We start from the raw sequence: 47,862 nt of genomic DNA on the forward strand, positions 1-47,862 counted from the left end.
ACTAGAATTACAGCGCTATTTCCGGAGTGCGGCGCGCCCGTGGCGAGGGACACAGTGCGGCCGGGTCGGGCGCGCACACCCGCGCGAGGCGGCGGCGGGCGAACACGCCGCGGCGGTCACCGCGCCATCGCGTGTCGGACGCGTCCGCAGTCGTGCGGCGCGCGGGGGCGTGCTCGAGCAGCGGCCGCATTCCCCGCGCCCGCTCGCCGCGGCGCCGCCGATGGCCGCGCGATCGCGCCCGAGCCGGCCACCTCGGGGTGCGGTCACCGGGCGAGATGCGCGGAGTCGCGGGTCGGGCGGCCAACGACGGGGCGCTTGGCGGTGCGTCCCGATTACGGGCACGCGTAGGCCACGATCGTGGCCACGCCGAAGCCCGTGCCGCCCTCGCTAATCGCGCCGTCGGTCTTGCTCGCCGACGCGGGGCCCGCGATGTCGACGTGGACCCACGGCACGTCGCCGACGAATTGCTTGAGAAACAAGCCGGCGGTCAGCGCGCCGCCGGCGCGACCGCCCGTGTTGCGCAGATCCGCGATCGGGCTCTTGAGCTGCTCCATCAGCCGCTCGTTGAGCGGTAGGTGCCACATGTCCTCGCCGACGCGCGCGGCGGTGGACAGCCACGCCTTGGCGAGCGCGTCGCGGTTCGACATCACGCCAGCCGTATAGGGACCGAGTGCGACCAGACACGCGCCGGTGAGGGTGGCGAAGTCGAAGATCTCGTCGGGCTCGGCCGCATCGCGGACGTAGTACAGCGCGTCGCCGAGCGCCAGGCGCCCCTCCGCGTCGGTGTTGTTGATCTCCACCGTCTTGCCGCTCATGGACCGCAGCACGTCGCCGAGCTTGTACGCCTTGCCGGACACCAGGTTCTCCGCGCAGGCCGCCACGGCGTGCACCTCGTACGGCGAACCGATGCGCGCGATCGCGTCCATCGCCGCGATCACCGCGGCCGCGCCCGACATGTCGATCTTCATGTCGAGCATCGACGACGTGGGCTTGAGCGAATAGCCCCCGCTGTCGAACGTGATGCCCTTTCCGACCAACGCGATGCGCTTTTTCGCCTTGCGCTTGGGCTTGTAGGTCAAGTGGACGACCCGGACCTCCTGATCCGACCCCTGGCCGACGGCGAGCAGCATCCCCATGCCGAGCTTCTTGCACTCGGCCGGGCCGAGAATCTTGGCGGTCAGGGACGAGTGCCGCTTCGCGATCGCGCGAGCCTCCGCCGCGAGCTGAGCCGGCGTCATGGTTGCCGCGGGTTCGTTGATGAGGTCCCGCGCGAGACAGACCGCGTCGGCCACCGCCTCGCCGCGCGCGATGGCCCGCCCGATCGGGGCGCGGTTCGGCGCCTTCCCGACGAGCGTCACCGCCTCGATCGGCGCCGGCGTGTTGGCGTCCTCCGACCGGTACTTGTCGAACCGGTACGCCCCCAGGCGCGCGCCCTCGACCGCGAACTGCACCACGGGGGCCGGATCCCGGCCGACGGCGGGCAAGACGAACGCCAGCGACCGGGCGCGGAGGGCGGTCGCGCGGCGCACGGCCGCGGCTGCCGCGTCCCGCGCGCCCGCGGGCGAACGGACCGCGCGGTCGCCGCCGCCGACCACGACGACGGCGCGCGCATCGCCGAGCGCGCCGGCCGCGGGCCGCACCACGAGCGTCTGCCCGCGCTCCGGCCGGAAGGCGACTTCCTCCATGCGCGCGGTGAGCAGGCCGTCGAGCGCCTTGTCCACCGCGCGGAAGCCGGGGTCGGCCGCCCCGCCCGTGTACGCACACACCGCGACGACGTCCGCCGACGCCGGAATCGGGGCTCCGCTAACATACGTGAATTTCATGCCGCCGGATTTATAAGGGAAGCGGGCTCACATTGTAAAGGCGCGCGCACAGAGATCGGGAAGAAGCGGGCGCTCGCTCGCGGAGTCGGGCAGGGAAGGCGTGTGTGGCGCGATTGACACGGTCGCGCACCAGTCGCTACCATCCGGATTCGCGTGAGCCCGCATTGGGGGCCGGACTGGACGAGGACGATCTATGGGAGCCGCCAACCAGACGAAACGAGCATCCGCCGCCGCGACCCGTGCTGCCGGTGCGGCGGTCAAGCGGACCAAGCGCGCGGGGACTCGCCGTGCCGCGCGGCGCGCCGACGACGTACCGATCGCGAAGGCGCGGCGGTTCAAAGCCGCCAAGCCGACGGAAGACACGCCGCTGCCGACCCCGATCGCCACGTTCGAGTTCTGACGACCCGGGGCGAGCCCGCGAGCCCGCAACCTATTGAAACGAGAGCGAGATGGCTCCCGGACGGCCGGAGCGCTCGCGTCTCAGTCAGTCGCCGGCGTCGTCGAGCCGCGCGCGCAAGGCGCGGGCGGTGCGCCACCGGTCGGGGTGGGCGAACACGACCCATGCCGATGGCGCGTCCGCCAGCGCGTCGGCGATGACCTCGAGATCGTCGTCGCGGACCGTACGCCGGCCAAGCCCTTCGACTCGCAGGTAGCGGGGGCCAGGGGACGGCGGCGGCGCCGGCGGTTCGCCCGGCTCGCGCGCGAGCGGATCTTCCGCGGCGATGACGCCCGCCTCGGCAGCGAACGCCCGGGCATCGACAGGCGTCCACAGCCCGCCGGGAATCCACACCAACGCCGCGTCGACGTCGGCCGCCGCCGCGGCAAAGAACGCGCGCATCGCATCCCGGTTGGCGGCCGAGGGCGAGACGCCCGGCCCCGAGCGGAACACGATCGCGTCCGCCGCGAGCGCCTCGGCCGCCCGCCGGGTCGCGTCCCAGCCCCGGTCGCGCACCGGCCCCGGGCGAAAGCACCCGTCGTGGGTCACGGCCGCCGCCGCGACGACGGCGAATCGCGCGTGATCCGGGGCTTCGCGGCGCCACCGGCGCAGCGATGCCGGACGTGGCTGCCCGCGGAACACGACGTCTGTCTCGAGCAGGGACAGCCCGCCGAAGTAGTGGGCGCGCGACATGCGCGGCGGGAGCTTGGCGCACCCGACGAGCACGCGCGGGCGGTCTGGGAGGCTCGCTGGCATGCGATTCGCGGTGGCCCGGACGGGCCGATCGATGGTAAAGGTCCGCGCACGTATACCGCAACCCGCCGCGCGAAGGGAGCACACGCATGAAGTTCTTCATCGACACCGCCGATGTGGCGGAGATTCGCGACGCGGCCGCGATGGGCCTCGTCGACGGCGTCACGACGAACCCCAGCTTGGTGGCCAAGACGGGCCGGAAGTTCCGGGATGTCTTGCTCGAGATCTGCGACATCGTCAAAGGGCCGGTGTCGGCGGAGGTCGTATCGACCGACTGCGACGGCATGCTCGCGGAGGCGCGCGAGCTGGCCGCACTGCGCGACAACATCGTCGTCAAGGTGCCGCTCATCCCCGAGGGGCTCAAGGCCGTCAAGGTGCTGTCCGAGGAAGGCATCGCGACGAACGTGACCCTGTGCTTTTCGCCGACGCAGGCGCTGCTGGCGGCCAAGGCCGGTGCCACCTACATCTCGCCGTTCGTCGGCCGCATCGACGATCGGTCGGGCGACGGCATGGAGGTCGTCGCTCAGATCGTGCAGATCTACGAAAACTATGGCTTCGACACGCAGGTGCTCGTCGCGTCGGTGCGCCACCCGATGCACGTGCTGCAGGCGGCGCTTCTGGGCGCGCATGTCGCGACGTGTCCGCACAAGGTGCTGCTGCAACTCGCCCAGCATCCGCTCACGGACCTCGGGCTCGCCGCGTTCCTCGAAGACTGGAAGAAGGTCCCGCAGTAGGACGCCGTTGCGCACGGGTACACCAGCGAGGTCGCCGGATGCGACGCGAGATCCGGCGCCCGCCCGCCGCGAACGAGCGCGCGCGCCAAGACGCGGTGCCGACGGGCGCGCGGGCGTAGCCCGACAGGCCCCGCGGGTCGCGACCGCGGCCAGCGGCGATGCGCGACGGCCTCGTCCAGGCGCCGCCGCGCGCCGCGCGCGGTTGAGCCGGCCGCCGGCGCGGGTACAGTGATGCAAATGGCCGAGCGCCGCGCATTTTCCGTCGCGATCTACGCCCGCCGGGGCGGCCCGGGCGGGCGCGTGCTCGTGATCCACCACCGGCGACTCGCCACCTGGCTGCCCGTCGGCGGCGAACTCGAGCCCGGCGAGACGCCCCTGGAGGCCGCGCGCCGCGAGTTGCGCGAGGAGACGGGGCTGGCCGGCGCGTTCCCGGCCCTGCGCGGCGCGTGTGACGGGGTGCCCCCCGGGCTGCTGGGCTACGAGGAACACGGAGCGGGCAGCAAGGGCCTGCACATGAACTTCGTGTTCGTCGCGGACGTGGGCGACGAGCCGGTGCGGCCCAACGACGAGTTTTCCGACTACCGGTGGGTGGACCGCGCCGAACTCGCCGCGCTGGAATCGCCGCGCAACGTCCGGGAGTTCGGCTTCCTGGCGCTGGACGCACGATGAGGGTCCGCGTCCGCAACCACGTCAACCCGCTGAGCCCCGCCTTCTCGGTGCTGCGCGGCCGGCGGCCGGACATCCCGCGCGGGATGCCGGTCGAGGTCGAGGTCGGGTGCGCGGACGCCCAGTTCTTGTTCGAGCGGGCCGCGCGGTGTCCCGACCGGTTCTACGTCGGCCTCGAGATCCGCGAAGAGCTCGTCGACGCCGTCAACCGGCGGGCGACCGACGAGGGCGTCCCGGTGTGCGCCGTGTTTTGCAACGCGAACGAACACCTGCGGGAGCTGTTCGATCCCGAGTCGATCAGTCGCATCTACATCAACTTTCCCGACCCGTGGTTCAAGCGCCGCCACCGCAAGCGGCGCATGGTGGACGCCGGCCTCGCGCGCGACTGCGCGCGCGCGCTGGCCGGGGGCGGCGAGCTGTTCGTGCAGACGGACGTGTGGGATGTGGCGCTCGATGCGCTCGCGGCGTTCGACGGCGTGCTCGACAATCGCGCGGGGGAGTGGAGCTTCTGGAAGCAGGGCAACCCGTTCGGCGCCACGTCGTGGCGCGAGCGCCAGTGCGCCGCGCGCGGCCGGCCCGTGTGGCGGCTCCTGTTCGACAAGCCCGCGTAGCCGCGCGCCGCGGTCACACCGCGACGCCGAGTTCGACGAGCGCCCGCTCGAGGGCGTTCGCGCGGTCGCGCAACTCGGCCGCTCGCTCGAAATCGAGTTCGGCCGCGGCCGCGCGCATGTCGGCGCGCAGCCGTTCGATGTCGGCGCGCAGCGCCGCGGGGTCGCTCGCCGGCAACTCGGACGCGCGGTCGATCGGCGTGCGCGGCCGCGCCTCGCCGTCGCCGGCCGAGTCGCCCGCGGTGTCGCCGCCCGCGATCGCGCGCTGCACGGTGCGCGGCGTGATGCCGTGTTCCTCGTTGTACGCCGCCTGCAGCGCGCGCCGCCGGTTCGTCTCGTCGATGGCCGCGCGCATCGACGCCGTGATCGTGTCCGCGTACATGATCACGCGCCCGTCGACGTTGCGCGCGGCGCGGCCGCACGTCTGGATGAGCGATCGCTCCGCGCGCAAGAACCCCTCTTTGTCCGCGTCGAGGATGGCGACGAGACCGACCTCCGGCAGATCGAGCCCCTCGCGCAGCAGGTTGATGCCCACGAGCACGTCGAACTCGCCGCGGCGCAGGTCGCGGATGATGTCGATGCGCTCGAGCGTGTCGATATCCGAGTGCAGGTAGCGGACCTTGACGCCGAGGTCCGCGTAGTACTCGGTGAGGTCTTCCGCCATCCGCTTGGTGAGCGTCGTGACCAGCACGCGCTGGCCGGCCGCCACGGCCGCGCGAATCTCGGCGAGCAGATCGTCGACCTGATCGGTCACCGGACGAACCTCGATCTTCGGGTCGAGCAGGCCGGTCGGCCGAATGATCTGCTCGACCACGACGCCGCCGGCCCGTTCGAGTTCCCAGTCGCCCGGCGTCGCCGACACGTAGATGACTTGCCGCGCGCGCTGTTCCCACTCCTCGAACGTCAGCGGGCGGTTGTCGAGCGCGCTCGGCAGGCGGAACCCGTAGTCGACGAGCGTCTGTTTGCGCGAGCGGTCGCCGCGGTACATCGCCTGAAGCTGCGGGATGGTCTGGTGCGACTCGTCGATCACCAGCAGGTAGTCGTCGGGGAAGTAGTCCATCAGCGTCGGCGGCGGCTCGCCCGGCTCGCGGCCGGTGAGATGGCGCGAGTAGTTCTCGATGCCCTTGCAAAACCCGGTCTGTTCGAGCATTTCGAGGTCGAACAGCGTGCGGTGCTCGAGGCGCTGGCGTTCGAGCAGCTTCATCTCGGCGCCGAGTTCGGCGAGCCGCTCGCGCAGCTCGACGCGGATGCTGTCGATCGCCCGCTTGAGATGGTCGCTGGGCGTCGCGTAGTGGGAGGCCGGGAAGATCGTCGCGCGCTCCATCGTGCGCTTGACCTTGCCGCGCAGCGGGTCGACTTCGGAGATGGCTTCGACCTCGTCGCCCCACCACTCGATCCGGATCGCGGTGTCCACCTCGTAGGCGGGGAACACCTCGACCGTGTCGCCGCGCACGCGGAACGTCCCGCGATGAAAGTCGATGTCGTTTCGGTCGTACTGCAGCTCGACCAGGCGGCGCAACACGGCGTCCCGGTCGACCGTCTCGCCGACGGCGACCGGGCAGGTCATCGCCGCGTAGGTCTCCTGAGCGCCGATGCCGAAGATGCACGATACGGACGCGACGATGATCACGTCCCGGCGCGACAGCAGCGCGTAGGTCGCCGCGTGCCGCATGCGATCGATCTCCTCGTTGATGAGGGAGTCCTTTTCGATGTAGGTGTCCGTGCTCGGCACGTACGCCTCGGGTTGGTAGTAGTCGTAGTAGCTCACGAAGTAGTGCACGGCGTTGTGCGGGAACAGCTCCTTGAACTCGCCGTACAGCTGCGCCGCGAGCGTCTTGTTGTGGGCGATGACCAGCGTCGGCCGCTGCACCTCGGCGATCACGTTGGCGATGGTGAACGTCTTGCCCGAGCCCGTGATGCCGAGCAGCACCTGATGGCGCTCGCCGGCGCGCAGGCCGTCGACGAGCTGGCGGATGGCCTTGGGCTGATCGCCGGTGGGCTCGAACCGGGATACGAGCTGGAACATCGAGGGCAATCATGGCCCACATCGCCGCCGGCCGCCGCGGTCGTCGACCGGTGGCGGCGCGCGCCGATCTGCGGTACGGGTTGCGGATGACTCCGGCCGATCGGCGCCGGGCCGCGGCGGCGCGGATCCGCGGCTTCTACGCGGTCATCGACCGGCCGGGGCGACCCGTGCCGGCGGGCGCCGCGGCGGTGCAGGTGCGCCTGAAGGACGAGCCGGCGGCCGTCGTCGCGGCCGAGGTCGCCCGGGCGCGGGCGGAGGCGCCGGAGGCGCTCGTGGTCGTCAACGACCGGCTCGACGTGGCGCTGGCGGCGCGCGCCGGCGCGGTGCACCTGGGCCAGACGGACCTGCCGCTGGCCGACGCGCGCCGGGTGGCCGATGCGGCGGGCCGTCCGGACCTGCTGATCGGCATCTCGACGCACGACTGCGGCCAGGTGCGGGCCGCGGTCGCCGGCGGCGCCGACTACCTCGGCTTCGGCCCCGTGTTCGCGACGGCGACCAAGGCCAACCCCGACCCGGTGCAGGGCGTCGCCGGCCTGGCCGCGGCGGTGCGCGCGGCCGGCGCCGTGCCGGTGGTCGCGATCGGCGGCATCACGCCGGCGCGGGCGCGCGAGGTGGCGGCGGCGGGCGCGGCGGCGGCGTGCGCGATCGCCGGCGTGTACGGCGCCTCGGATCCCGCGGCCGCGGCCGCGGCGATTGCGGCCGCGTTTGCCGCCGCTGACCGGTGACGCGCGCGGAGGCGCCGCGCCGGAGCCGGTCGTCCGCGGGTCAGCGCGCCAGGGCCGGCGGCCACACGCGCACGCGCGCGGCGAACGCGCCGCGGTTGTTGCCGGTGTCGCGGTCGTTGACCCCGAGGCGCAGCCGCCCGCTCGACGGCGCGACGAACGACCGCTCGCGGCCGATGTAGAACCGCGTGTCGCCGACCGCGGCGATCAGCGCGCCGTGGCCGACGTCGGCGAACCCGGCGACGTTGTAGTCGCTCGGCGCGCGCTGCCCTTCGGGGCCGGCGCAGTGCGCGACGTCGTCGCCTTTGGTGCAGACCTCGTCCGAGGCGTCGACCGTCACCCGTTGGCCGGCGACGAGGTCGACTCCGGTGTCGGTCCAGGTCGCGCTGGCCGCCACCGCGATGCGCTGGACGACCTCCGGCTCGTCGCCGGTGGGCAGCGGTGCGGTCGCGACCTCGAGCGTGAGCCGCTTGACCGATCCGAACGGGCCGAGGGTGACGACCGGGGCGCGCAGCAGGTCGGCCAGCGGCACCACCGTCGCGCCGATCGGGTCGAACCGCGTCGGGCCGTCGTAGTCGGCCACGACGATGCGCACCGTGTGGCGCTCCGCGTCCTGCGGGCGGACGGCGAACTCGAACGCAAAATTCCACACCGGATTGAACGCCCGCGGGCGCATCGGCGAGCGGAACACCTGGCCGTCGATCTGCACGAGCACCATCGGATCGGCCGCCTCGCTGCGCGCCGCCTCGTCGGCGGCGCGGGGAGCGTCGATCGGTACGCCCACGACGTCGAGCGACCGGGCCAGCTCGGGATGGCCGTCGAGGTAGGCGGCGAGCACGCGGTCGATCGCCCGGTCGTCCTTGGCGTCGCCGGCGTCCCACTGCTCGCCGTTGGGCATCAAGCCCGCGACGTCCGCGGACACGACCGTGACGGTCACGCGCTGCGGCGGCTGCGGCGGCGCGTCGGGGGGCGCTGCGTCCGCCGGGGCAGGCGGGGCGGTTTCGGCTGTGGGCGACGGCGGCGTCGCGGCGCCTGCGGCGGGAGGGGCAGCCGGGGCGCCGCACCCGGCGAGCGCGGCGGCGGCGATCCAGGCGAATCGGTGCGTGTGCATCAGCGGACGTAGATTACCCCGCGCACGGTGCGGCGGCTGCGCTGTTCGGCCACCGATGCGTGTGCGGCGTGGCACAGAAAGTAGTGATACGCGGCCGGCGTGGCCATCCGCAGCTTCCGCAGCTCGCGGAACGTGCGGGCGTGCGGGCCGAACCGGTGAAACGCGCGTTGCGCCACGGCCAGCCGCCGGGCCACGACCGGGTCGTGCCACGCGTCGTAGCGCGTCCCGCCGCCGGCGGCTCGCCCGGTGAGGTACGGCCGCAGGGCCGCGACGTCGTCGCCGACGGCGTACCGGTCGTCGAGGATGGCGTCGAGCCGAGAGCGGTCGATCTGCGCCGCCAGCGGCGAGCGCGCGTACAGCTCGGCCCACGCGCGCACCAGCTCGTTTTCCACCAGCAGCGCGCCGATCGCCTGCACCGCGCGCGTGTCGGCGAGGTCGTCGAGCCCGGCCCACACCAGCAGCTTGTCGAGGGTGCCGATGTCGGCGATGCCGATGTCGTCGCGGCGGATGCGGTAGCCGGTGTAGCCGGTCGCGGTCGCCGGCAGCGGCGGCACGTCGGCGCACAGCCGGTCCGCCGCCAGGCGCAGCCGCCAGCTCGCGACCGCCGCGCGCCCGGCGCGGTCCACCCGCACCTCGATCCGGCGCGCCTCCTGCGGGAAGTCGGTCGTCGACCCGACGAGCAGCTCGGGGATCGAGCGGCCGTCGGGCAGCGCGAGCGCGCGCTCGCGCGACAGGTGTTCGTGCGCCGCGACGTACGCGACGATGCGCGGATGCGTTTCGAGGAACCGAAGCACGCGGTCGCGGCTGGCCGGGTCGAGCGCCGACACCGGGTAGTGCGCGAACACCACGAACGCCGACACGTCGCCCGCGACGCGCGCCTCGAACAGGGCGCGGTCGAGGAACCGGAGCTGCTCGCGCGACACGGCGCCGACGGTCCCGGCGCCCTGGGACGCGGTCACGTCGAACGCGCGGTAATCGACCGTGTCCAGGAACACGCCCCACGCCGGCGCGACGCCCGGGTCGGCGCCGCCGAGCGGCCGGACGTAGTACAGGTGGGCGTCCGCGTAGTCGGTCGGGCCGCCGTCGCCGGTGCGCGCGTCGGTGGCCCACGCCGGCGCGCGCGGAAGCCGCGCCGCCAGCGCGGCGACGGCGCGACCCTTGGTGAGCCGGTGGTCGTCGAACGACTCGGGCTCGGAGCAGGCGCGCGTCCAGTCGTTCGGCATGTCCGTGATCTGCAGCGCGCCGTCGACGTCGTCTTTGGACGTGTAGTTGCCGACGAAGAAGCCGTCGTGGTTGGACGTGACCGCGAGCAGGGTGCGGAGCCCGGCGGTCGCGAGCACGTCGAAGAACGCGGCCAGCTCCTGGTCGCACGACAGGTCGGCCGCGTCCCCGAGGAACACGGGGGTGTGGTCGCGCCAGCGGCGGCGCCAGTCGGTCAAAAACGCGCGCAGCAGCAGGTCGGACCCGTCGTCGAGCGCCGCGGGCCGGACGGCGACCTCGACGAGGATGTCGGCAAACGGCGACTGCGCGAACGTGCGCTTGCCGAACAGGTAGTGCAACTGCGAGTCGCCGAACGCGAACACGCGCGCCGCGACCCGATCGTAGGTGGTCGGGTCGGCCCCCGCGCCGCCGGGCGGTTCGCGCTCGTCGAGGAACGCGACCGGCGGCCGGGCGGGGGCCGCGGGCGGGGCGCGCTTCGCCTCGACCGCACCGGCGTCGCTCCCCGGGCGCGGCGACTCGCGGCCGGGCGCGCCGGTGCCCGCCGGCGTCGCGCCGGCCGCGCAGGCGGCGGCGGCCCACGCGATCAGCGCGGCGCCGCCGATCCGGCCCGCGATCGTCGCCGTGCGCGCCACGCCCCGGTCATAGCACACACTCCCGCGCCGGCCCGGCGCCTCCGGTGAGCCCCGCCCGCCGAGCGCGACGACCCCGAACGCGAGGCGGGCGGGATTCCGCCGGGACGCCGCGCGCTGCGCGGGCGGACCGCGCGCGACGCCGTCCAGCGACACGGGCTCGCGCCGGCCGCGGGCGCGCGTCAGGCGTCGTCGGCGGGCGCGCGGGCCGCCAACAGCTTGCGGGCCGTCGCCACCAGCATCGCCAGCCACACCGCCGCGATCGATCCGCCCATGGCAACCCACGACGCGCGCCCCTCGGCCAGGCCGCGGCGGATCAGGGAGAAGCACACGCCGGGCGGCAACACGAGCAGCCCGACGACGACGGCGAGCAGGACGAGGCCGAGCAGTCCGACGATGACGAACGCGGTCGCCTCGGGGCGGTCGGCAGGGTGGGCCGGTTCGGTCATGGCCTCAACTCTGACACACCTTGCGGTTTTTGCGATTGCGCTTGAGGAAGCGCAGGCGGTCCGCCGCCTTCCTCTTCAGAGACGACTTCGGGTAGTTGCGCGCGAGGACGGCATAGTAGGCGAGCGCATCGGTGCACCAGCGGAGCTTCTCGGCGCTCGTTCCCGCCCGAAATAGCGCGTCGTCGGCCCACTCGCTCTGCTTGTACTCGTCGAACACCTTCTGGTAGATGGCGATCGCCTTTTCGAAGTTGCCGGCGCGGAAGTGGGCCTCGCCCCAGTAGTACATCGCGTCGTCGGCCAGCTCGTGTCCGGGCCACTTGCGCACGAACGTGCTGAACCCGACGCTGGCCTTCTGGAAGTCGCCCGCGGCCAGCGCGCGCTTGGCGTCGCTGTAGGTGTCCGCCGCGCTCTTGGGCGGCGGTTGGTTGGCCTTTTCCTCGAGGGCGGTGAGCCGCGAGTCGAACGCGGCGAGCCGCGCCTCGTAGCTGGCCTGCAGTTGCTGGATCTGCGTGCGCAGCTCGCTGGCGATGCGCTGCGCTTCCTGCACGGTCCCGTTCATCGCCGCGAGCTGTTCGCGCATCGCCTGGACGTCCGCGCCCAGGTCCGCGCTGTTTCGCTGCAACAGCTCCGTCGCCTGCGACAGCACGCGCTCGAGCTGCGCGATCTTGTTTTGCAGCTCGGACTCTTTGGTTTCGAGGCGCTGTTCGATGGCGTCGACGTCGCGGCGAAGCTGGTCGCCCGCCCGCTTCGACGTGAACGCGAAACAGCCGGATAGGGCCGCCGCGACGAGCGCCCAGATCGCAACCTGGCGCATCATTGCCACTCGAAGTCCACGCGCCGGTCGCGCTTCCAGCTCTCCTCGTCCGTGCCGGTCGCGTCGGCTTCGCCCTTCGGGACGATGCGGAAGCGCGCCGGGTCGATGCCGAGGCGCGCGAGGTAGTCGGCGACGGCGCGGGCACGGCCGTCGGACAGCGCGATGTTGTACTCGTCCGTTCCGCGCGGATCGGTGTGGCCGATCACGTACACGCTGCGCTCGCTTTCCTGTTTGAGGCAGTCGGCGTCCTTCGCGAGCACGTCGCGGGCTTCGGCGCTGAGGGCGGCGGAGTCGAATTCGAAGTAGACCGATTCGAGGGTGCACGTCGTGTCCGGCTGCGGTCCGCCGAGACCGACGCGCTGGCAGCGTCCGTCCACGCAGTCCTCGTCGTCGGCGCAGTCCTCGTCTTTGACGCACTGGCCCGGGCGCAGGCACGCGCCGTCGGTGCACTTTCCGCCGGGGCAGTCGGCGTCGGACGTGCACGCGACGCACTGGTGGTCCTTGCACACCTGGAAGTTCGGGCAGTCCGCGTCCGACTCGCACCAGCCCTCCGCGGCGACGCACGCGTTGGCCTCGCAGCGCTGGCCCTTTTCGCAGTCGTCGTCGTCGCGGCACTGGACGCACTTTTTGTCGACGCAGTGCTCGCCCGGCTTGCAGTCCTTGTCGCCGGCGCAGTTGGGATACTTCGGCTTCTTGTCGGGGCAGCCGGCGAGCAGCGCGAGGGCCGCCGCCAGCGCGAGGGCCGCCTGCCCGGCCGCGAGTCGGAATCGGGAACTCCGCATCGCCGTCACCCTATGCCCGGTTGCGTCCGCCGTCAACTTGCCGCCGGGCGGCGCATCACAGCCCGTACTTGGCGATCTTCTGGCTCAGCCCCTGGCGGGTGATGCCGAGCTCCTTGGCGGCGCGCGTGCGGTTGCCGCCGTGGCGCTCGAGCGCCTGCGCGATGATCCGCCGCTCGAACTCGGCGACGAGCTCGCGCAAGCTCGCCTCCGGCCGCTCGGGGATGATCGCGGCCAGGCGCTCGCGCGGCCCGCGGCTGCGGATGTCCGGCAGGTCGGCGACGCCGCCCGACGGCGTGAGAGCCACCGCACGCTCGACCACGTTCATCAGCTCGCGGACGTTGCCGGGCCAGTCGTAGTCGAGCATCCGCTGCATCATGCGGTCGGAGATGCGGATCCCCTCCTTGCCGAGGCGCCGCTGGAACCGCGCCAGCGCGTGGTCGACGAGCAGCGGGATGTCGCCGGTGCGCTCGCGCAGCGGAGGCAGCGAGATCGGCACGACGTTGAGCCGATAGAACAGATCTTCGCGGAACTCGCCGCGCGCGATCGCCTCTTCCAGGTCGAGGTTGGTCGCCGTCACGAGGCGGATGTCGACGTGCAGCGTCTGGTTGCCGCCGACGCGTTCGAACGCGCGCTCCTGCAGCACGCGCAGCAGCTTGACCTGCACCGCCGCCGGCATGTGGCCGACCTCGTCGATGAACAGGGTGCCGCCGTCGGCGCGCTCGAACCGGCCGAGCTTGCGCGTCTGGGCGCCCGTGAACGCCCCGCGCTCGTGGCCGAACAGCTCGCTTTCGACGAGGGACTCGGGCAGCGCCGCGCAGTTGACCGCGATGAACGGCCGCTCGCGGCGGGCCGACAGCGAGTGAACCAGGCGCGCGACCATCTCCTTGCCGGTGCCGGTCTCGCCGCGGACGAGCACCGTCGCGTCGCTTTTGGCCACGCGCTCGATCTGCTCGAACACCGCCTGCATCGCCGGGCTGCGGCCGACCATCTCGAACATGCCGTAGTCGGTGTGCGCGCGGCGGACGCGCTCGACCTCGTGCAGCGCGCGGCGGACCTCGTCGATCACGCCGCCGGTCACGTTGGCGTGCCACACCAGCACGTCGCCGTCTCCGGGATCCGCTCCCGGCGTGCGCGCGTCCGACACGGTGATGCCGGCGGCGCGCAGCGCGGCGGTCACGGCGGCGGCGGCGGCCGGCGGAGCGAGCACGAGCGCCCGGCGGCCCGCCGGCGCCGCCGCGGCGACCGCGCGTTCGACCCGGCGCCGCAGCTCTCGCAGGTCCACCGGCTTGGGCAGAAAGTGCGAGATGTGGCCGCGGTTGATCGCCTCGGTGAGCACGTCGGCGTCGCCGAACGCCGACACGAGGATGCGCTCGGTGCGCGGCGCGATGCGCGCCGCGCGCTCGAGCAGCTCGACCCCGGTGAGGCCCGGCATGAGATGATCGGTCACGAGGGCGGCGTAGTCGGCGCGGCGCAGGCGCTCGAGCGCGTCCGCACCGTCGGTGGCCGTTTCGATGCGGCCGACCCCGCGCAGCGCGCGCGCGAGCATGTCGAGGTTGTCGGGCTCGTCGTCGACGATGAGGACCGCCGGACGCTCGTCCGCGCGCTGGCCGGCGACCGCGGTCACGGCCGACTCCAGCCGGGCGGCGGCGCGCCCCGGGGAGCGCCGCGCGCGGGGCGGCCGCCCGCGGGCCTCCCGTCTGCGCGGCCATCGGCGTCCCGCGGTGCAGGCGGCCAACCACGTGGTGCCATGTCCCGAGTGTCAATGATTCTTGCGCACGTGTAAAGATAAATTGCGGTCGGCTGTAAACGTTTCTTGCGCACGACGAACCGCCTGAAATCCAACACGTTGGATTTCATACCCGAACGATGGTGGCATGAAGCGTGCTAGTTCACTGAAGCGAATTTCGGTAATCGGCGACACACAACCTGTACGCTCCGGCACCTTTTCATGAAGATCCTCGTAGTCGACGATGAGCACAGCTTCGGCCGGCTGTTGGGCCACACCCTCAAGCGGCTGGGCCACAAGCCCGTGCTCGCGACGCATCCGCGGGACGCGCTCGACCAACTGGCGCCGGACATCGACGCGGTCATCACCGACATCGACATGCCGGAGATGAGCGGCGTCGACCTGGCGCGCGCGATCCTCGCGCGAGACGAGGCGATGCCGATCGCATTTTGCACCGGCAGCGCACCCGAAGGCCGCGCGCGATCCGAAGCGGCGGCGCTCGGTCGCGTGTTGCCGAAGGTGTGGACCGTCGCGGACGTCAAGGACGTGGTCGAGGATCTCCGCCGCCGCCGGGAGGCCGCGCGCAGCACCCCCGCGCCGGTCGAGGCCCGCCCCGCCGCCGCGTCGCCGGTGCTCGAGGCGGCGGCTGCCGGCGCCGACCCGGACACGATCGAGCCGGCGCCGCGCGCGCGGTCGCGGCGGCGCGCCCGCCGGTTGCGCGTCGACATCCCGTCGTGGGACCACGTCCTCCGCATGTGCCGTGCGGCCGGTTCGCGACCGGTGCGCATCGCGGTGCCCGCACCGTCCGGCCTCGCCGCGGGCACTCCGGTCGACGTGAGTCTCGTGTTGCCCGAGGAGATCAGCGTCAAGATCGACGGCGTGGTCCGGTCGGTCGAGGACGGCGGCGACGGGCGCGCGCGCGCCCGCGTGGAGCTGGTCGGCCTCACCGCCGACGTCGCGGGGCGCTTGCAGCGGCTCGCCGAGGCCGAGCAGCCGACCACGCCCCGCCCGCGGTTGAGCGCCTACCTGCACGTTCGCGGCACGGCGCGGCGCGGCGCCGCCGCGGCCGGCCGGCTCGCGCGCGGCACCGATCGCGACATGCGCGTGAGCGACCTGATGCGCGCCAACGACCGCCTGCGCGCCCAGATCGACGGGCTGGCGGCGGCGCTCGCGGCGTCGGAGGCCGGCGACGACTGAAGGGTTCGACATCGAGAGGGATCGAGGCGCGGGGCGTCCTCTTCCCCCCATCCACCCATCCCCCCACGACGACCGCGCCTCTCCCTCTCGAACTTTGCGCCCGGCGCCCGGCGCCGACCTGACAACCGAATCACCGAGCCCGAGAGGGCCCCGCACGGGATCGAGGCGCGGGGCGCCCTCCCCCCACATTCGACCCTTCTCCGCCGCCCTCGCCCGCCCTCTCGGCCCATTTCCCTCCCCGCGGCCCGCACGGCCGCGCCGTCTCCCTCGAGAGGGATCGAGGCGCGGGGCGTTCACTTCCCTCCGACCCCCCTGCGACGACCGCGCCTCTCCCTCTCCCCCTTTTGCCCCGCGGCCGGTTTCTGGCCCGCGGCCGGCCGCCGCACCGGGTTACGCGGCGGACAGCAGAATTCGCTCGCACAGGGTGGCGTAGTCGAGCCCCGCGGCGGCGGCGATCTTCGGCAGCAGGCTGGTCTCGGTCATGCCCGGCAGCGTGTTGACCTCGAGGACGAGCGGCTCGCCGTCCGGCGTCACGCGCAGGTCGACGCGCCCGTGGGCGCGGCCGCCGATCGCCGTCCACGCGGCGCGGGCGGCCGCGTGCACCCGCTCGCGCACCCGCGCCGCCAGCGGCGCCGGCACGCGGTAGGTCGTGTCGCCGCGCGCGTACTTGGCCGCGTAGTCGTAGAACCCGTCTGCGGGGACGACCTCGACGTCGCCGAGCACCTCTCCGTCGAGAATCCCCACGCACACCTCGGCTCCGTCGACGAACGCCTCCACGAACGGGACCCCGTGGCACGCGGCCGCCCGAGCGACCGCGTCGGGTAGCCCCACCGGGTCGCGCACGATCGTGACGCCGACGGACGAGCCTTCGCACGACGGCTTGACCACGCACGGGAACGTCTCGACGCGCTCGGTCGCGTCCGCCGCGAGGTGCCAGCGCGGCGTCGGCACGCCCGCCTGGTCGAAGATGCGCTTGGCGGCGACCTTGTCCATCGCGAGCGCGCTCGCGAGCACGCCGGAGCCGGTGCCCGGGATGCCCATGCACGCCAGCAGGCCCTGGACATGGCCGTCCTCGCCGAGCGTGCCGTGCAGCGCGTTCCACACGACGTCGACGCCGGCCGCGTCGAGCAGGTACGGCAGCGACGACCCGCGGTTCCAGTCGATGGCGACCGCGTCGTAGCCGCGGCCTCGCAGCGCCGCGAGCACCCCGCGGCCGCTGCGGAGCGACACGTCGCGCTCGGACGACAGGCCGCCCATGAGCACTCCGATGCGTTTAGTCTTCACCGAGCACCTTCACTTCCAGCGCGAGGTCGACGCCGTGGACCTCGCGCACGCGGTCGCGCACGCGGTCGATGAGCGCGAGCATGTCGGCGGCGGTGGCGCGTCCCGCGTTGACCAGCCAGTTGGCGTGAACCGGCGAGCAGACGGCGTCGCCGACCCGCTCGCCCTTGAGCCCGGCCGCCTCGATCAGCCGGCCCGCGAAGTCGCCGGGCGGGTTCTTGAAGATCGAGCCGGCGTTGGCGACCCGCTTCGGCTCGCGGGCGCGCCGCCGCCGCCGGAGCGCCGCCACGTCCGCTTCGATCGCCGCGAGGTCGCGCGCGCGCAACGCCAGGCGGGCGCTGGCCACGATCTCGTCGGGCGGCAGCGCGGAGCCGCGGTAGACGAATCCGCATGCGGCGTTGTCCCGCACGGCGAGTTGTCCGTCGGCGAGCCGGACCGACCGCACCTCGACGGTCACGTCCTTGAACTCGCCCAGGTAGGTGCCGGCGTTCATGACCAGACCGCCGCCGACCGACCCGGGGACGCCGGCGAGGAACTCGACGCCACCGAGCCCCCAGCGCATCGCCGCCGCGAGCAGCTTGCCCGTGGCGACCCCGGCGTCGACCTCGACGTCGCCGGCGCCGACTCGCGCGATCCGGCGCAGCCGCCGCGTCGCGATCACGACGCCGCGAATGCCGCCGTCGCGGACCAGCAGGTTCGTGCCCGCGCCGACCGCGACGATCGGCAGGCCCCGCTCCCGGCAGCCGGCGACCAGCGCCTGCAGCAGGCCGATCGAGTCGGGCTCGGCCCAGGCGTCGGCCGGACCGCCGATGCGCAGCGTGGTGCGCCGCGCCATCGGCACGTCGAACGTCACCCGATCGCCGAGCAGGTCGGTCAACCACGCGCGGTCGCCGGCGGCAAGCCCGCGCGAGCGGCTCATCGGTCGCTCGATGGGGCCCGCCGCGCGCGAATCCGATCGCTGCACCCGCTCGAACTGCGCACCGGCCACGGGGCTCGCCTACGCATGCGGCCGCTGCTCGTCCCGCAACAGCGCCAACAGCTCGCCGCAGGTGAGCTGGATGTTGCCGGCGCCCAGCGTGATCACGAGGTCGCCCGGCCGAACGATCGAGGCCAGGTGCGGCGCGACGTCGGCGCGGTCGGGGATGTACGTGACGTCTTTGTGGCCGTGTTCCCGGATCGCTTGCGCGAGCAGGTCGGCGGTCGCCCCTTCGATGGCGGGCTCGCCGGCGGCGAACACGTCGCACAACACGACGACGTCCGCGTCGTGGAACGACCGGGCGAAGTTGTGGAACTGGTCGCGCGTGCGCGTGAACCGATGTGGCTGGAACGCCGCGACGATCCGCCGGCCGGGGAAGCCGGCGCGCGCCCCCGCGAGCGTCGCGCGCACCTCCGTCGGGTGATGGCCGAAGTCGTCCACGACCATCACGCCGCGCGCCTCGCCGCGGACCGTGAACCGGCGCTGCACGCCGTCGAACGAGCGCAGCGCGCCGGCGACGGTGGCGAACGGTACGTCGAGAAAGTCGGCCACCGCCAGCACCGCCAGCGAGTTGAGGATGTTGTGGTCGCCCGGCATGTGCAGCTCGATCTCGCCGAGTTCCTCGGCGCCGCGCCAGGCGATGTAGCGGCTCGCGAGGCCCTCGTGGCGGACGTTGCGCGCCCGGTAGTGCGCCTGCGGCGACATGCCGTAGGTGACGTAGCGCTTCTGCACGTCGGGCAGGATCGACTGGACGGTGGGATCGTCGAGGCACAGCGCCGCGATCCCGTAAAACGGCACGCGGTTGATGAAGTCGACGAACGCCCGCTTGACGTTGTCGATCGTGCCGTAGTGGTCCAGGTGCTCGGCGTCGATGTTCGTCACCACCGCCACCTTCGGCGACAGCCGCAAGAACGAGCCGTCGGACTCGTCCGCCTCGGCGACGACGTAGTCCGACGTGCCGAGCCGCGCGTTCGCCATGCCCAGGCCGTTGACCCGGCCGCCGATCACCGCGGTCGGGTCGAGGCCGCCGGCCATCAGCGTGTGGGCGATCATGGTGGTGGTCGTCGTCTTGCCGTGCGAGCCGGCGACGTTGATGCCGAACTTCATCCGCATCAGCTCGCCGAGCATCTCCGCGCGCGGGATGACCGGGATCTTGCGGGCGCGCGCGGCTTCGACCTCCGGGTTGTAGCCCTTGATCGCGCTCGACGTGACCACGACGTCGGCGTCGCGGACGTTGTCGGCCCGGTGCTCGTAGGTGATCTTGCCGCCGATCGCCTCGAGGTGCTCGGTGATCTCCGTGCGGTTGACGTCCGAGCCGGACACGGGATAGCCGAGGTTGATGAGCACCTCGGCGATCCCGCACATGCCCATGCCGCCGATGCCGACGAAGTGAATGCGGGTGTCAGCCTTGTGAAACATGTTCGATCCAGTCGACGATGCGGTCGGCCGCGTCGGGCCGCCCGAGCGCCTTCATACCACTTCTCATACGCTCGAGGGCGGCCGGATCATCCATCAGGGCGGCGATCGCGTCGGCGAGGCGGCGGCCGTCGAGTGTGGTCTGGCGCAGCATCAACGCCGCGCCGCGCGCGGCCAGCTCGCGCGCGTTGATCTCCTGGTGGTTGTCGGCGGCCGTCGGCAGTGGGATCAGAATGGCCGGCACGCCGGCGACCGCCAGCTCGGCGACCGTCGCCGCGCCGGCCCGCGCGACGACCAGGTCGGCCCACGCGTACTGGGCCGCCATGTCGTCGATGAACGCGCGACAGTCGGCGTGCACGCCGGCATCGGCGTACCGCCGCCGGGTGCGCTCGAGGTCGCGCTCGCCCGTCTGGTGGACGACCGCCACCTCGCGGCCGCGCCGGCGCAACTCGGCGACCGCGTCCACCACGAGTTCGTTGATCGCGATCGCGCCCTGCGACCCGCCGAACGCGAACAGCCGCAGCGGTCGGTCCGGGTCGCGCTCGGCCGCGCCGTCCCGCCCGCCGTCGGTGAGGCGGGCGCGCAGCGCGGCGCGGATCGGCGTGCCAGTCATGACGACCCGCTTGGGCGCGAAGAACCGGCGCGTCTCGTCGAACGCGATGAACACGGCGCGGGCGATCTTGCCCAGGATCTTGTTGGTGAGCCCGGGGATCGAGTTTTGCTCGAGCACCGCCACCGGCACCCGCGACAGCCATCCGGCGAGCACCGCGGGGCCCGAGGCGTAGCCGCCGACGCCGAGGATGGCGTCCGGGCGAAACGACCGGATGATGCGGCGCGACTGCCACAGCGCGCGCGGGATGCGCAGCGCGCCGCGGACGGCGCCCCACGGGCCGACGGTCTTGATGCCGCTGATGTCGATGGTCGCGAGCGGCCAGCCGAGCTTGTCGAGCACCCGCGCCTCGATGCCGCGTTCGGTGCCGACGAACAGCACGTCGGCGTCCGGGTGGCGCGCGCGGAGCGCCTCGGCGACCGCGACGCCCGGAAACAGGTGGCCGCCGGTTCCGCCGCCCGCGATCAACAGCCGCATCACGCCCTCGCGATCGCGACGCGCGCGCGGCGGCGGCGCGCGCCGACGCGGTTGATCACGACGCGCCGGCGGGCCGGCGGCGGCGGCGCGCGGCGCGACACGTTGAGGACCAGGCCGATCAGGAACATCGACGTGACCAGCGACGAGCCGCCGTAGCTCACCAGCGGCAACGTGAGCCCCTTGGCCGGCAACACGCCGAGCACGACGCCCGCGTTGACGAGCGCCTGGAACGCGAACGTCACGGTGATGCCGAACGCGAGGTATGCGCCATAGACGTCGCGCGCGCCAAGGGCCGCCCGCACGCCCCGCCACAGCACCACCGCGAACAGCACGAGGACCGCGCAGATGCCGGCGAAGCCGAGTTCCTCGCCGATGCCGGACAGGATGAAGTCGCTGTGCATCTCGGGCATGTAGCCGAGGTGCTGCCGGCCGCGACCGAGGCCGACGCCGGTCGCGCCGCCCGAGCCGACGGCGATGAGCGACTGGACGACCTGGTACGCGACGCCGTCGGCGTAGGCCTCGGGGTTGAAGTAGGCCATGAACCGCTTGAGCCGCCATGGCGTGCCGACGATCGCGTAGTACACGGCGGGCGCCGCCGCGAGGACCGACAGTGCGATGTAGCTCACCTTCGCGCCGGCGACGAACAGCAGCGTGAGGGTCGTCGCGCCCAGGATGATGGCCGAGCCGAGGTCGGGTTGTAGAAGCAACAAGCCCATCATCGCGGCGCACACCACCAGGTGCGGCACGAACCCGATGGTGAACGCCTTGACGCGATCGGCCTTGCGCGCGAGCGAGTAGGCCAGATACGAGATCAGCGCCAGCTTGGCGATCTCGACCGGTTGAAACGTGAGCGGCCCGATCGCGAACCAGCGGGCCGCGCCGTTGATGCGCGCGCCGAAAAACGGCACGCTGGCCAGCAGCGCGAGAGCGACGAGCAGCAGCTTGTAGGTGTGCCGCCGCAGCCAGCGGTAATTCATCGTGGCGCCGGCCGCCATCGCGGCCAAGCCGAGGGACAGCCACACCAGCTGGCGCTGCAAAAAGTACGTGGAGTCGCCGTGCTTGTTGAGCGCGTAGACCGCGCTCGAGCTGAAGATCTCGACGGTGCCGATGCACACGAGCACCAAGGTGGCGGCCAGCAGCACGAGGTCGATGCCGCGTTCCGGCACTTCGACGATCGGCTGCTGGTCGACCAGCACGGGGCTGGAGCCGCGCGGCGGGCGAGCCTCGGGCACGCGCGGTCTGGCGGACGCGCGCTGTGGCGGGCGCGCGCGGCGAACGCCGCTGGCGCGGGCCGCGAGGCTTCGCCGGCTCGCCGCGCTCATCCGTCCGGCCGAAGCGAAGTTGTCGGAGCGGTCCGCTGTCACGGCGACTCCTGGGCGGACGCGGGCAGGACGGGTTCGGCCCCCACGGCCGCGAGCGCCGCCCGAAACGCATGGCCGCGCTCGGCGAAGTTGCGGAACATGTCGTAACTGGCGCACGCTGGCGACAGCACGACCGCGTCGCCGCCGTCGGCCAGCTCGGTGGCGCGCACGACCGCGTCGCGCATGTCCGCCGCGTCGACGATCGGATAGCGCGCGCCGTGCTCCTCGGCGGCGGCACGGATCAGCGGCGCCGCCTCGCCGAGCAGCACGAGGCCCTTGCACACGTCGTCGAGCGCGGCCAACAGCGGCTCGTACGAGCCGCCCTTGTCGACGCCCCCCGCGATGAGGACGACCGGCCGCGGGAACCCGGCCAGCGACGCCGCCACCGCCGCCACGTTGGTGCCCTTGGAGTCGTCGTAGTAGAGGATGTCGCCCCGGCGGCCGACCAGCTCCATGCGGTGCGGCTGCGGGCGAAACGCGCGCGCCCCGGCGCGCACCGCGTCCGGCGGCACGCCGGCGACGCGCGCCGCGAGGTAGGCGGCCATCGCGTTTTCGACGTTGTGCCGGCCCACGAGGGGCAGGTCGGCGAGCGGATAGCGCTCCTCGCCGCCGCCGGGCAACCGCAGCGCGATCGCGTCGCCGCCGGGCGCGATGCATGCGCCGCGGTCGACCTCGCCGGTCGACGAGAACACCAGCGGTTGCGCCTCGGATTGGCGCAGGCCATCGACGGTGAGCGGGCAGTTCGCGTTGGCGATGCCGACGTCGTCGCGCGTCTGCCAGCGAAACACGCGGGTCTTCATCGACGCATAGCGCTCCAACGTGCCGTAGCGGTCGAGGTGGTCCGGCGTGATGTTCAGGCACGCGGCCACACGCGGGCGAAACGACGTACAGAACTCGAGCATGAACCCCGCCACCTCGGCGACGATCAAGCCGCCCGGCCGATTCGCGTCCGAATCGACGGCGTCGATCAGCGGCATGTTGCCGAGGTTGCCGCCGCAAAACGTCGGCCGGCCGGAGGCGGCGCACAGCGCTCCGGCCAGCGCGGTCGTCGTGGACTTGCCGTTCGTGCCGGTGATCGCGATGAGCGGCGCGTCCGGGTGGAGAAAGCGGTAGGCGAGTTCGATCTCGGCGATGACCTCGACGCCCGCGGCGCGCGCGGCACGGGTTTCCGGCAGTTCGGGCACGCCCGGGCTCATCACCACCAGGTCGGCGGCGCGAAACGACGCCTCGTCGTGGCCGCCCACCTCGAGCCGGTCGACGACGCCGTCGAGCGCGGCCGCCGCGTCGCCGAGTTCCGCCAGCGGCTTGCGGTCCGTGGCGGTCACCCGCGCGCCGCGGGCCGCGCAGAACCGCGCGACGGCGACGCCCGTCTGGGCGAGCCCGACCACGACCACGCGCTTGCCGCGCAGATCCATGCCGCAAGTCTTGGCCGCTTTGGCCGCCGTCGCAAGAAATCGGCGGCGGGCGTCGCCGCGCGCCGAAAACGCCGGCGGGGCGCGGGTCGGTCAGCGCACCTTGAGCGTCGCGAGCGCCAGCAGGGCGAGCAGAACGCTCACGAGCCAGAAGCGGACGATGATCTTCGGCTCTTCCCAGCCCTTGAGTTCGAAGTGGTGGTGGATCGGCGCCATCAAGAACACGCGCTTGCCGCGGCTCTTGTAGGAGCCGACCTGGATGATCACGCTCAGCGCCTCGACCACGAACAGCCCGCCGACGATGAGCAGGGTCAGCTCGTTTTTGGTGAGCACGGCCATCATGCCGATGCCGGCGCCGAGCGACAGCGCCCCGACGTCGCCCATGAACACCGACGCCGGGTACGTGTTGTACCAGAGAAAGCCGATGCCGGCCCCGAGCATCGCCGCGCAGTAGATCGCGAGTTCGTACGCGCCGTCGACGTGGGCGATGCGCAGGTACTCGGCGATGGTGGATTGGGTGATCGTGCCGTCGGCCGACACGAGGGCGAGGGTCGTCTCGACGCCGGCGACGTACGCGAAGATCAGGAAGGTGCCGGCGTTGATGATCGTCGGGCCGATGGCGAGGCCGTCGAGGCCGTCGGTGAGGTTGACGGCGTTGGCGGTGCCGACGACGACGACCGACGCGAACAGCACGTAGCCCCAGACCGGCAGGTGGACGCTCGTCTGGTAGAAGTCCACAAACGGGATTTGCAGCGCGAGGCGCACGGACGGATCGAGCGTGTCGGACGTAAACAGGTACGTGAATGCGGCAAAACACATGCCGAACTCGCAGGCGAGCCGCAGCTTGCCCGATACGCCCTTCGTGTTCTTGTGGACGACCTTGCGGTAGTCGTCCCAGAACCCGACCGCGCCGAAGCCGACGGTCACCGCGAGCGCGAGCCACACGAGCGTGTTGCGCAGGTCGCACCACATCAGCGTGGCGACGGCCAGCGCGAACAGGATCAAGGAGCCGCCCATCGTCGGCGTGCCCTGCTTTTGCAGGTGCCGCTCGGGGCCGTCGTCGCGAATCGTCTGGCCGATTTGCTTGCGTTTGAGCTGCTCGATGAACCACGGCCCGAGCAAAAACGAGATCAGCAGCGAAGTGGCGGCCGCCGCGATGATGCGGGTCGACGGGTAGCGGAACACGCGCAAGAACCCGAGCCCGTCGACCTTGGCGAGGACGTCGTAAAACAGGTGGAAGAACATCGGCGACCCAGGGGTGTGTCCGGTGGATTATTGACCGAAACGCCGCGCCAGCGCGTCGACGACGCGCTCGAGACCGACCGCGCGCGACGCCTTGACCAGCACCCAGTCGCCGGGCCGCGTGCGCGCCGCCACGATCCGCGCGGCGTCGTCGGCGTCGTCCGCCGCCGTGCCGCCGAGTTCGGCCTGGAAGGCGCCGACGGCGACCACGTCGATGCCGAGTTCGGCCGCGAGGCGGCCCGCGGCGCGGTGGGCCGCCGCCGCCTCGTCGCCCAGTTCGAGCATGTCGCCGAGCACGGCGACCGCGGCGCGCTCGCCGCGCAGCTCGGCGAGCGCGCGCAGCGCGGCGGCCGTCGAGTCGGGGTTGGCGTTGTAGCAGTCCACCAGCACGTGGCGGCCGGCCACGTCGCGCACCTCCGACCGGCCCCACGCGGGCCGCGCGTTGGCCAGCCCGCGCACCGCGTCGGCCGGAGCCACCCCGACGGCGGTCGCGGCCGCGATCGCGCAGGTCGCGTCGATCGCGTTGTGGCGACCGACCAGCGGCAGCCGAAACGCGAGCCGCTCGCCGAACGCGACGACCTCGACGTCCGCGCCGGCGGCTCCGGCCGGGGTGTAGGTCGTCAGCCGCACGTCCGCGCCGTCCGCGTCGCCGAACCCGATCGCGCGCGGCGCCGCCGCGGCGCGGGCGGCGAGCCGCTCGTCGGCCGCCGGGTAGACCGCGACGCCGTGCGGCGGCAGGCGCTCGAACAGCTCTGCCTTGCCGCGCGCGATCGCGTCGCGGCTGCCGACGACGCCGACGTGGGCGACTCCGGCGTTGACCACCACGCCGACGTCCGGCTCGGCAATGTCGCGCAGGTAGGCGATCTGACCGAGCCCGCGCATCCCCATCTCGATCACCGCGTGGCTGTAGTGGTCCGCCAGGCGCAGCAGCGTCAGCGGCACGCCGGTCTCGTTGTTGAGCGAGCCCCGGGTCGCCAGCGGGCAGCCCACCGCGCCGAGGGCCGCCGCGATGAGCTCCTTGGTGGTCGTCTTGCCGACCGACCCGGTCACGCCGATCACCGGTCGGCCCCAGCGCCGGCGGACGTCGCGCGCGATGGCGCCGAGCGCCGCGCGGGTGTCGGGCCGTTCGATGACGATGGCGCCCGGCACGCCGCGCCCCGGCTCGACCACGACGCCGGTTGCGCCGGCATCGACCGCGGCGGCGCAGAACGCGTGTCCGTCGAAGCGCTCACCGCGGATCGCGACGTACAGGTCGCCGGGCGCCGCGATGCGGCTGTCGATCACGACGCGCGAAAACGCGTGGCCGTCGACGACGATCGGCCGCCGCGCGGCGACCGCCGCACGCGCCTCCTGCCGGTCGTCGAAGTGGATCTTGCGTCCGCCGACGTCCTGGTAGTCCTCGTGGCCCTTGCCGGCGATCAGCACGACGTCCCCCGGCACCGCGTCGGCGACCGCGGCGCGGATCGCGAGCCGCCGATCCCGATGGACGAACGTCGGGTCGGGCACGCCGGCGAGGATCATGCGAATGATCGCGTCGGGATCCTCGGTGCGCGGGTTGTCCGACGTGACGTAGGCGCAGTCGGCGCCGGCCGCGACCGCGGCGCCCATCGGCGCGCGTTTGGTCGGGTCGCGGTCGCCGCCGCAGCCGAACACGCACAGCAGGCGCCGGCGCGTGAGCGGTCGCAGCGCGGCGAGGACGTTGGCGAGCGCGTCCGGCGTGTGCGCGTAGTCGACCACGATGTCGAGCCCGGCGTCGTTGTCCACGCGCTCGACCCGGCCCGGAACCCCGTCGAGATCGGCGATGCCGCGGGCGACCGCCGCGTGCGGCAACCCGAGCGCCTCGCCGACCGCGACCGCCAGCGCGGTGTTGGCCACGTTGTAGGCGCCGATGAGCGCGGCGGACGCGACGTCGATGCGGCCGCGCGGCGTGTCGATCGCCGCACGCAGGCCCGCGATGGTCGACTCCGATGCCGCGACGCGCACGTCGGCGCCGGCGTCGGAACCGAGCGTCACCGCGATCCGGCGCGCGCCGGCCGGCGCCGCGTCCAGCATCGGCCGCCCGTGCGGATCGTCGACGAACGCGACCGCGGCGCCGCCCGGCGCGAGGTGATCGGCAAACAGCCGCCGCTTGGCCGCCGCGTAGGCGTCCATCGACCCGTGCACGTCGAGGTGGTCCTGGGTGAGGTTGGTGAACACCGCGACGTCGAACGCGACGCCCGCGAGGCGTCCCATCGCGAGTGCCGCCGACGATGTCTCGGCGACCACGTGCGTGCAGCCGGCGTCGCGCATCGCGGCGAGCACGCGGTGCAGCTCCAGGGGCGTCGGCGTCGTGTAGGGGGCCGGAACGACCTGGCCCGCGTAGCGGTAGTTGACGGTGCCGATCACGCCGGGGCGCGCACCGGCCGCCGCGAGGATCGCCTCGACCAGGTAGGTGGTCGTGGTCTTGCCGTTGGTGCCGGTGACGGCCACCAGCGCCAGCGCGTCGTGCGGCCGGCCGTACATGCGCGCGGCGCACAGTCCGAGCGCGAGCTCGGTGTCCGGCACGATCACTTGGGTGCACGCGACGTCCGGCAGCTCGTGGTCGACGACCACCGCCGCCGCGCCGCGCGACGCGGCCTGCGCGGCGAAGGCGTGGCCGTCGACGGTCGCGCCGCGGACGGCGACGAACAGGTCGCCGGGCTCGACGCGGCGCGAATCGTCGCGCACGGCGCGGACGTCCACGTCGGGGTCGCCGGCGACGCGGGCGCCGGACAGGTCGTGCAGGTATTCGGTGAGCTTCATCGCCGTGTTCCGGCTCCCGAGATCGTAGCGAACGGGGGCCGGCCGGCATCATGGTCGCCCGGCGCCGGCGCCGCAACGGCCACGGGCGCCGGTCCGCTCGGCGCCGCGCCCGGTCCCGCGCGCCGCCGGAGCCACGCGGGCCGCCCGCGCCGCGTCACGGTGCCGGCGGCGCGCCCGGCGGTGCGAGCACGAGGTGAAGCGTTCGTTCGGGGCAGGCCGCTCCCGGGGCGGGCTGTTGCGCCACCACCGTTCCGCTGCCCTCGACGGTCACGTCGAAGCCGGCGTCGCGCGCCGCGTCCAGCGCCGCCGCCAGCGGCAGGCCGACGAGTGCCGGCGCGCGGTCGCCGTCGCGTTCCCCCGCCGGCGCGCGCGCGTCGTCGGCGAACGGCAGGGCGGATTCGTCGGCCGGCTCGTCGTCGCCGGCGGACCCAACCCCACCGCGCTCCGAGGACGGCGGCGCCGCGCCGCGCTCCGATCCGGCCGCGTGGCGGCCTGCGGCCGCGCGGTCCTTCTCCTGGCCGCCGGTGCCCGGCACGCCGAGGTAGGCGAGCGTCTCGGTGACGATGCGAGCAAATGCCGGCCCGGCCACCTGGCCGCCGAAGTGGTGTTCGCCGCGGGGGTCGTCGATCACCACGACCACCGCGATCTTCGGGTCGTCGATCGGCGCGAGCCCGATGAACGACGACAGATACCGGTCCCGGCTGTAGCGGTGCGTTTGCGGGTCGAGCTTGTGCGCGGTGCCGGTCTTGCCGCCCGCGCGGAATCCCTCGACGCGCACGAACCTCGCCGTGCCGCCATCTTTGCCGCGGTCGAACACCGACGCGAGCATTGGCAGCAATGCCGCCGCCGTCTCGGGTCGCAGCACGCGGATCCCGGCCGGTTCGTGCTCGTACAGCACGCGGCCGTCCGCATCGCGGACCCGCCGCACGATCCGGGGCTCGTACAACACGCCGCCGTTGCCGACCGCGCCGAGCGCGGCGGCGACCTGCACCGGCGTCGCCGTCATCCCGTAACCGAACGCGTGCGTCGCCAGACCGATGTCGCCCCACCGGTCCGGCGGCCGAATCACGCCGGACCGCTCGCCCGGCAGCTCGATGCCCGTCCGCGCTCCGAACCCGAACCGGCGCAGGGCCGCGTACAGCCTGTCGGCCCCGAGTCGTTGCGCGATCTTGACCGCGCCGACGTTGGACGAGTGCTTGATCACCCCCGCGACGGTGAGCGCGTCTTCCGGGTGCACGTCGCGAATCACCTTGCGGCCGATCCGGTAGCGGCCGCCCTCGGTGTCGATCCACTGGTCGGGGCGCACCGCGCCGGCGTCGAGCGCGGCGCCGACCGTGAACACCTTCATGATCGAGCCGAGCTCGTAGGCGTCGGTGACGGCCCGATTGCGCGCGCCGCGCCGCGCGGCCGCACGGCCGGCCGGGTCGTTCGGGTCGTACGTCGGCCACGAGGCGAGTGCCAGCACCCGGCCCGTGTCGACCTCCGTGACCACGACCGTGCCGGCGGCGGCGCGATTCTCCGCGATCGCGTCGGCGAGCGCGCGCTCGGCCGCGTACTGCACGAACCGGTCGATCGTGAGCGTGACCGACGCGCCCGCGACCGGCTCGGCGTCGGCGTCGAGGTCGCCGGCGAGCATCGTGCGCCCGCGCGCGTCGCGCAGCACCGCGCGCCGCACGCGCCGCCCCCGCAGCAGGTCGTCGAGCGCGCGCTCGAGGCCGTCGAGGCCGCGGCCGTCGATGTCGGCGAAGCCGAGCACCGGCCCGGCGAGCTGCTTGAACGGGTAGTATCGGCGCGGCTCGCGCGCGAGCGCGATGCCCGGCAGGCCCGCGGCGCGCACGGCCGCGGCCTCCGCCGGAGACACGTGACGTTTGATCCACGTGAAGTACCGGTGCGACGACAGCTTGGCCTCGAGCGCGCGCACGTCGAGGCCGAGCGCCGCCGCCAGCGCCGCCGCGGTGCCGGCGACGTCCACGACCTGGCGCGGGTTGGCGTACACCGAATCGACGCCGGCGGTCACGGCCAACTCGGCGCCGGTCGCGTCGTAGATGACGCCGCGCGGCGCCGGCACCTCCACCGTCCGCACGTGTTGCCGGCGCGCCGCCTCGCGGTAGCGCTCTCCGTCTATCACCTGGATGCCGTAGGCTTTGACCGCGATGCCGGCCAGCCCGGCGGTGAGCAGCGCCGCCGCCGCGCACACGCGAACCCTCACCCACCGGCCGATGACCGGCTGGGCTTCGATCGAGCGGCGGCGGGTGTGCGCGTTCACTGGGCCGCAACGGTCGTGCCGGTCGCCGGCGCGACGCGAATCTGGGCCGGCGCCGGGCGGCGCATGCCGAGCGACAGGGCGCGCCGCTCGATGCGGTCCGGATGGCGCAGCATCGACCGCTCGAGCCGCAGCCGGCGGTTTTCCTCCTCGAGGCGCTGCAGCCGCGCGGTCTCGCGCGCCAGCTCGTAGCCGAGACGCACCATCTCGTGTTGGCGGCGGATGTGCGCGAGCGCCAGCGCGAGCGCGGCGGCCGCGACGATCAACATCGTGGCGACGGCGACGCGGCGCGGCGCGGCGGGAGCAGGGGGTGTGCGGTGGGCGGCCATCAGTCCTCTACCTTCTCGCACGCGCGCAGGCGGGCGGACCGAGCGCGCGGGTTGCGTGCGATCTCCGCGTCGGACGGCGCGATCGGTTTGCGCGTGACGCGGCGGCACACCGGTCGCGTGCGCTCGCCGGCTCGCGCCGCGAGATCCGGCGGCAGGCCAGACACGCTCTCCAACTCGCGGAAGCGCCGCTTGACCAGGCGGTCCTCCAGCGAGTGAAACGAGATGATCACGCAGCGGCCGCCCGGCGCGAGCCACTCGGGAAATGCGGCGAGGAATCGCGCCAACTCCTCCAACTCGCGGTTGACCGCGATGCGCAGCGCCTGAAACGTGCGCGTCGCCGGGTGGATCCGCATGTGTCGCCGCGCCTTCGCCGGGATCGCGTCGGTGACGACCGCGGCGAGTTCAGCCGTGGTCGCCAGGTCGCCGGCGCGCGCGCGCTCCTTGATCACGGCGGCGATCCGCGCGCTGAACCGCTCCTCGCCCAGCTCGCGCAGCACGTCCGCGAGTTCGTCGCGAGTCAGCTGCCGGATCAGGTCGAGCGCGGTGTCGCCGCGCGTCGGATCCATGCGCATGTCGAGCGGGCCGTCGTGCGAGAACGAAAACCCGCGTTCGGCCGTGTCGAGCTGGTGGGACGACACGCCCAGGTCGAGCAGGAAGCCGTCGACCCGGTCGACGCCCAGCCGCCCCAGCACGTCGGCGATGTTGCCGAAACTATCGTGGACCAGCGTGACCCGCTCCCGGTACGGCGCGAGGCGCTCGCGGGCCGCCGCGAGCGCGTCCGGGTCGCGATCGACCGCGATCAGGCGGCCGTCGGGACCGGACGCGTCGAGGATGCGGACGGCGTGCCCCGCCCCGCCGACCGTGCCGTCCACGTAGGTGCGGCCCGGCGCGGGAGCCAACAGCGCGAGGGCCTCGTCGGCGAGGACGGTCTCGTGGCGGAACGACACGTTTGTTCGGTTCGCGAGCGTGGAGGGTGCACCGAGCGTGTTACCGCCCCGTCGCGCGGTGGGCAACTTTTTGCGGATTCCCGGGCGGTTGCAAGCGATCGCGGGGGCTGCGCGGCCCGGGCGATCCACAGGCGAGCCGAGGCCAGCGGATACAGCCCGGATCGAAAACTACACACTCTGTGGAAAAATTGAGCGATCACCTGAACGACTGTTCTGTATTGAAAGGTACGCAGTCTTGACGAGTCGCCGCCATCACGCTAGAATCGCTCGATATTTATCGTCCAACTGGGGGACGCATCGCATGCTTAGGTGGGAAGAGAAACAAGACATCGGAGAAACGTATCAGAAGGTCGAGGCGGCGGTCGCCGAGTGGCGGGAGCGCGAGCAGGAGGTACTGCCCGAAGTGCGCGACACGTTCCACGAAAAGCTGATCATTTCGTGGATCTTTCACGACAGCGCGCTCGAGGGCGAGGTGCTCACCTACAGCGAGATCAAGGCCGCGACCGATCGCAACATCATCAGCGACGTCTCCCTGATCCCGGCCTACGAGGACATCAAGGCGTTCGACAGCGCGGCGCGCTTCGCGATCGACTACGCCGCGAGCCGCAAGAAGCCGATCAACCTCGACCTGGTGCGCGAGCTGCTCGCGCTGGTCGATCCGGCCGAAGGGGCGAAGGGCGCGCCGTACCGCAAGGAAAACCCCCTGCACCGGCTCTACTACCACGAGATCGCGCCCCCGGAGAAGGTTCCGCAGCAGATGCGCAAGTTCGGCGAGTGGCTCGCGCAGATCCACAAGGCCGACGCGCATCCGATCGCGCTGGCGGTCGCCGCGCACCGGCGGCTCATGGGCATCTTCCCGTGGCCGAAGGCGACCGGCCGTGTCGCGCGCATCCTGAGCAACCTGATCCTGCTTCGCCACGACTACCCGCTGGCCGTCATCCACTCGATCGATCGCCAGCGCTACTACGAGGCGTTGCGCACGGACGACGACAAGCTCGAGTTTTTGTACCTCGAAGCGGTCGAGACCACCGCGACCGCGGCCACCCGCGTGTACGACGAGGCGATCGCCCGCGCGGCGCGCGCGACCTCCGGCCGCGGCCGCCGCGCCTCGTAGCCCGCCGCGCCTCGCCGCACGCAGCCGGCGTCCCGTCGCGTTCGCGTGTGCGGGCGGCGGCCGGATTGCTGGTAAGGTCCGGGCGATGTCAAAAGGTGCGCGCGGCAGGAGATTTGCGTCCGGGTTGGCGCCCGACGCGGCCGACATGAACGCGTCGATCGGGTTCGACTGGCGCCTGCTCGACCACGACGTCGCCGGATCGATCGCGCACGCGCGGATGCTCGCGGACCGCGGCATCCTGGCGGCGGAGGACGCGTCCGCGATCGAGCGCGGCCTGCGCGCGGTGCAGGAGGACCTGCGGGCCGGTCGCGTCGCCCTGGATCCGGCGCTCGAGGACATCCACATGAACGTCGAGGCGCGGCTCATCGACCGGATCGGAGACGCGGGCCGGCGGCTGCACACCGCGCGCAGTCGCAACGACCAGGTCGCCACCGATTTGCGCCTGTACGCGCGCGCGGCGGTCGATCGGATCGCCGCCGCGATCGGGCGGCTGTGCCGGGCGCTGCTCGATCAGGCCGAGCGACACGTGGACACCATCGCGCCGGGCTACACGCACCTTCAGCGGGCGCAGCCGGTGCGGTGGGCGCACCACCTGCTCGCCTACGTCGAGATGCTCGGGCGCGACGCCGACCGGCTCGCCGACACGCGCCGGCGCATCGACGAGTGCCCGCTGGGCTCCGGCGCGCTGGCTGCCACGCCGTTTCCGATCGACCGCGAGGCGACGGCGCGGTCGCTCGGGTTCGCGCGCCCGACCGCCAACAGCCTCGACGCCGCCGGCGACCGCGACTTCGCCATCGAGCTGGTGGCGGCGCTCGCGCTGTGCCAGGTCCACCTGTCGCGGCTCGGCGAGGAGATCGTGCTGTGGCTGTCGCAGGAGTTTCGCTTCGCGCGCCTTTCGGAGGCCTACTGCTCCGGCTCGTCGATCATGCCGCAGAAGGTCAATCCCGATCTCGCGGAGCTGGTCCGCGCGAAGGTCGGGCGGGTCGCGGGCGACTGGATCGCGCTGATCACCGTCGTCAAGGGGTTGCCGCTGGCCTACAACAAGGATCTGCAGGAGACGCAGGAGCCGCTGTACGACGCGGTCGACACCGTCGAAGGCAGCCTCGGCGTGATGGCGGGCATGGTCGGGGCGCTCGAGTTCGACGCCGATCGCCTGCGCGCCGCCGTCGACGACGGCTACCTGGTCGCGACCGAACTCGCCGACTACCTGGCGACCAAGGGGGTGCCGTTTCGCACCGCCCATGACGTCGCGGGGGCGCTCGTCCGCCGGGCCGCGGCGCGCGGCGTCCGGCTCGCCGACTTGTCCCTGGACGAGCTGCGCGCCGAGTCGGACCAGTTCGACGCCGACGTCTACGACTGGCTCGACCCGGCGGCGGCGGTCGACCGCCGCGACGTGCCCGGCGGTCCCGCGCGCCCCCGGGTCGTCGCGCGAATCGCGGAGCTGCGCGCGCGGTGGAGGGACGCATGAACCACTTCCGCTACGTCGGGGACGATCTGTGGTGCGAGGACGTGCCGCTTTCGCGCATCGCCGGCGAGGTCGGCACGCCGACCTACGTCTACAGCAGCGCGACCCTCACGCGCCACTACCAGGTGTTCGACGCCGCGCTCGCGGGGCTCGACCACCTGATCTGCTATTCGGTCAAGGCGAACAGCAACCTCGCGGTGCTCAAGCTGCTGTTCGATCTCGGCGCCGGCGCCGACGTGGTGTCCGGCGGCGAGCTGTTTCGGGCGCTGCGCGCCGGCGTCGATCCGAGCAAGGTCGTGTTCTCGGGGGTCGGCAAGACCGAGCCCGAAATCCGCATGGCGCTCGACGCCGGCATCCGCGCGTTCAACGTCGAGTCGCGCGACGAGCTGCACGCGATCGCGCGGGTCGCGGCCGCCGCCGGCGCGCGCGCGCCGGTCGCGCTGCGCGTCAACCCGGACGTCGACGCCGAGACGCATCCGTACATCTCGACGGGATTGCAGAAAAACAAGTTCGGCATCCCGATGCCGCGCGCGCGCGACGTCTACCGCGAGGCGCGCGATCTGCCGTCCATCGACATCGTGGGGATCGACTGCCACATCGGCTCGCAGCTCACCAAGACGTCCCCGTTCGCCGACGCGATCGCCCGCCTGCGCGAGCTGGTGGTCGCGCTGCGCGACGACGGCATCGCCATCCGATCGGTCGACATCGGCGGCGGCCTCGGCATCCCGTACCGGGAGGAGACCGATCTGCCGTCGCCGGCCGACTACGGCGCCGCGGTCGCCGGCGCGCTCGCCCCGCTGGCCGACCTCGGCCTGACCGTGCTGTGCGAGCCGGGGCGGGTCATCGCCGGAAACGCCGGCGTGCTGCTCACCCGCGTCCTGTATCACAAGTCCACCGACGTCAAGAACTTCGTGATCGTGGACGCCGCGTTCAACGACCTGCTGCGCCCGGCGTTCTACGACGCCTACCACGCGATCAAGCCGGTTCGGCGGCGCGGGGACGCGGACACGTGGGTCGCGGACGTCGTCGGACCGATCTGCGAGACCGGCGATTTCCTCGCGCGCGACCGCTCGCTGCCGCGCACGCACAACGGCGACCTGCTCGCGGTGATGTCCGCTGGCGCTTACGGGTTCGTCATGGCGAGCAACTACAACTCGCGCCCGCGCGCCGCCGAGGTGCTGGTGCGCGGCGACCGCTTCGCGGTCGTGCGCGCCCGCGAGACGCTCGAGCAGCTCGTCGCCGGCGAGACGATCCCCGACTGGTAGCCGGCGCGCCGCGGTTACGGGCTCGGCGGCGCGAACGTGCAGCGGACGCCGCGGTGGTCGCTGCGCTGGGTCATGCGCTGCTCCCCGTCAGCGTCGTACGTCACGAGATCGTCGAAGATGACCTGGACGTCGACCGGCGCCGACGGGTCGAGATTGCGGTACAGGCAGTGATCGATGCGCTCGTCAAATTCACATTTGGCAGGTGGCAACAGCTGCAGCGGATCGGCGCCGAGGCGGCAGAAGGTGCACTGGTCTTCGGCGCCGACCGTGACGCCGGCGTCCGACCAGAAGCTGAGCAGCTGATTGTACGCGAGCAGGTTTTCGGCTCCGACGCATCCGGGTTCCTCCGCGTACGGACAGGCGGCCTCGTAGGAGCAGCCCGTCTGCGGACCCGTGTTGAAGTCGCCGAGAAACAGCGTCGGGTCGTTTTCGTAGCCGAGATCGGCGATCTACGCCTCCACCTTTTCCGCCTCGCCCTTCGTGATGTTGATGTCGAAGGCTTCGAAGTGGGTGCACAGCCAGTGGAAGTACGACGTGTCGGTCACCACGTCGACGGCCAGGGCGATGCGGTCGACGCCCTGTCCGTCGCCGTCGAAGAACAGCTCGCGCCCGCGGTACAGCGGATGCTTCGACAGCATCAGGATGCCGTTGTTGAACGGAGTCACCCCGGTCCAGCTCCAGTAGGAGTACGGGAACACGTCCTCTACCATCGCGGCGATTTGCGCGGGCGACGTGTACTGCAAGAACACTTCCTGCATGCACACGAGGTCGGCGTCCAGCCCGCGGATGGCCTCGACGACGAGCGGCATCCGCTCCGGCGCGTACTTGATGAGCTGGGTGAACGCCACGTTGTAGGTCACGGCGGTCACGTCGACCGGCCCATTGGGCAGCGGATCCGGCAACTCCTCCGGAATGACGGCCGTGCCCGCGTCGGGCGCCGGCGCGGCGTCGGGCGCGCGCGCGTCGGGGCGCGGTGCGGCGTCGATGCGGGTCGTGTCGTCGTCGTCGTCGCCCCCGCCGCAGGCGAGCGCGGCGGCAGCGAACGCGGCGGTCCAAACCAGGGGCGCCAGGCGGCGCGGCGACCAAGCGGAACGGCTCGATGTCATAAGCTATCTCCCTGCCGGCGCCCCCACCGTGCACCCGCGCGCGGTGGCGCACTGCCGACGTGGCTCGAATGACGCCGATTGTACGCGATCCGGCCCCGCGAGTTCAAAACGACAACCGCGCACCGAGGGTGGCTACCCGCGCGCCGGCGACATCCACGGCGGCCCCGAGCGCCGGCTGCGCCCGCGGCAGCCGCGGCCGGTCCCGGTTGCGGGTGAGGTAGGCGCCGGCGATCAGCCCGACGGTCATGCCGCCGAGCGCAAAGTGCTGGACGCGTTCGGTGCCCGCGACGTCCTCGGGGAACGCCTGGGCGAGCGCGACGCCGGCGACGATGCCGGCGAGCGCGGACAGGTCGATCAGGGCGACCGTCCCGCGCCGGTAGTCGGTGCGCGCGGCGATCGTCGCGCCGGCGGCGATGCCGACGTTGAGCCCGGCGAGGGTGAGCGCGGCGCCGAGGCGCGGACGCCTGGCGGGCTGGTCGAACAGCGCCCAGAACAGCGCGCCGGTGGTGGCGCCCCACATCGCCCCCGAGTTGATCATCGCCGCGTCGCCGGCGCTCAACCGCAGGCGGTCCTTCGTGAACGCCGCGACGCCGAGCCCGGCCACGCCGGACGCCAGCGCGACGCCCGAGATCGTCTGGCCCCGACCGCAGTCCACCGCGTCGTCGTCGTCGTCGTACCGGCACGCGGCGAGGCTCGCGATCAGCGCGCCCTCGCCGACGCCGATCGCGGTGGCGCCGATCAGGTACGAGCTGTCTCCGACCGCAATGTCCTCGTCGATGCCGAAGTACGCGCCGGTGAACCCGATGCCGACGCCGAACAGGCCGCCGAGAGACGCCGCCGTGGTGTCCGGGTCGAACGTGGCCGCGAGCGCGCCGCCGCCGAACAGGCCACCGACGCCGGCGGCGATCAGCAACTCGGTCCGCCCCGACCGCGGCGGTTCCGGCAAGTGCACGGCGAGAGTCGCCGCACGGTCGGCTCGCACCGTCAGCGTACGGGTCACTGGCGTTCGGCGCGGTGCTTCGACCGTGACCTCGTAGGTGCCGATCGGCAGGCTGTCGGCGTACGAGCCGATGCCGACGAGGCGCTTGTCCACGAAGATGCGCGCGGTGATCGGCGACGCGGTGATGCGCACGCGACCGCGCAGCGGTTGCAACTGGAAGTAGTAGCTGTACGGCTGGCCGATCTCGGCGACCACCCGCTGGCGGACCGTCTCGTAGCCGGGCGCCTCGATCGTCATCGTGTACACGCCGCGCCGCACGACCAGCGCATCGCCGTTGGCCGAGCCCTGCGCGGCCACGCCCGTCGGCCCGCTGAGCGTGACGCGGGCGCCCGGCGGCACGGTGGCGACCCGCACGCGCGCCGGCAGGTTGCGCAGGACTTCGACCCGGTTGGCGATGATGTCGCGGGTCTTCTGCTCGCCGGGCGGCGCCTCGATGATGTACCGGTCGAGGTAGGCGACCGCTTTTTCGTAGTTCACCAGCCGCTCGTACGCCTGGCCGATATCGACGAGGATCGACGGGTAGCGGCCGTAGCAGTAGGCCGCCACGAACTCCTCGATCGCGCCTTCGTAGTCGCCCTGTGCGTACAGCACCGTGCCGCGGTCGTAATGCTCCGACACGCGCGCATCGATGACGTCGCGCGACAGCCCCGCCGGCCGCTCGCACCGATCGACCTCGGCGGTGTCGGCGCCGGGCCCAGCCGGGTCGCCGCCGAAGACCCCGGCGGTGCGCTTGTGGGCCGACTGCGCGCGGGCGGCGCTCGCCCCGACCGCCACCACCGCTGCCGCGACGATCGCCGCGGTGCGCACGTCATTGCCCCTTGCGCTTGCGCACCGGGTTGCCCATCAGCTCGCCGCCGACCGTGTCGTCGATCGCGTCGCCGCTACCCGGCTCCGGCGGCGACTCCGGCGGGCGCCGGCGAACCAGCGACTTTTTGCGGTGGCCGCGCCGGGCCCGCACGAGGCGGATCACCTGCGGCGCGGTGTCGACCAGCGGGTTGATGCGGACCTCGGCGTCGTCGTAGCCATCCAGTTCGAAGATCAACGGCACGACCGCGTCCTTGCGGACGGCGCGCCACGTACACGGCGTCGCCGAGCAGATCATGCGCTGGCCGCCGTCGGCCCACACGGTCGCGCCGGGCGGCCGCGACCGCAACTCGATGTCGACCGTTTCCGGCTGCGGCGGCGCCGCGTCGGGGGCGCCGGCAGCCGCCGCCCGGGTGCGCTCCGCCGCGGCATCCGGTGCGGCCGCGGGTACGGCGGCCGCCGGCCGGGGCTCGTCGCCGCCGAGCAGCGCCATCGCCGTCACCGCCATCGCCGCGACGATCACCGCGACCGCCGCGACCCACGCCGCGGTGCGCGAGCGGCCGGCGCGGCGCAGCGCCCACATCGACTCGCGCGTCGCCTGGACCGGACCGCCGCCGGCCAGCGCCCGGAGGTCGTCGGCCAGCTCGTCCATCGTCTGGTACCTCTCGGCCGGATCCTTGGCGAGCGCCTTGAGGATGATCGCCTCGAGCGCGGGGGGAATGTCGAGGTCCGGCCGCACTTCGCGCGGCGGTCGCGGCGGCTGCGACAGCACCTGCGAGATGATGTTGAGGTAGTTCGTGCCGGTAAACGGCACCTGGCCGGTCGCCAGCTCGTACATGATGACGCCGAGCGCGTAGATGTCGATCCGGTGGTCGAGCTGCTCGTCGCCGCGCGCCTGCTCGGGCGACATGTACAGCGGCGTGCCCAGCACCATCCCGGTCTGCGTGAGTCGGGGCGACGCCGCGCCGTCGTCGTCGGCCGGCCGCAGCGCCTTCGAGATGCCGAAGTCGACGACCTTGACCACGTCCGGGTCGTCGTCGCGCGCGATCAGGAACACGTTGTCCGGCTTGACGTCGCGGTGGACGATGCCCTTTTTGTGCGCGGCCCCGAGCGCGCTCGCGATCTGCACGCAGATGTGCGCGATCCGCGGCGCCGGCATCGGTCCCTCGTCGGCCAGCCGCCGGCTCAGCGACGCGCCCTCGAGGTACTCCATCACGACGAACCGTCTGCCGTCGGCCGTCTCGCCGAAGTCGGTGATGTCGACGATGTTCGGGTGGCCGATCGAAGACGCGAGGCGCGCTTCCTGCTCGAGCCGCGCGATCACCTGCTCCTTGTTCGCGTACTTGTCGAGCAGCACCTTGACGGCCACGCGCTTGCCGATCAGCGTGTGGCGCGCCTCGTACACCGCGCCCATCCCGCCGACGCCGATCTGGCGCGTGATCTCGTAGCGGCCCGCGAGGACCTGCCCGACGAGCGCTTCGCGCTCGCCCGTCGACAGCGGGGCGGGCGAGGCCGCCTGCATCTGCTGGGACCGCGTCGCGACCGCCGTTCGGGCGCCGGCCAGCTCCGTATCGGCCGGCGCGGGGGTCGGGTCGCCGCTCGGCGCCGGGGTACCCGCGCCACCTGTGTCGGGGGGGATAGGTGGCCCGCCCCGCGCGTCCCGGCCGTCGCCGTTGCCCATCGATGGGTCGATCGTAGGCGGCCCCCGAGGGGTTTTCAACCGCAAGCCAGCGACCCGGCGTGCGCGCCGTCGGCCCCGCGCGCGGCGCGCACCTGTGCTATAAGCGGCCGCCATGAATTACAAGGTTGCCGACATCAAGCTCGCCGACGCCGGTCGGCTCAAGATCGAGTGGGCGGAGTCGCGGATGCCCGTGTTGATGCAACTCCGCGAGCAGGGCAAGAAGGACAAGCCGCTGGCCGGTATGCGCATCGCGGGGTGCCTGCACGTCACGAAGGAGACCGCGGTGCTCGTGCGCACGCTCATCGCCGCGGGCGCCGAAGTGAGCTGGTCGGGCTGCAATCCGCTGTCGACCAACGACGAGGTCGCGGCCGCGCTCGCCGCCGAGGGCGTGCCGGTGTACGCGTGGCACGGCCTGTCGACCGAGGAGTTTTACTGGTGTATCGAGCGGACGCTCGACTTCCAGCCGACGCTGACCCTCGACGACGGCGCCGATCTCATCTTCACGATCCACAACAAGCACCCGGACCTCGCGGCCAAGGTGATCGGCGGCACGGAGGAGACCACCACGGGGGTCCACCGGCTGCGCGCGATGGCGGCCGACGGCAAGCTGAAGTACCCGGTCTACGCGGTCAACGACAGCGAGACCAAGTGGGATTTCGACAACGTCTACGGAACGGGACAGTCGTCGCTCGACGGCATCCTGCGCGCCAGCAGCGTGCTGTTGGCCGGCAAGACCTTCGTGGTCGGCGGCTACGGTCACTGCGGCCGCGGCGTCGCGATGCGCGCCAAGGGCATGGGGGCGAACGTCGTCGTCACCGAGGTCAAGCCGACCGCGGCGCTCAAGGCGGTGCTCGAGGGCTTCCGGGTCATGCCCATGGATGAAGCCGCCAAGATCGGCGACATCTTCATCACCGCCACCGGCATGAAGGACGTGATCGTCGGCCGCCACTTCGACGTGATGAAGGACGGTGCGCTGGTGTGCAACACCGGGCACTACGACTGCGAGATCAATCTCGAGGACCTCGCGCAGCGCGCCAAGGGCAAGCGCGAGATTCGCGCGAACAACGAGGAGTACACGCTCGCGGACGGCCGGCGCATCTACGTGCTCGGCCAGGGGCGTCTGATCAACCTCGCTGCGGCCGAGGGCCATCCATCAGAGGTGATGGACATGTCGTTCGCCAACCAGTACCTGGCGCTGTGCCGGCTCGCGCAGGGCAAGGAGAAGCTCGAAAACAAGGTGTACGAGCTGCCGCCCGAGCTGGATCAAGAACTGGCCGGGATCAAGCTGTCGACGATGGGCATCGCGATCGACCAGCTCACGCCCGAGCAGATCGCGTACGAGACGGACTACGCGGCGGGCACCTGACCTGCCGCGCGCGCGGGGTTCGGCGGCGCGAGGCGGACCGCCGGGGGTGGGCGCGCCTCCGTCAGTACAGGCAGACTGCCGTATCGCCGGCGGTGGTGCACGCGCCGCCGAGCGGGCACGGCACGGCCGCGGCCGGATCGCACGCGACCCAGCAGCGGGGCGCGCCGTCGGCGCCGGCGGCGCAGGCCAGCCCGTCGTCGCACGGGGCGTCGTCCGCGCGGCCGCAGCGCGCGCCCAGATGCCCGTCGGTCGTCTCTGCGTCCGCGTACACGATTCGGCCGCGCACGCCGCCGCCGTCCGTGTCCGGCGGCGCCATGCTCGCGTCGGACCACGCGAGCGCGAACGCATCCGCCAGCGCCGCGATCGATGGGCCATCCTGGTCCCCCGGCAGCGTCGTGTTCGCGATCGCGGGGGCGCCGATCGGGAGTCCGGTCGGATCGAGCGCACGAAACCACACGCCACAGCCCTGGCCGTCGCCGTCGGCGCCGCACTGGCTCCACACCGCGCCGACGACGCCGTCGCCGCGGCGCGCCAGCGCGGGAGCGGTCGAGTTGAACGCAGGTTGTATGTCGAACGGGTGGATGATCGCACCCCCGACCGCGGCGCCGTTCGGCGCGGCGTAGCGGCCGATGACCAATGCGCCCGCGGCCAGACGGGGATCGTCGCCGGTGCGCACATTGTAGGCGATCAGCGCGGTGTCGGCCGACAGCGCGACGACCTTGGGCGCGAACGCGTCACCGTCGGCGAACGTCGTGATGCGCGCATTGCCGACCGACGCCGGCGTTCCGTCGTCGCGGAAGAACCGCGCGCGCACGTTCGCCGGCGCGAAGAAGTCGTCGGCTTGCGTCCACACCGCGACGAAGCTGCGGCCAGTCGGACCGCCGGCGACGTGCGGCAAATCGGCCCGGCCCGATTCCGGGCCGCTCACCGCGAAGTCGAGGTCGTCCCCGGTGACCGTATTGGTAACCGGCTGCCCTTGGCTCGACAGCAGCCGCCCGCGCACGAACGCCCCGCCGTCGCCATCGCTTTCGATCCACGCGACGAGGTACTCGCCGGTCGCCAGCGCGGTCACCGCCGGGGCGCGCGGCGACTGGCCGCCGGTCGACACGACCGTCTCGAACGCCGACACGTGCGCTCCGCGGTCGGTGATCGCGACTGCCTTGATCGCGTCCGACGTCTGCCACGCAATGAGGGCCGTCGTTCCGTTGGACGCGACCGCGGGCACGGCGGTGAACTCGTCGGTCCGGTTTGCGATGAACTCACCGTCGTCCATCGTCGTGTCGTTGACCGCTGGCGTGCCGGTGGCGTCGAACCGGCGCGCGAGCACGTCACAGCGCCCGAGCGTGGCGCAGTCGTTGACGTACGTGGCCACGAACCCATCGGCGAGCGGCGCGAGCTGCCGGCCCGACAGGTTCGGGTCGAACGTGAGCCTCTGCGTACCCGCGATCGCGTCGTTGATCGGAAAGTCCGTCGGCTCGAGCAGCACGTCGGCGTCGGCGCGGCCGTCGGGGACGATGGCGACCGTGGTCGCACCGCGGCCGCGAAGGGCGCCCTCGCCGTCGAGCCCGTCGACCTCGACGGTCAGGTCGCCGGCGCGCCCGGTCGGCGTCACGGTGAACGTCACCGGCGGCGCCCGGCCTTCGAGATCGAACTGCTCGGACACCGCGGCCGTGGCGTTGCGCACCGTCACCGCGAGTCGCGCGAGGCGCGTCACGGCGGGCCGGGCGCGCACCGTGACCACGACGACCGTCACCGGGTCCGGGTCGCCGCACGCGAGCAGCGCGAGCCCGACCGCGCACCCCATCGCCAGCCCCCGACCCGTCATTTGGGGAAGTCCAGATTGCCCAGGTCCGACGGGGGAATGCCGCCGCCGTCGTCGCTGCGGGCGACAGCGTAGGCGCCGAGGCCGAGGGCGACGACCGCGACGCCGCCCGCGACGTACCACCAGCGGCTCGTGCGCCGTGCCGTTCGCGCCGGCGGCGCGGGGGCCGTGGCCGGTTCCGCGAGTCGCCGGCCGTCGCGGAGCCGGCGCTGTCGTCGTCGCCGGCGCTCGAGATCGCGGATCAGCGCTTCGACCGCGGCGCGGTTGGGCGCGTTCGGCGCGAGCTTGAGGTACTTGCGGTACGTGAAGATCGCGTCGTCGAGGTTGCCGAGGTTGCGATGGCACTGCGCGACGTTGAACAAGAACTGCGGCAGCGGCTTGGCCTCGAAGGCGGCCTCGTACTCGGCGAGCGCCTCGCGGAACCGGCCGAGGGCAAACAGCGCCTCGCCGCGTTCGAAGTGCGCCCGCGCCCGCGCGGTGGCCCGGTCCGGGCGCTCGTCCGCCTGTGCCGCGGGCGGCGGGACGATCGAGGCGACGACGACGGCGACGGCGAGCGCGGCGCGAGACATGGTGATCGGTGCCGGGGCGGGCGGCGAGTCAGCGGGCTTCGAACGGGTTGAGCGTATCCTCCGGGTCGATGGTAGCCGGTTTGGGCGGGAGCCGGGGGGGCGCGGCGTCGGGTCGTGGCGCCGCGCTCGCGGCGGGGTGTCGAGACGCGCCGGCGTCGGCACGGGGGACGGGCTCCGCGTCGAGGGGGCGCAGCTCGACGTGGCGCGCGCTCGGAGGACTCGCGAGCGGCACGCGCACGGTCTGCGGTGCGTAGCCGCGGCGCCGCACGATGAACTCGCGGTCGACCAACGAACCGCCGTCGCCCGGATCGATCGCCACGTCGCACGGGGTGCGGCACCGGCGCACTCCGTCTCGCGCCGCGATCACGTCGGCGCCCGGCGGCGACGACGTGATCCGGATGGTGACGAGCGCCGGCGGCGCGGGCGCGGCCGGCGACGTCAGCGGAAGCGGTGTCGCGACCGGCCGGCTTTCGACCGGCACGGCGGCCGACTGCGCGGGGACAGCCGGCATCGCCGGCGCGCGGTCGCCGCTCGCGGCCAGGTAGAACGCCAGCCCTGCGGCCGCGCCGAGCGCGACGGCACCGGCCGCGAACCCCACCGCCCGCGTCGGTCGACGGCCCGGTCGCCGGGTCGGCGCGGTGACCTCGGCGGCCGCGCGCGCGACCCCGGCGCCCGACCCGGTCGCCGGCGGTAGAGCGTGCGGCGGGGCGACGCCGGCCGCGGGCAGAGCGAACACCGGGGCGCCGGTCTCGATCGCCCCGAGCAGCGCGAGCAAGTCGGCGCGGAGATCCTCCATCGTCGGATAGCGCGCGTCGGGGCTCTTTTCGATGCACCGGAGGATGACCCGTTCCAGGTTCGGATCGATCCCCGCGCCGCCCGCCGTCTGCCGCGGCGGCGTCGGCCGCTCGTTGAGGTGGAGCCGCACGTACTCGCCGAACGATCGCGCGCGAAACATGGGCTCACCGCAAAACAGTTCGTACATGATCGCACCGACCGCGTAGATGTCCGCGCGTCCGTCGACTTGCAGCCCTCCGGCCTGTTCGGGAGACATGTACGCGGGCGTCCCGACGACCGCGCCGGCCTTGGTTTCCCAGCCCACGTCGACGTCGTGCGCGATGAGCTTGGCGACGCCGAAGTCGAGCAGCTTGACGAGGTCGGCGCCGTCGGGCGACGTCACGACGAACACGTTGTCGGGCTTCATGTCGCGGTGGACGATGCCCACGCGGTGAGCCGCCCCGAGGCCGTCGGCGATCTGCGCCAGGAGCGCCAGCGCGCGCGGCACGGTGAGCGCGCCGGGCGCGCGCATCAGCTCCGACAGAGGTTGTCCCCGCAACAGTTCCATGATGATGAACACCGACCCGTCGTCGAGTTCGACGAAGTCGGTCACGTCGACGATGTTGCGGTGGCGAATCTTGTTGACCGCGCGCGCTTCTTGGAAGAACCGCGCGACCGAGTCGCGGCGCTCGGCGTACTGCGGTTTGAGCACCTTCAGCGCGACCTCGCGCCCGAGCTTGATGTGCTCGGCGCGGTAGACCCAGCCCATTCCGCCGCGGCCGATGAGCTCGAGCAGCCGATAGTTGCCGAGCACCCGGCCGACGCTTTCGTGTGGTTGGGTGGAGCCGGCTGCGCGCCGTCGGCGCGGGTGCGCTTCGGCGGGAGAGCTGCCGTCCGCGAGCGGAGACGTATAGCGGCCGGTGGCGTCGTCGCCGGCGCCGCCGACGTCGCCCGGCCGGCGCGTGTGCGGGCGCGCCCTCGCGCGCGGGCTGTCCGCGCGCGTTTCCGCGGCGGCCGATGCTCTCCGCGGCGGCGCGGCGGTGCCGGCAGCCCCGGCCCCCGGGGCCGATGCAGCGGCGCTGTCGAGATCTTCCGTCGGCGCCACCGGAGCGTACCCCGGTGCCGGAGCGAGCGCGCTGCCGTCCTGCGGGCACTGGCCCACTCCCGGCGGATACTTGCTGTGGCAGCGCGGACAGACGAACATGGCACACCCCGGCACCGGCCCGTCGCGGCGCCAAGCAAATCATACGCCGAACGGCCCGCCGACGCCGGTGGGAACGCAACCCGCGTCGCCGGGTGGCGAGGGCTTACGGTCGCCGGCGTCGCCGTCGCCGTCGCCGGGGGATCACGAACAGGGCGGACGCAAACGCGAGGCTGCACCCGCACGTCCCGCCGCCGCCGCCGGACCCGGCGTCCGCGCGTGGCCCGCCGTCGCCGCCCGGCCCGCCGTCGCCGCTCGGCCCCGCGTCGCCGCCCGATCCACCGCACGCCGGACCCGGGTCGATCCCGAACATCGCCGCGAGGGTGCACCAGCGCGCACCCGCGCAGATCTCTGCCTGCGCGGTGCCGGCCGGGCACTGCTTCGGCCCGACGATCTCGCTGAACCGCATCACCGGCGTCCAGCTGTCGCCGCCGTCGGCAGACCGCACGACCGCCGCGCGCACGCTCGGGTCGAGTTCCATGTCCGGATCCCAGTTTTCGCTGCACGCGAACAGCGCGCCGTCGCCTCGCTGCCGTACGCACCAGACCCGGGGCGACACCGCGACCGGCGCCCAGGTTGCGCCGCCGTCGGTCGACCGGTGCAGGCCGCCCAGCGGCGAGCCCGCCAGATAGCGACCGTCGTCGAGTTGGGTGACGCGGATCCGACCGGGCGGGTCGGACTGGTTGGCCACCTCGGCAGTGAGGCTGAGCACGCGGCTCCAGGTCGCGCCGGCGTTCGTCGACCGGTACAGGCTCTGTTTCGTGACGTCCGGGTCGCCCGGTACGCGAGCGAGGACGACGTCCGGGGTCGTGCGGTCGACGACCTCGACGAACAGCTTCGCCTCGGCGGGGAGGCCGGCGGGAGTCACGGCGGTCCAGGTCGCTCCGCCGTCGTTGCTGCGAAACAGCAGCGTCTGTGCCGGCGAGAAGCCCCCGCTGCCGTCCGGTTGCGGGGGCACCCACCCGGATACGTACACGCGGTTGGGATCCGACGGCGCGACGCGGATCGTGTCGAACCAGCCGGTGTCGATGTGCAGGTTGCGCTGGGCGAACGTCGAGCCGTCCGCGCTTCGGTAGACGTCGTTCGGGCTCGCGCCGTCGGACGTGACCGCCCAGACGACGCCGTCGCGGTCGATCGCGATGTCGCCGACGAAGCGCCCATCGAGCGGCCCGCCCACCGGTGCGAACGTGCAGCCGCCGTCGCGCGACACGTGCATGCCGAAGATCGTCGTGTTGAAGATCGTGCCGTCGGGCCGGATTGCGTACACCGGGTCGAACGTGTCGCAGCCGTTGAAGCCGCCGTCCCCCGGGCATGCGGCGTCCTCGCACACCCACTCGAACGTGGCGCCCCCGTCCGTGGACAGCAGGAACCCGAAGGTCACCGCCGCGAGCACCCAGTCGTCGTCGGCTGGATGGAAGCGGACGTCCGTCGGCGTCGGACGGCGCCCGTTGGCGTGTGCGACGGGCGCCGATGCCAGCGCATACGCGGCGACGGCGACAGCGACCAGACAGCGACAAACGGCAGTCATCGGTTCCTCCCGCGGAGCGCATCGACTGTACGGCACGCGTGGGCCGGCGGACAACCGTCATCGTGCGCGCGCGCTCCGCTCGCGGCGCATCGGGACGGCCAGCCGGGGCCGCGGCCGCGGAGCCCGGCGTTCGCGCGGCACGCGTTCCGCCGCGCGCGACCCATCCCAGGCGGTCCGTTCGCGAGCCGGCCCGGCGCCGCGGCGCCGCGGCTAGTACAGATACCCGAGCGTCACATAGCCGCCCAGGTAGCGATCCATCGCGCCGCCGACGTCGAGGCTGTTGAGGTCGCCGTCGCGGCCGCTCGACAGCTTGCCGGCGCCCGGCTGGAATGCGTAGCCGACCGCGGTCACCGTGCCGCCGAGTCGGACGAGCCAGTGCGCCGCGGCCTGGACCTCGACGGCGACGTCGCCCGACACGCCGGTGACCTTCGACTTGCCGTACTGGTCCGGCTCGACGATCTGGCCGGCTTTGACGATCGCCATGAACTTGCCTTCGGCGGCCAACGCGATCCGCCGCGACAGCGGCAGGCGCAGCGCCAGCCCGGGGTCGACGTACGTGTAGGCCACATCCGGGACATCGACCACGACGCCGTCGGGCACGTTCGTCTTGTCGATCGTGAACGACAGCTTGTTGTAGCCCACGCTCGCGATCAGCGACGGGTGGGTGTCCTTGCTGCCGAAGTTGTGGCGATACGCGACGTGGACACCCCAGCGCTGGCGCTGCGTCGGCAGCTTCACCGGGTTCATCTCGGCGTCGGCAATCTGCGACGACAGGCCGATGGAGCGCTCGATGTCGAACAGCACGCCGAGGTTCTTGCCCGCGCCGTCGCCATCGCCGGCCGCGAGGGGATAGACGGCGCCGGACACCACGACGCCGGGGGCGAACGCGCCCTTGTACTGCGACGGCGCCTGATCCATCAGGTCGGGCCGGTAGGTGAACAGCAGGCTGCGCCCGATCGCGCTCGCGCCGACGTGGAGGCTCACGGCGGCGGTGCGTGCGGTCACGCCGCGGCGGTGGCGGCGCGGCTGGCGGTCGTCGTCCGGAGCGCGGTCGCGGTCGTCCCACTCGTCGTCGCGCCGGCGGCCGGCGCGGTCGTCGAACTCGTCGTCGTCGCCGCCGTCGTCCCACGCATCGTCCGCATCGTCGTCGTCCCACGCATCGTCCGCATCGTCGTCGTCCCACGCATCGTCCGCATCGTCGTCGCGCCGATCGGCGCGCACATCCTCGTCGCGGTCGTCGCTTCGAGCGCGCTCGGCCGCCGCCCGGCGGTCGGCGCGGCGGCTCCTGCGTCGTGCGCGGTCGTCGCGGTCGTCCCACTCGTCGTCGCCGCGGCCGTCGCGGTCGTCCCACTCCTCGCCGTCGCGGTCGCCGCGG

General features: G+C 72.8%; 39 protein-coding genes and 1 pseudogene. 10 read left to right on the plus strand and 30 right to left on the minus strand.

Features of this window, described 5'->3' with window-relative positions; translation table 11 throughout:
- Positions 1-332: 332 nt before the first annotated feature.
- Complete coding sequence (locus tag D6689_03400; GenBank protein ID RMH44019.1) at positions 333-1,823, minus strand: leucyl aminopeptidase; 1,491 nt, start codon at positions 1,821-1,823, stop codon at positions 333-335.
- A gap of 193 nt (positions 1,824-2,016) precedes the next feature.
- Here D6689_03400 and D6689_03405 point away from each other — a divergent pair, with 193 nt between their 5' ends.
- Positions 2,017-2,223, plus strand: coding sequence for a hypothetical protein (locus D6689_03405; GenBank protein RMH44020.1), 207 nt, complete (start codon positions 2,017-2,019; stop codon positions 2,221-2,223).
- 84 nt (positions 2,224-2,307) lie between these two features.
- On the opposite strand, the gene D6689_03410 is transcribed toward D6689_03405, so the two are convergent.
- Positions 2,308-3,015: a DUF72 domain-containing protein gene (locus tag D6689_03410; GenBank protein ID RMH44021.1), complete on the minus strand. Its 708-nt coding sequence runs from the start codon at positions 3,013-3,015 to the stop codon at positions 2,308-2,310.
- Between the two features lie 86 nt (positions 3,016-3,101).
- On the opposite strand from D6689_03410, the gene fsa reads away from it, so the two are divergent.
- From fsa to D6689_03425, 3 genes are all read left to right on the plus strand, one after another.
- Positions 3,102-3,746 carry a fructose-6-phosphate aldolase gene (gene fsa / locus D6689_03415; protein ID RMH44022.1) on the plus strand — a complete coding sequence of 215 codons (645 nt, stop codon included), beginning with the start codon at positions 3,102-3,104 and terminating at the stop codon, positions 3,744-3,746.
- 237 nt (positions 3,747-3,983) lie between these two features.
- Positions 3,984-4,415, plus strand: coding sequence for an NUDIX domain-containing protein (locus tag D6689_03420; GenBank protein RMH44023.1), 432 nt, complete (start codon positions 3,984-3,986; stop codon positions 4,413-4,415).
- Positions 4,412-5,023 carry a hypothetical protein gene (locus D6689_03425; protein ID RMH44024.1) on the plus strand — a complete coding sequence of 204 codons (612 nt, stop codon included), beginning with the start codon at positions 4,412-4,414 and terminating at the stop codon, positions 5,021-5,023. Before D6689_03420 ends, D6689_03425 begins: the two co-directional genes overlap by 4 nt.
- A gap of 13 nt (positions 5,024-5,036) precedes the next feature.
- On the opposite strand, the gene uvrB is transcribed toward D6689_03425, so the two are convergent.
- On the minus strand, positions 5,037-7,046 hold the full coding sequence (uvrB, locus tag D6689_03430) for an excinuclease ABC subunit UvrB (GenBank protein ID RMH44025.1): 2,010 nt from the start codon (positions 7,044-7,046) through the stop codon (positions 5,037-5,039).
- Between the two features lie 11 nt (positions 7,047-7,057).
- On the opposite strand from uvrB, the gene D6689_03435 reads away from it, so the two are divergent.
- On the plus strand, positions 7,058-7,771 hold the full coding sequence (locus D6689_03435; protein ID RMH44026.1) for a thiamine phosphate synthase: 714 nt from the start codon (positions 7,058-7,060) through the stop codon (positions 7,769-7,771).
- Positions 7,772-7,811: 40 nt separating this feature from the next.
- Here D6689_03435 and D6689_03440 read toward each other — a convergent pair whose 3' ends face one another.
- From D6689_03440 to D6689_03465, 6 genes are read right to left on the minus strand one after another with little or no spacing between them, the layout of a single operon-like run.
- Entirely contained in the window at positions 7,812-8,879 is a 1,068-nt protein-coding gene (locus D6689_03440) for a hypothetical protein (GenBank protein RMH44027.1), read from the minus strand.
- Positions 8,879-10,885, minus strand: coding sequence for a hypothetical protein (locus D6689_03445; protein RMH44028.1), 2,007 nt, complete (start codon positions 10,883-10,885; stop codon positions 8,879-8,881). The genes D6689_03440 and D6689_03445 overlap by 1 nt, the downstream gene beginning before the upstream one ends.
- Before the next feature lie 26 nt (positions 10,886-10,911).
- On the minus strand, positions 10,912-11,178 hold the full coding sequence (locus D6689_03450) for a hypothetical protein (protein RMH44029.1): 267 nt from the start codon (positions 11,176-11,178) through the stop codon (positions 10,912-10,914).
- A 4-nt stretch (positions 11,179-11,182) separates the two neighbouring features.
- Positions 11,183-11,995, minus strand: a complete 813-nt coding sequence (bamD, locus tag D6689_03455; GenBank protein ID RMH44030.1) for an outer membrane protein assembly factor BamD — start codon at positions 11,993-11,995, stop codon at positions 11,183-11,185.
- Positions 11,992-12,774: an OmpA family protein gene (locus D6689_03460; GenBank protein ID RMH44031.1), complete on the minus strand. Its 783-nt coding sequence runs from the start codon at positions 12,772-12,774 to the stop codon at positions 11,992-11,994. Before D6689_03460 ends, bamD begins: the two co-directional genes overlap by 4 nt.
- Before the next feature lie 55 nt (positions 12,775-12,829).
- Positions 12,830-14,398 carry a sigma-54-dependent Fis family transcriptional regulator gene (locus D6689_03465; protein ID RMH44032.1) on the minus strand — a complete coding sequence of 523 codons (1,569 nt, stop codon included), beginning with the start codon at positions 14,396-14,398 and terminating at the stop codon, positions 12,830-12,832.
- A 324-nt stretch (positions 14,399-14,722) separates the two neighbouring features.
- Between D6689_03465 and D6689_03470 the strand changes: the two genes are divergently transcribed.
- Positions 14,723-15,697, plus strand: a complete 975-nt coding sequence (locus D6689_03470; protein ID RMH44033.1) for a response regulator — start codon at positions 14,723-14,725, stop codon at positions 15,695-15,697.
- A gap of 390 nt (positions 15,698-16,087) precedes the next feature.
- Here the strand turns inward: D6689_03470 and D6689_03475 are convergent, their stop codons facing one another.
- The 11 genes from D6689_03475 to rsmH all read right to left on the minus strand — a co-directional run bounded on the left by D6689_03475 (position 16,088) and on the right by rsmH (position 30,792).
- Entirely contained in the window at positions 16,088-16,981 is an 894-nt protein-coding gene (locus tag D6689_03475; protein RMH44034.1) for a D-alanine--D-alanine ligase, read from the minus strand.
- Positions 16,971-17,897 (minus strand): UDP-N-acetylmuramate dehydrogenase, encoded by a 927-nt coding sequence (gene murB, locus D6689_03480; GenBank protein RMH44057.1) that lies wholly within the window; start codon positions 17,895-17,897, stop codon positions 16,971-16,973. Before murB ends, D6689_03475 begins: the two co-directional genes overlap by 11 nt.
- A gap of 78 nt (positions 17,898-17,975) precedes the next feature.
- The gene (locus tag D6689_03485) at positions 17,976-19,373 is read right to left on the minus strand and encodes a UDP-N-acetylmuramate--L-alanine ligase (protein ID RMH44035.1); all 1,398 of its coding nucleotides are present in this window, start codon (positions 19,371-19,373) and stop codon (positions 17,976-17,978) included.
- Positions 19,357-20,460, minus strand: a complete 1,104-nt coding sequence (murG, locus tag D6689_03490) for an undecaprenyldiphospho-muramoylpentapeptide beta-N-acetylglucosaminyltransferase (protein RMH44036.1) — start codon at positions 20,458-20,460, stop codon at positions 19,357-19,359. Before murG ends, D6689_03485 begins: the two co-directional genes overlap by 17 nt.
- On the minus strand, positions 20,457-21,779 hold the full coding sequence (gene ftsW, locus D6689_03495; GenBank protein RMH44037.1) for a putative lipid II flippase FtsW: 1,323 nt from the start codon (positions 21,777-21,779) through the stop codon (positions 20,457-20,459). The genes murG and ftsW overlap by 4 nt, the downstream gene beginning before the upstream one ends.
- 38 nt (positions 21,780-21,817) lie before the next feature.
- Positions 21,818-23,233 carry a UDP-N-acetylmuramoyl-L-alanine--D-glutamate ligase gene (gene murD / locus D6689_03500; GenBank protein RMH44038.1) on the minus strand — a complete coding sequence of 472 codons (1,416 nt, stop codon included), beginning with the start codon at positions 23,231-23,233 and terminating at the stop codon, positions 21,818-21,820.
- 90 nt (positions 23,234-23,323) lie between these two features.
- Positions 23,324-24,475: a phospho-N-acetylmuramoyl-pentapeptide-transferase gene (locus D6689_03505; GenBank protein ID RMH44039.1), complete on the minus strand. Its 1,152-nt coding sequence runs from the start codon at positions 24,473-24,475 to the stop codon at positions 23,324-23,326.
- Positions 24,476-24,502: 27 nt separating this feature from the next.
- Entirely contained in the window at positions 24,503-27,253 is a 2,751-nt protein-coding gene (locus D6689_03510; GenBank protein ID RMH44040.1) for a UDP-N-acetylmuramoyl-L-alanyl-D-glutamate--2,6-diaminopimelate ligase, read from the minus strand.
- Positions 27,254-27,407: 154 nt separating this feature from the next.
- Positions 27,408-29,519, minus strand: a complete 2,112-nt coding sequence (locus D6689_03515) for a penicillin-binding protein 2 (protein ID RMH44041.1) — start codon at positions 29,517-29,519, stop codon at positions 27,408-27,410.
- A complete protein-coding gene (locus D6689_03520) occupies positions 29,516-29,845 on the minus strand; it encodes a hypothetical protein (protein ID RMH44042.1) in 330 nt (109 codons plus the stop codon). The genes D6689_03515 and D6689_03520 overlap by 4 nt, the downstream gene beginning before the upstream one ends.
- Entirely contained in the window at positions 29,845-30,792 is a 948-nt protein-coding gene (gene rsmH, locus D6689_03525; protein ID RMH44043.1) for a 16S rRNA (cytosine(1402)-N(4))-methyltransferase RsmH, read from the minus strand. Before rsmH ends, D6689_03520 begins: the two co-directional genes overlap by 1 nt.
- A 301-nt stretch (positions 30,793-31,093) precedes the next feature.
- Between rsmH and D6689_03530 the strand changes: the two genes are divergently transcribed.
- The 3 genes from D6689_03530 to lysA all read left to right on the plus strand — a co-directional run bounded on the left by D6689_03530 (position 31,094) and on the right by lysA (position 34,636).
- Entirely contained in the window at positions 31,094-31,906 is an 813-nt protein-coding gene (locus tag D6689_03530; GenBank protein RMH44044.1) for a hypothetical protein, read from the plus strand.
- Positions 31,907-31,991: 85 nt separating this feature from the next.
- Positions 31,992-33,374: an argininosuccinate lyase gene (argH, locus tag D6689_03535; GenBank protein ID RMH44045.1), complete on the plus strand. Its 1,383-nt coding sequence runs from the start codon at positions 31,992-31,994 to the stop codon at positions 33,372-33,374.
- A complete protein-coding gene (gene lysA / locus D6689_03540; protein RMH44046.1) occupies positions 33,371-34,636 on the plus strand; it encodes a diaminopimelate decarboxylase in 1,266 nt (421 codons plus the stop codon). The genes argH and lysA overlap by 4 nt, the downstream gene beginning before the upstream one ends.
- 14 nt (positions 34,637-34,650) lie before the next feature.
- Here lysA and D6689_03545 read toward each other — a convergent pair whose 3' ends face one another.
- From D6689_03545 to D6689_03565, 5 genes and pseudogenes are all read right to left on the minus strand, one after another.
- Positions 34,651-34,845: a hypothetical protein gene (locus D6689_03545; GenBank protein RMH44047.1), complete on the minus strand. Its 195-nt coding sequence runs from the start codon at positions 34,843-34,845 to the stop codon at positions 34,651-34,653.
- 240 nt (positions 34,846-35,085) lie between these two features.
- Positions 35,086-35,742, minus strand: coding sequence for a hypothetical protein (locus D6689_03550; protein ID RMH44048.1), 657 nt, complete (start codon positions 35,740-35,742; stop codon positions 35,086-35,088).
- 103 nt (positions 35,743-35,845) lie between these two features.
- Positions 35,846-37,549, minus strand: a complete 1,704-nt coding sequence (locus tag D6689_03555; protein ID RMH44049.1) for a PEGA domain-containing protein — start codon at positions 37,547-37,549, stop codon at positions 35,846-35,848.
- Position 37,550: 1 nt separating this feature from the next.
- Positions 37,551-39,068: a serine/threonine protein kinase gene (locus D6689_03560; protein RMH44050.1), complete on the minus strand. Its 1,518-nt coding sequence runs from the start codon at positions 39,066-39,068 to the stop codon at positions 37,551-37,553.
- Positions 39,044-39,169, minus strand: a pseudogene (locus tag D6689_03565) (tRNA pseudouridine(38-40) synthase TruA). The gene D6689_03560 and the pseudogene D6689_03565 overlap by 25 nt, the downstream one beginning before the upstream one ends.
- Positions 39,170-39,339: 170 nt before the next feature.
- Here D6689_03565 and D6689_03570 point away from each other — a divergent pair.
- Positions 39,340-40,593: an adenosylhomocysteinase gene (locus D6689_03570; GenBank protein RMH44051.1), complete on the plus strand. Its 1,254-nt coding sequence runs from the start codon at positions 39,340-39,342 to the stop codon at positions 40,591-40,593.
- 61 nt (positions 40,594-40,654) lie between these two features.
- Here D6689_03570 and D6689_03575 read toward each other — a convergent pair whose 3' ends face one another.
- From D6689_03575 to D6689_03595, 5 genes are all read right to left on the minus strand, one after another.
- Positions 40,655-42,397: a hypothetical protein gene (locus tag D6689_03575; GenBank protein ID RMH44052.1), complete on the minus strand. Its 1,743-nt coding sequence runs from the start codon at positions 42,395-42,397 to the stop codon at positions 40,655-40,657.
- A gap of 17 nt (positions 42,398-42,414) precedes the next feature.
- Entirely contained in the window at positions 42,415-42,984 is a 570-nt protein-coding gene (locus tag D6689_03580; protein RMH44053.1) for a tetratricopeptide repeat protein, read from the minus strand.
- A gap of 28 nt (positions 42,985-43,012) precedes the next feature.
- Positions 43,013-44,977 carry a hypothetical protein gene (locus tag D6689_03585; protein ID RMH44054.1) on the minus strand — a complete coding sequence of 655 codons (1,965 nt, stop codon included), beginning with the start codon at positions 44,975-44,977 and terminating at the stop codon, positions 43,013-43,015.
- An 88-nt stretch (positions 44,978-45,065) separates the two neighbouring features.
- Positions 45,066-46,487, minus strand: coding sequence for an exo-alpha-sialidase (locus D6689_03590; protein ID RMH44055.1), 1,422 nt, complete (start codon positions 46,485-46,487; stop codon positions 45,066-45,068).
- 210 nt (positions 46,488-46,697) lie between these two features.
- A partial coding sequence (locus D6689_03595; protein ID RMH44056.1) for a hypothetical protein occupies positions 46,698-47,862 on the minus strand: 1,165 nt, incomplete at its 5' end.

Source organism: Deltaproteobacteria bacterium, from assembly GCA_003696105.1.
In the GTDB taxonomy this organism is placed as follows: Bacteria; Myxococcota_A; Polyangia; order Haliangiales; family J016; genus J016.

Excerpts from the sequence above, each read along its gene's own strand:
- D6689_03400 (RMH44019.1), bottom strand. The coding sequence starts at position 1,823 with ATGAAATTCACGTATGTTAGCGGAGCCCCGATTCCGGCGTCGGCGGAC.
- D6689_03405 (RMH44020.1), top strand. The coding sequence starts at position 2,017 with ATGGGAGCCGCCAACCAGACGAAACGAGCATCCGCCGCCGCGACCCGT.
- D6689_03410 (RMH44021.1), bottom strand. The coding sequence starts at position 3,015 with ATGCCAGCGAGCCTCCCAGACCGCCCGCGCGTGCTCGTCGGGTGCGCC.
- fsa (RMH44022.1), top strand. The coding sequence starts at position 3,102 with ATGAAGTTCTTCATCGACACCGCCGATGTGGCGGAGATTCGCGACGCG.
- D6689_03420 (RMH44023.1), top strand. The coding sequence starts at position 3,984 with ATGGCCGAGCGCCGCGCATTTTCCGTCGCGATCTACGCCCGCCGGGGC.
- D6689_03425 (RMH44024.1), top strand. The coding sequence starts at position 4,412 with ATGAGGGTCCGCGTCCGCAACCACGTCAACCCGCTGAGCCCCGCCTTC.
- uvrB (RMH44025.1), bottom strand. The coding sequence starts at position 7,046 with ATGTTCCAGCTCGTATCCCGGTTCGAGCCCACCGGCGATCAGCCCAAG.
- D6689_03435 (RMH44026.1), top strand. The coding sequence starts at position 7,058 with ATGGCCCACATCGCCGCCGGCCGCCGCGGTCGTCGACCGGTGGCGGCG.
- D6689_03440 (RMH44027.1), bottom strand. The coding sequence starts at position 8,879 with ATGCACACGCACCGATTCGCCTGGATCGCCGCCGCCGCGCTCGCCGGG.
- D6689_03450 (RMH44029.1), bottom strand. The coding sequence starts at position 11,178 with ATGACCGAACCGGCCCACCCTGCCGACCGCCCCGAGGCGACCGCGTTC.
- bamD (RMH44030.1), bottom strand. The coding sequence starts at position 11,995 with ATGATGCGCCAGGTTGCGATCTGGGCGCTCGTCGCGGCGGCCCTATCC.
- D6689_03460 (RMH44031.1), bottom strand. The coding sequence starts at position 12,774 with ATGCGGAGTTCCCGATTCCGACTCGCGGCCGGGCAGGCGGCCCTCGCG.
- D6689_03470 (RMH44033.1), top strand. The coding sequence starts at position 14,723 with ATGAAGATCCTCGTAGTCGACGATGAGCACAGCTTCGGCCGGCTGTTG.
- murB (RMH44057.1), bottom strand. The coding sequence starts at position 17,897 with ATGAGCCGCTCGCGCGGGCTTGCCGCCGGCGACCGCGCGTGGTTGACC.
- D6689_03485 (RMH44035.1), bottom strand. The coding sequence starts at position 19,373 with ATGTTTCACAAGGCTGACACCCGCATTCACTTCGTCGGCATCGGCGGC.
- ftsW (RMH44037.1), bottom strand. The coding sequence starts at position 21,779 with ATGAGCGCGGCGAGCCGGCGAAGCCTCGCGGCCCGCGCCAGCGGCGTT.
- murD (RMH44038.1), bottom strand. The coding sequence starts at position 23,233 with ATGGATCTGCGCGGCAAGCGCGTGGTCGTGGTCGGGCTCGCCCAGACG.
- D6689_03505 (RMH44039.1), bottom strand. The coding sequence starts at position 24,475 with ATGTTCTTCCACCTGTTTTACGACGTCCTCGCCAAGGTCGACGGGCTC.
- D6689_03510 (RMH44040.1), bottom strand. The coding sequence starts at position 27,253 with ATGAAGCTCACCGAATACCTGCACGACCTGTCCGGCGCCCGCGTCGCC.
- D6689_03520 (RMH44042.1), bottom strand. The coding sequence starts at position 29,845 with ATGGCCGCCCACCGCACACCCCCTGCTCCCGCCGCGCCGCGCCGCGTC.
- D6689_03530 (RMH44044.1), top strand. The coding sequence starts at position 31,094 with ATGCTTAGGTGGGAAGAGAAACAAGACATCGGAGAAACGTATCAGAAG.
- argH (RMH44045.1), top strand. The coding sequence starts at position 31,992 with ATGTCAAAAGGTGCGCGCGGCAGGAGATTTGCGTCCGGGTTGGCGCCC.
- lysA (RMH44046.1), top strand. The coding sequence starts at position 33,371 with ATGAACCACTTCCGCTACGTCGGGGACGATCTGTGGTGCGAGGACGTG.
- D6689_03550 (RMH44048.1), bottom strand. The coding sequence starts at position 35,742 with ATGACATCGAGCCGTTCCGCTTGGTCGCCGCGCCGCCTGGCGCCCCTG.
- D6689_03560 (RMH44050.1), bottom strand. The coding sequence starts at position 39,068 with ATGCAGGCGGCCTCGCCCGCCCCGCTGTCGACGGGCGAGCGCGAAGCG.
- D6689_03570 (RMH44051.1), top strand. The coding sequence starts at position 39,340 with ATGAATTACAAGGTTGCCGACATCAAGCTCGCCGACGCCGGTCGGCTC.
- D6689_03575 (RMH44052.1), bottom strand. The coding sequence starts at position 42,397 with ATGGGGTGCGCGGTCGGGCTCGCGCTGCTCGCGTGCGGCGACCCGGAC.
- D6689_03580 (RMH44053.1), bottom strand. The coding sequence starts at position 42,984 with ATGTCTCGCGCCGCGCTCGCCGTCGCCGTCGTCGTCGCCTCGATCGTC.
- D6689_03590 (RMH44055.1), bottom strand. The coding sequence starts at position 46,487 with ATGACTGCCGTTTGTCGCTGTCTGGTCGCTGTCGCCGTCGCCGCGTAT.